Source organism: Streptomyces sp. SS1-1 (assembly GCF_008973465.1).
In the GTDB taxonomy this organism is placed as follows: Bacteria; Actinomycetota; Actinomycetes; order Streptomycetales; family Streptomycetaceae; genus Streptomyces.
The window spans coordinates 229811-287481 of sequence record NZ_WBXN01000004.1 but is presented as its reverse complement, the minus strand read 5'-3'; the positions used below and the strand labels follow the sequence as shown (position 1 = coordinate 287481).

The window sequence follows — 57671 nt, the reverse complement described above, 5'->3', positions numbered from 1 at the left end:
CGAACTCACCTCCTACCGGCTCCGGCGCGAGCGCGAGCTGAGCAGCCTGTACCAGACGGCCCGGTCCCTGACCGCGTTGGGCGAGGTCGACGAGGTGCTGCGGTCCATCGTCCGGCACGCCCACGAACTCATCGGCAGTGACTTCGTCTACCTGTCCCTGCTGGACGCGGAGGGCTATCTCACGCTCAAGGCGTCCGCCGGCACGATCTCGTCGGAGTTCTCGTCCGCGCGCGTCCCCCGGGGGCGGGGCCTGGGCGGGCGCGTGCTGGAACACAAGGCGCCGTTCTGGGTGAGCAACTACCGCAAGGCGCAAGCCCTGCCGCACGACCCCACCTTCGACCTGCTCGTCCCCCGCGAAGGGCTCACTGCCCTCCTGGGCGTCCCGCTCCTCGTGGGGGAGCAGGCCATCGGCGCGCTCTTCGCCGCCGACCGCACCGAACGGCCCTTCGAGAAGGACGAGGTGGCGCTCTTCAGCGCCTTCGCCAGTCATGCCGCGGTCGCCCTGAACAACGCCCGTCTCTACGAGCAGACCCGGGTCTCGCTACGGCGCCTCGAGGACGCCTACCGGACGATCGAGGAGCAGGTCACCACGCTGGAACGCGCCGCCGCCGTGCACGAGGCGCTGACCCATGTGGTGCTATCCGGCGGGGGACCCGGCGACATCGCCCAGCTCCTGGTCGAACAGCTCCAGGGCACGGTCACCATCCAGGACCGCGACGACAGGGTCCTCGCGGTCCGGCCCCCAGGAGAACCGGGGGAGGACGGCGACGAGGACCTGGGACGCCGGCTGCGCGAGGAGGCCCGCACCACCGGCCGGTGCGCGTCGGCGCAGGGCCGGGACGGCACCTTCCGCAGCGTGATCGCCGCGCGGGCCGGCGGCAGCCACTTCGGCTTCCTGACCCTGGCACGCCGGGCCGCCCCGGAAGCGGCGGAGGTACGGATGCTCGAACGCTCCGCACAGATCATGGGGTTGCTCATCCTCATGCGGGACGCCCGGGTCGAGGCCGAGGAACGGGTCCGGGGCGAGCTGCTCATGGAGCTGATGTCCCCCACGCCGCTCCATCCCGCCCAACGCGACAGGGCCCTGGCCCGCGGCGTCGACGTCGACCACCTCGACACCCTCGTCGTGGTCGAGTGCCCCGGACGATCCGCCACCGACATCATCCGGCAGCTCAAGCCCCTGTCCTCCGCATGGTCGGGGCTCGCGGGCGAATACCTCGGCCGCGCCACGATGCTGCTCCGCGCCGACGACGAGAACGACCTGGCCGGCACCCTGCACCACGCCCTGCGCCGAGCCCTCGGCGCACCCGCCCTCGTGGTCTGCGACCGGATCGCCGGCCAGGAACGGTCCCGCTCCCACGCGCTCGCGCTGCGCTGCCTCAAGGTCATGCGCGCACTCGGCGAGACCGACCGCGGGGTCAGCACACGGCAGTACGCGATGTACGCGCTCGTCTTCGACCCCGACCGCGCCGACGACCTCGACCGCTTCCTCACCGACAGCCTCGGCCCGCTCCTCGAGTACGACCGCCGACGGTCGACGTGCCTGGTGGCGACGGCGGCCGCGTACTTCGCCCACTCGGGGAACCTCAGTCAGACGGCCCGCGCCCTCCACGTGCACCTCAACACACTGCTGAAACGGCTCGACCGGATCGGTGTCCTGCTCGGCGAGGACTGGCGCTCGGCGGACTCGGCACTACGGCTCCATCTGGCGCTGCGTCTGCACGAGTTGAGAGCGGCGGTCGACGGACCGCCGCCCGTCTGAGTCTCCGGGCGCAGGCTCACTTCCCGTTGACGTCGCGCTCGAAGTCCTGCGCGCACTGGTCGCGTTCGGCCCGGGTGCCGGCGTGCTGCACGCAGTCGTTGTAGTCCTTGAACTCGTCGGAGGTGAGGAAGGAGACCCCGACCGCGACGATCACCGACGACGCGACGAGCCCCAGCCCACCGAGGATCGCACCCGCGACGGCCATGCCCCGGTGCCGCGCACGTCCCCCACGGGCACGCCGAGCGGCGACGATCCCGAGGACGAGACCGAGCAGGCCCAGGACGACGCCGCCGATGACCGACCAGAAGAGAACGCACGCGGTGATGCCCAGCACCAGCGCCGCGATCGCCAGACCATTGCTCCGGGGAGCCTGCGGCTCGCCCGACGGATCGGAGGAGTAGGTGTTCGGGGTCTGATACGTCATCTGAGTCCTCGCTGCTCCGTGGTTCACGGGGTGACATCCCTGCCGTGCCTCGCTGGCCGTGTGCCCCGGGAACCGCGCGGCATACGCGGTGTCAGACGGCCTGAGCCGCTTGCCCGGAGCTGCCCGCACGGGCCCGCGCCTGCGGGTGCGCGCGTCAACTGCGCTTCGCCGTCGCCTTGTTCGCCCTGAACACCGCGATCCCGGTCTACGCCGTGGACGTGCTGGGACTGCCCGGCTGGACGGCCGGTGCCGTCATCACGCTCAACACCCTGATGGTCGGCTGCGGTCAAGGCGCCGTCGTCGGGCGGCTCGACGGCCGTATCCGCAGCCGCGTGCTCATCGCCGGCCACGGCTGCTTCGCCCTCGGCCACGCCCTGATCCTCTGACGGCGTGTCCGCGCCGGCCGTCGCGGTCGGCGTCGTGCTGCTCGGTGCGGTCAGTTACACCCTCGGCGAGATCGCGTGATGCGCGGGTGGCTCAGCCGACTCGGCCGGTGGGGCGCAGGCCGTCCATGAGGAGGTCCAGGAGGCGGGCGGCCCTGGCTTCGTGGCCGGACGGAGGGGCCACGGTGAAGATGCCGATGAGCGATGCCGCGATGTCCTCGGCGGTGACGTCGGAGCGCAGGTCGCCCGCCGCGCGTCCGGCGTCGAGGATCGTGGTGATGGCCGTCAGCAGCTCGGTGCGGGTCTGCGCGTGGGCGATCTCGCCCGCCTCGACCATCGCGAGGAGGGTGTCGAGCATGCCGTTCTTGGTGGCGATCCACTCCCCGAACAGGTCCATCCAGCGCCGCATCGCCGCAGCCGGGGGGAGCTTGCCGAGGAGGTCGTGGGCCCCGGTGGTCAGCCGGACGACCTGGTCCTGGTAGACCGCGTCGACCAGGGACTCGCGGGTCGGGAAGTGCCGGTAGAGCGTGGCGATGCCGACGCCGGCCTCGGCGGCGATCGCGCGCATGGAGGGCTCCTTGTCGGCCGCCATGAAGACGCGGGTCGCCACGGCGAGGAGCTGTTCGCGGTTGCGGGCGGCGTCCGCACGGGGTGTGCGGGAAGAGCCGGCCCGATCAGAAACGGAACGCGCTCCGTTTGTGCTACGGTCGTTCATGTAAACGGAGCATAGTCCGTTTAGGAGTGCTGCCGGAGAATAGACCGACGTGCTCCGCCTGAGAACCAGGAGGCAGGCGCCCATGCAGGCACACAGCGAGCAGCAGCAGCAACCGCCGGCGGGCGGCAACCGGGCGGCCCGGATGATGTCCTTCGGCGGCCCCGAGATCCTGGACGTCCGCGAGCTCCCGGTGCCGCGGCCCGGACCCGGACAGGTCCGGGTCCGGGTCACCGCCGCTGGCCTCAACCCGATGGACTGGATTATGACCGCCGACGCGGACACCGCCGCCCGCTTCGGCCTGACCCTGCCGGTCGGGTTCGGAACCGACTACGCGGGTGTGATCGACCAGGTCGGTGACGGGGTGACCGGCTTCGCACCTGGCGACCGCGTGTTCGGAGGTGCCCTGTCGCGCGCGATCGCCGACTACGTGGTGGTCGACGCGACCGGGAAGAGCGCGGCGGACGAGGTCCATCACACGCCGGACGGCGTCGACGACCGTACGGCCGCCACTCTCACGATCGCGGGCCGCACCGCGTCCGCCGCCCTCGCCGTGATCGCTCCCGGCCCGGACGACACCGTGCTGATCGGCGGGGCGGGAGGCGGGGTCGGGGTGTTCGCCGTCCAGCTGGCCCGCAGCGCGGGAGCACGCGTCATCGGAACCGGATCGGCGTCGTCGGCCGACCATCTGCGCGCCCTCGGGGCCGAACCGGTCGTCTACGGCGAGGGCCTGGCCGACCGGGTCCGCGCGCTCGCCCCTGACGGCATCACCGCCGCCCTCGACCTGCACGGCACGGACACCGTGCGGGTCGCGAGGGAACTCGGTGTCCCCGACCGCCGTATCTGCACCATCGCCGCCCGGCTCGACGGCATCCCGGCGGCCAACGGAGCGAACGCCACCCCGGACGACCTGCGGAACATCGCCCGCCAGGTCGAGGAGGGCCGCATCCGTGTGCCGATCGCGGGGAGCTTCCCGATCGAGCAGCTCCGCCGCACGGTCCGACTCCAGGCGGCCCGCCACGTCCAGGGCAAGATCGTCATCGAGCTCGGAGTGTGAGCAGACCTGGTCAGTGCCCTTCGCCTCAGCTCTCGGCGACGCGGATGATCGTCTTGCCGTGACCCCGCTTGCCCGGAGCGAACGCCGAAGCCGCCTCCGTCAGGGGGCGGACCTCGCCCACGAGTGGCTTGAGGCGGCCGGTCCGTACCCGTTGTGCCAGGTCCGCCAGGCGGACCCGGTCCGGCTCGACGACGAAGAAGATGCCGCGCCCGGCGCGGGGATGGACGGTGACCGGCTCGGCGATGGTGACCAGGGTGCCGCCGGGGCGGACGAGGGCGGCCGAGCGTTCGAGGATCTCCCCGCCGATCACGTCCAGCACGACGTCCACCTCTCCGACCTCCTCCAGCTTCTCCGCCTCGAGGTCGACGAACGCGTCCGCACCCAGGTCACGGGCGGTCTGGCGGCCGGACGCCCGCCCGGTGCCGATCACCCGCGCGCCCGCCTCCCGCGCCATCTGCACGGCGAGGGAACCGACGCCGCCCGCCGCGCCATGAATGAGCACCGTCTGCCCGGTGGCCAGGTGCGCGTGGTCGAACAGGGCCTGCCAGGCGGTGAGTCCGGAGATCGGCAGGGCGGCGGCCGTGATGTGGTCGACGTCGGCCGGGAGCGGAGCGAGATTGCGTGCCTCGACGGCCGTGTACCGGGCCAGTGAACCGTTGCGAGCCCAGTCGGCCAGACCGAACACACGCTGGCCCACCGTCAGGCCGGTGGTGCCGTAACCGAGCTCGGTGACCACGCCGGACAGCTCGTGGCCGGGCACACTCGGGGTGCGGTCCCGGCCGGCCCGGTCCGTCCAGGTGCTGGGCCAGTCCAGCTCACCCGGGGTGAACCCGGCGGCATGGACCTCGACGATCACGTCGTTCTCGGCGGCGTGCGGATGGGGCAGTTCGGACAGGGCCAGGCCGGCGACACCGGCGTCACGGTCCTGGACGGTGATGGCTTGCATGAGCGGTCCTCGGCGTAGGGGAGACGTTCGGGGAGCGGACATCGCGCCCGGATGACGCGGGCGTCCCCGCGCGGGCCGGTCGCCCGCCGTGCTCGGTCCCGGCAGAGCCGTACCCCCTGTTATCGCACGCGGCGCGGGATGCGGCACGGCCGGCCGATGTCCGTGGTGATCACCTCTCCGACTCTACGAGCGAGGCGGCCCAGGCGTCTGGGCCATTCGCAGCGCCCTTCGGTGGTCCACTTGGCGGCCGTACCCGGCGGATCGAGGCCGTAGGAGTAGATAAGTAAGCCCTTGGAGCAAACAAGTAAGCCCTGGGAGCGGACAAGCAGGGGAGTGGCGGCTTGCTGGTGCCACCCACGTGCACCACGCTGAGCTTCGCGTACGAGAGTCGCCGGCGGCCCCGCGCCGCGCACCGATGAGTTTCCCGCTCCCGGCTGGTCCTCAAGCCGGACATCCACGGTCGGAAGGCTGCGCCATGCGAAGACTGATCTACGGCATGAACCTGACCCTCGACGGCTACATTGCCGCCGCCGGTGACGACATCGGCTGGAGCGGGCCGCCGGGTCCCGAGCTGTTCCAGTTCTGGCTCGACCTCGAGAAGGCGTGCGGGCTGGCGCTGTACGGGCGCAAGCTGTGGGAGACCATGAGCTCCTACTGGCCGACCGGCGACCAGCAGCCCGGGGCCACCCCGGCGGAGATCGAGTTCGCGCGGACCTGGCGGGACACGCCGAAGGTGGTGTTCTCCTCGACCCTCGACAAGGTCGACTGGAACAGCCGCCTGGTCACCGGTGACGCGGTCGCCGAGATCAGCCGGCTCAAGGCGGAGGACGGCGACCCGATGCACATCGGCGGCGCCACACTTGCCGGGGCGGCGATGCGCGCCGGGCTGGTCGACGAGTACGTGGTCGTCACCCACCCGGTCCTGATCGGAGGCGGCACACCGTTCTTCGCCGCGCTGGACGACTGGGTGAACCTGACACTGCTGGAGACGCGGACGTTCCCCGGCGGCGTGGTCATGGCCCGGTACGAGTCGAAGCGCCCCGACGAGGCGTGAACTCCCGCCGCGTGGTGCTCAGTTGGTGAGACAGGGGTACCTCGGTCCGCGCATCCCGACCTAACGTTCGGTACATGACCGACACCGCGTACGAACTCGCCCAGGTGAACATCGCCCGGCTCAAAGCACCCCTGGACACGCCCCTGTTGAAGGACTTCGTCGACCATCTCGACCCGGTCAACGCCGACGCCGACGCCGCCGACGGATTCGTGTGGCGCCTGCAGAGCGAGGAGGGGGACGCGACGGCCATCCCGGTCTTCGGTGACCCGTGGCTGATCATCAACATGTCGGTGTGGCGGGACACCGACGCGCTGACCGCGTTCATGTACCAGGGCCGCCACCGCGAGATGCTCAGCCGCCGGCGCGAGTGGTTCGAGCGCGTCGAGGAGGCCATGACGGCGCTCTGGTGGGTGCCGCAGGGCCACCGCCCCACCGTCGCGGAGGCCGAGTCCCGGCTGCTGCACCTGCGCACCCACGGCCCAAACCCGTACGCCTTCACCCTGCGCACGTCGTTCCCGCCCGGCGGCGCCGAGCCGCTGATCGGCGACGTACCGGAGGGGATGGGCTGCTCGGTGATCTAGGTCTAGAACTGACGGACGTCATTGACAGGCGGGTCTCCCGTCCCCGGGAGACCCGCATGACTGAACGCGAGCTCGCAGGACGCGCCCGCCGGTTCAGTCCGTGAGGGCCTGTGCCAGCCGGTCGAGGTCTTCGAGGAGCGCGGTGAGCCGTTCCACCGGGATCGCGTGGACCATGCGGGTCTCGATGGCGTAGACGGCCTTCTGCGCTCCTTTCAGGCGGCGCATGCCTTCGTCGGTGAGGCTCGCGGGACGGGCGCGGCCGGTGTCGACGGTGGCGGGCCGGGTGAGCAGTCCCTGGTCCTGGAGGCCCCGCAGGACGACGTTCATGGACTGGCGGGTGACGAAGGTGGCGCGGGCGAGGTCCGCGTTCGACATGCCCGGTCGCGCGGCCAGGACTTCCAGGCAGGCGTACTGCGGCACGGTCAGGCCGTGCTCGCGCAGCACCTGGTCCATGGCGCCGCGCAGGGCGGCGTGGGCGCGCTTGAGGCGGTATCCCACGTGATCGAGCACGTCGGCGGCGGGATGCGGCAGCTCCAGATGCGAGGTCTCCTCCATGTCAGCATTTTGACATGGAGGAGGGCCCGGCCTATCGTGAGGTATGTCAAAGTCCTGACATCGACTCGAGGAGCACACGTCATGACCGTCGGCATCAATGGCCCCGACTTCATCGCCCTGCAGGTCCGCGATCTGGAGGCGGCGGCCGAGTTCTGCGAGAAGAACCTCGGTCTGCGCCGGACCCCCGCCTCGCCTCCGGGCGCGGTCGTCTTCGACACCAAGCCCGTCCCCCTGGCCGTACGCGACCCGCTGCCCGGCACCGATCTGGACGCCGGCCGCCCCGGTCTCGGCGTCGCCCTGTGGTTCGCCACTCCCGACACCCAGGCGTTCCACGACCGGCTCAGCGCGAACGGCGTCGAGATCCTCACGCCGATCGTGCCGACCCCGTTCGGGCCGACGTTCTCCTTCGTCGGCCCCGAGGGTTACGTCCTGACCGTGCATCAGGAAGGCTGAACGGGAGGGCCGCGATCCCCCTTCCGCCCTGCCCTTGTCCGTCCGTGGCCGACGGAGGACCATGATCGCGTGTCACCGCGAGGAAACCTCACCGAACTGCTCCTCCGCGCCGGACTCACCGTCGTCGGGGAAGTGCGCCCCGGACGCCTGCTCCCGCCCGAGGCCGGCTGGCGCATCGCCCGGGGTGTCGCGGCGCCGGACGACGCCGTCCGGGACGCGCCGCTCGACGACACATGGTGGCGCCGCCTCGCCTCTCATGGCGACGGCGAGTTCCTGGTGGCCGTCAGCGGGCATCGGATCGGCGGGAACGACGCCTGGTGGACCCGGGTCCGCTCGGCCGACGGCCCGCAGGGCCTGCACGGCCTGCACGGCCTCTCGGGCGGCGCCGGCTTCGTCGCCCTGTCCCTGGACGGGCAGGTGCTGCTCGCGGAGACACCTGAAGCGGGCGGAATCCGGATCACGGCGCTCGACCGGCTGCCCGAACGGTTGGAGGAGGCCGCGGAGACCGCCGGGAGCGAGACCGAGGCCGAGCGCGACGAGGTGTGGGCGGCCGTCCCCGGGACACCGGCACGGCCCGCGCACTGGGCCGAAGGCATCGGACTCAACGCCGCCGCCCCGGACGCGTTGCTCATCGAACTGCTCGACGTGGCACCGGACTTCCTGCACAGCTGCGACCGCCCCGCCGTCCTCGACGCCGCGCTGGCCCACCCCGACCCGGAGGTGCGCAGCCGTACCGCCGACACGTTCCGGCCGAAGCTCACCCCGGAGCAATGGCTACGCCTGATCCGCGCCGAACCGTCGCCGAGCCGCCGCGTCCTCTGGGCCACGCACGCCTGCGCCCGGGGCGTGCACCTCCCCGAGGACCTGTACGACGACCTCCTCACCGGTCCCGCCCGTGCCAAGGCCGCCGGCCTCCCGGGCGTCCCCGCCCGGCACCTGCCCGCCCTCGCGGCCGATGCCGAGCCCGGCGTGCGCGCGGCCGTCTGCGGCCGGTGGGACGACCTCGCCGCACCGGCACGGGAGCGACTGCTGACCGACCCCGACGACACGGTCCGTGCGGCCGCCCTGCTCGCCCACCACCTCACCGTGCCGATGCCGTCCGAGACCCTCACCGCACTGCCCGAGCCCCGGCGCGCGCTCGAACAGTGCCGTCTGGAGCCCGCGCTGGAGGCGGAACTGGTCCGGGACGGGGATACCGACGTACGCCGGGCGCTGGCGGCGAACCCGAGGCTCAGCCCGTCAGGTGTCGCCGTCCTCGCGGGGGACACCTGCGACGACGTCCGCTCGGCCGTGTCGGTGCGCCCCGACCTGACCGAGGAGCAGCGGGCGGCGGTGCGTCACGACGTCGACCTGACGTCGATGTCGTCCACCCTGCCCTGGGTCGAGAACCTGCACGACGACGCCGACGCGATGCGCCGCCTGGCCGCCTCCTCCCACCCGCTCGTCCGCCGCAGCGTGGCCCGTGCCCGGCGCCTCCCGCCGGACGTCGTGGAACGGCTGGCCCGGGACGAGGACCGCGTGGTCCAGCTGTTCCTCGCCGAGTCCTGCGACGACGCACCGGCGGAGATGCTGCTCGAGGTCTGGCGCTGGTGGGACGGCAGCTTCAGCCACCCCGGCCGCCCCCGCGACCACCCCAACTTCCCCCGCACCGGCCTGCTGCGCCACGCCGACGACCCCGACGGGCGGATGCGCAGGCTGGCGCTGGACGATCCGCGGTCCACCCCCGCCGACGTCGCACGCCTGGCCCGCGACCCCGAGCCCGAGGTGCGCCGCCGAGCCGCCGTGGACCCCAGGCTGGCCCCGGCCGACGCCGTACGGCTGCTCAACGACCCGCAGGACTACGTCCGGTCGGCGGCGATCCGCAGCCCGCGGCTTCCGGCACGCGTCCTGTCCGGGCTGCTGCACGACCGTGACACGGCGTACGAGGCGGCCGGCAACCCGGCGATCCCGGTCCCGGTCCTGTACCGCCTCCTGGACTCGGCGGCCGGCAAGGGTGCAGGCCGGTAGCCGATCTGGAAGGCTGGCGCGCATGGTCTCGGTACTGCACAACGTGGCGATCGACTGCGCGGACGCCTATGAACTGGCGGGCTTCTGGAGCAGGGTGACGGGCTGTCCGCTGCACCCCGACGCCGGGCCGGGGGACCGCGAGGTGCAGGTGTCGTTGGCGGAAGGACCGGCGCTCTACTTCAACCAGGTGCCCGAGCCCAAGACGGTCAAGAACCGCCTGCACCTGTGCCTGCGCCCGGAGACGACGCGCGAGCAGGAGGTCGACCGGTTGCTGGGCCTCGGTGCCACCCTCGTCGGCGATCTCCGCGACCCCGACGGCGCGGGCTGGGTCGTCCTCGCGGACCCCGAGGGGAACGAGTTCTGCGTGCTGCGCAGCGAGTCCGACCGGGCGGCGACGACGTTCTGACCGCGTCGGCCACGGCGCCGGCAGGGCGGCGGCCGCGGCGCGTTCGGGTGCCGCACGGACACGGGATCGGCGTCCTCCCTGGAGCAGCGGTCTGCCCGTCATCACATATCCGGAATGTCCGCCCATTAGGATGCGGACCCTGGCGATGATGATCAGTCTGTGACAGGGGTTCGCATGCACGGCACGCGGTGGTCGATCCATGACCAGGACCGTGACCAGGACAGAGGTCGGAGCCAGGGCCAGGGCCGGAGCCGGAGCCGGCGATGAGATGGCCGGACCGACGGAACAGTGCCGACGACACCAGCCGCCATGCGGCACTCCAGGACGACGCGAGCCCGCGGGTGCCCACGCCGTCCGCCTGGATGCGCTGGCTACCGGCGTTGTACGTGGCCGGTGTACTGGCGCTCGAACCGATCACGCCGGTGCAGTGGCCCGTGAGCTTCCTGCTCATCGCGCTGCCGGTCGTCGCCGCCTACGCGCACGGCCCCGCTGTCGTCCTGGCCGTCACCGTCTTCGCCGTCGTACTGGAGGGCGTGCTGGCCGGTACGCCGTGCTGCGCCGGGCGCATGGTGGGCTACCTCTGGGACCGCAACTACGTCGGTGCCTACGTCTGCACCGCCCTCCTGGGGGTGCTCGGCGCCATCCTGGCCTCCCACCGGATACGCCGTGAGCGCACCCTCGCGACCCTGCGCTCGGTGGCCGAGGCGGCGCAGCGCGTGCTGCTGCGCCCCGTGCCCCGCCGGCTGGGCCGGGTCTCGATGGAGGCGCTCTACCTCTCCGCCGCGGCGGAGGCGCGCATCGGTGGTGACCTGTACGAGGCGGTCTCCACCGGGCAGGGAGTCCGCCTGCTCATCGGCGACGTACGAGGGAAAGGTCTGCGCGCGGTGGAGACGGCCGCGGCGATGCTGGGTGCCTTCCGTGAGGCCGCCTATGAGGAGCCCGACCTGGCCGGAGTGGCGCATCGTGTCGAACGGAGCATGAGTCGCCGGGCCGCGCAGTTGCCGGGCAGTGACATGGCGGAGCGCTTCGTCACCGCGGTGTTCGCGGAGGTACCCGATGACGAGCCGGTGGTCCGCCTGGTCAACTGCGGTCACCCGCCCCCACTGCGCCTGGACCCCGAGGGTGTCACCGAACTGCATCCGTCGGACCCCGGCCTTCCCCTGAATCTGGGCGTTCTGCTGGGCGTCGACTACTGCGTGGACGTGATGCCGTTCCGTCCCGGTGACCTGCTGCTGCTCTACACCGACGGCGTGACCGAGACGCGCGACGCGACCGGATCCTTCTATCCGCTGCACGAGCGCATCCGGCCGTGGGTCACCCTGCCGCCGCCCGACCTGCTGAACCGCCTCCACCAGGACCTGGTCACCTTCTCCGACGGCCACCTCGACGACGACATCGCGGCCCTGGCCGCGTACCGCCTGTCGGACGACGCCCTCGACCAGGGCTGACCGTTGCCCTCGGGCACCTTCATGGCCGCGTCTCCCGGCAGCACGACCGGCACCTGCCGCAACGCGGCCCTGCGGCACGAAGCCCGGTGGCGCGGTGGTCTACCCCATGACCGCACGGGCAGCGTCCAGAAACGCCAGCCGTCTGCCCTCCAGGAAGTCCCGCACGCTCTCGCCGTCCGGCAGGCCCTCCCATTCCGTCGGCAGGGTGTAGGCGCACCGTTCGGCCTCCGCCGACACCTCGATGAACCGCTCCAGCAGCGCCAGCCGTTCCCCGCGCCGGGCCTCCGACAGGCCGATCCGATGCCGCTGCTGTTCGGCGCTTATATAGCGCTGATATAACTTTCGGCGAAGACGGTGTACTGTTGATACATGAGCACGGATATCAAGCAGACCCGGGACCGGATCATCGAGGTCGCCGCCGAACTGCTGGCGGCTTCGGCGAGCGGGCAGATCTCGACGCGCGAAGTGTGCGACGGCGCCGGTGTCAGGCCCCCGACGCTCTACCACCACTTCGGTGACAAGGACGGACTGCTCCAGGCCGTGGTCACCGACGGATTCGAGCGCTATCTCGCCCGTAAGCGGTCTCTGGGAACGACCGGCGACCTCGCCAGGGACTTCCGGCGCGGCTGGGACATGCACGTGGAGTTCGGCGTCACAAACCCCGCGCTCTACCACGTCATGTACGGCCAGCCAGGCAAGGGACGGACGACGCCGGCGGCCGAGGCGGCACACGCCGACCTCGTCGCGATGATGCGTGAACTGGACGACGCGGGGCGGCTCCGGCTGCCCGCCGAAGTGGCGGCCGGTGTCGTGGAGGCGGCCGCGGTGGGCGCGACCTTCCAACTGATCCGCACCGGCGGAACGGCCGACGATCCCGTGTGCGCGCTCGTACGCGACACCGTCGCCGAGGCCGTCATCGCCCCGGCCCGCACCTACACGGCCCCTCCCACGACACCGCGACTCCAGCAGGCCGCGGCGCGGTTGAGCGCCGAGCTGCCGCACGGCCCGGTCGCCTCGCTGCGGGCCTCGGAGACGGCACTCCTGCACGAGTGGCTCGCCGAGCTCGCCGGCTGACCGACCCGTACCGTCTCGTCGCCGCACCTGCCCCATGAAGCCAAGCCCCCGAAGGGACACGAACATGACCACCACTCAGGAACAGCCGCAGCACACCAGGACCGAAGAGGAGATCCAGCACATCCTCGACGGGGTCGCGGAAGGCTTCGCGCACCCGATCCGTTCCCCGATCCTGAAGACCCCGGCCGACTACGGACTGGCGTACGAGGAGGTGACCTTCCCCTCCCTGGACGGCGTCCCGCTGGAGGCCTGGTACATCCCTCGCGAAGGCTCGACCAAGCTGGTCATCGCGAACCATCCCCTGTGGTTCAACCGCTACGGCTTCCCCGCCCACCTGGAGCCCTGGAAGTCGATCGGCGCCCTGGCGGGCAACGACTTCGAGGTCGACTTCGTCCCCGACTACCGGATCCTCCACGAGGCCGGGTACAACGTCCTCACCTACGACATGCGCAACTTCGGGCACAGCGGATCCGGCAACGGGGGAATCGGCAGCGGAGGCCGCTTCGAGGCACGTGACGTCGTCGGTTCACTCCTGTACGCGCGCGGCGACGAGCGGCTCAAGGACATGACCATCGGGCTGTTCAGCCGCTGCCAGGGCTCCAACGCGACCATGTTCGCCATGCAGCGGTACCCCGAGCACTTCGAGGACGTCCGCTGTGTGGTCTCCCCGCAGCCACTGTCCGTCGGCGTGGCCATGCGGTCCACGCTCGACCTGCTGGGACTCGGCGACCGCATCGACGAGCTGGAGCAGCGGATCCGGCTCATGGTGAGCTTCGGCTTCGACGAGATGTCGCCCGTCGAGGCCGCGAAGAGCGTCACCGTTCCGACGTTCCTGTACCAGGTCCACGACGACCCGATGACCCGGCCGAGCGATGTGCAGGCCATGTTCGACAACATCCCGATCGAGGAGAAGAAGCTCCTCTGGATCCACGGCACGACGGCACGCTGGGACGGCTACCTCCACTTCCAGCGTGAGCCCGAGCAGATGCTGGAGTGGTTCGCCACGTACATGCGCTGACCTGTGCGTTCGGACGGTCAGGAGTACTTGTCCGTACCCGTGTCCGTGCCCGTGCTCTGGGCCTGGGCCTGGGTCTGGGCCTGCGCCAGGGTCACGGTGCGGGATCCGGGTGTGAAGTCGCCGAAGGACTGCTGCCAGGACTCACCGGGCCAGTAGTACGTCACACGGCCCTCGACCGGCCGATAGCGGGCTGTGTAGAGCGTTCGCGACCCCTGCTCGTCGACCGGTCGATACAGTGGCGGCCGCAGCATCGCCGCCACGTCGTCCGCACCCGCGGCGCGTACGGCACGCAGCCGCTCCTGCGTCCGCAAGGCCCGCTCCTGCTCGTCGGTCACCGGCAGGTGCTGGTGGTTGGCGGCGCAGGCGTCCGGTGCCACCGTCGGCGGTATGTCCGGCCCCACGAACACCGTCACCGCCTTCCCGGCATCGACAAGGGTGAGGTTCTGGGGGACGGCGACCGGCAGGGACCGAAGCCTGCTGACCGCCTCATCCACGGAGTCGCACGTCTCCAGCAGGTAGCGCACCACGATGAGGACGGCGAAGCCACGTCCGCAGGCGGAGCGTCCGCCCCACGTGACCGAGACCGCGAGGCCGGCGTCGTTCATCCCGTCGAGCAGGCCCCACAGCACGTCCTGCATCCCGATCACGGGGCGCAGGAAGTGCGAGGAGACGATGGTTCCCTCGCACTGGTCGGGCGGCATGTCGTAGTTGCGCAGCAGCGTGCCGTTCCGACCGATCTGGGTGCAGGCCTGGGAGAACGGCCGCAGCGCCGCGTGGGTGAGGAAGGCTTCCGCCTCGGGCCGGTCGAGTTGGGCGGCCAAGCGGTCCAGGACCGGGACCAGTTCCGGCATGTGCGCACCGAACAGCTCCCGAACGCGCTGCGCGCCCTGTGGAGTTCGGCCCTCTGCGGTCAGCAACCCCTCCATCTCCGGCCACAGGGGCCGGGCGTAGGCGGCCCACCGCCCGTCACCGCCGTCGCCCACCTCGATCGCCCGGAACGTCTTGCCCTGGTGCCGCACAGCCGCCACCCCCTGCGAGAGATCGGACGAGAAGACCGGACGAGATCAGGGCAACATAGTCAATTCGGCGAGCAATCACCATGTGGGCGCCAGGGCGCCAGGGCGCCGGGGAAGGGGCCTCACGCGGTCACCGCGATGCGTTCGCCGCTCCGTGCAGCACGGCGCCCGCGACCACGTCGATGAGGCGATCGGCACGCGGCGCGAGCGAGGGCTGGTCGCCGAGCCAGGCCAGCATGGCGATCAGGGCGAACAGGTCCTCCCCGTCGATGTCCTTCCGCGCCACACCGGCGTCCTGGGCCCGCGTGAGCAGCCGGGTACCTGCCGCGCGCAGCGTGACGCAGGAAGCGTGCAGCGCGGACTCCTCGTCCTCGATGGCGGCCGCCATCAGCACGGTGACACCCCGGTACGTGGTCGTCCACGCGACGCAGTCACGGGTCCACGAGACCAGTGCGTCCTCGGGGGAGTCCGCCGCCTCGAACTCGGCCGCCTTCGCGGTGAGTTCCTCGAAGCTCGCGTGGAGCAGCGCCTCCAGCAGGGCCTCGCGGGTCGGGAAGTGACGCAGTAGTGTCGCCAGCCCGACTCCGGCCCGGCGTGCGATGTCGCGCATGGACGCGTCCACGCCCTGCTCGGCGATGGCGGTGCCCGCGACCGTCAGCAGATGGTCGCGGTTCTTCTTGGCGTCGGCTCGCATGGGTCCCCTCGTTTGACTAAACGGATCAGTGATCCATATATTCGGATCAGTGAACCGGATATGTGGATCGCCGATCCATATAAGTGTACGCCGCCCGCTGAGCTGGAGAAAACGATGCCGACGCCCACGATGAACGCCATCCGCCTGCACGACTTCGGCGGTCCCGAGGTGCTGCGCCACGAGCGCGTGCCGATCCCCGTGCCCGCGCCGGGCGAGGTCCTCGTCCGCGTGCACGCGGCCGGGCTCAATCCGCCCGACTGGTACGTGCGCGACGGCATGCCCGGCATCCCCGCGGAGTTCAGGCCGCCGTTCGACCTGCCACTGATCCCCGGAACCGACATCTCCGGCGTCGTGGAGGCCGCCGCCGCCGACGTCCACGACTTCGCGCCCGGCGACGAGGTGATCGGCATGCTGCGCTTCCCCGTCCTGATGCAGAGCGGGGGATACGCCGAGTACGTCACGGCCCCGGCGTCCGACCTCGCCCCCAAGCCGGCCTCCGTCGACCACGCGCACGCCGCTGGACTGCCCATGTCGGGGCTCACGGCATGGCAGTACCTGATCGAGGTCGGGCACGATCACCCCTCGCCCTTCCAGGAGGCCGCGCACCGGCCCGTACGGCTGGGCGGCGACACGACCGTACTCGTCAACGGCGCCGCCGGAGGCGTGGGCCACCTCGCTCTCCAGCTGGCGAAGGGGAAGGGCGCCCACGTCATCGCCGTGGCGTCCGGCCCTCACGAGACGTTCCTGCGCGAACTGGGCGCCGACGAGTTCATCGACTACACGCGACAGCGGCCCGAGGACGCCGTGCGGGACGCCGACCTGGTCCTGGACGCCGTCGGCGGCCCCACCAGCCGGCGCTTCCTGCGCACGCTCAAGCGGGGAGGCGCCCTCTTCCCGGTCTACTTCGGCGAGTTCGACGACGAGGAGAACGCGAAACTGGGCGTCACCGTGACCGGCACGCAGGTCCGCGCGAACGGTACCCAGCTCGCCGAACTGTCACGCCTGGTCGACGCGGGCGCGCTCCGCGTCGCGATCGACAGCGCGTACCCGCTCGCCGACGCCCAAGCAGCACACGAACGCGCCGCCCAGGGGCACATCCAGGGCAAGATCGTCCTCACGGTCGCCTGACGCCGGCGGTCACGGACAGGCACGGGTACGGATCTCGGTCCGTGGCGGCCGACCTGCCCGGACGGCGCGGAAAATCGCTTGGCGTACGACGAGGGGCCTTGCTAGGTTCGCCGAGGCCGTGCGAGAGAGCGAGGAGGTGGTACCCGTGAACATATCGACGTGGGTGCTCTCCTCAGGGGTCACGGTCGGGCGATAGGTCGTCGTCCGGGAGCGCCGTCGCAGCGCATTCCCGAAAGGCACGACCATGCACCTTCACTTCACCACCGAACGCCACCTCGACGACGGCGTCCTCGAGCGCGCCTTCACCCTGGGTGAGATCCCCGGCATCCTCTGGACCCCCGCATCCGCCACCGCCTCCGCCCCGGTACCGCTGATCCTGCTCGGCCACCCCCCGCTCGGGCTGGACAGGATGTACCCGCGCCTGGTGGCACGGGCCCGGCACGCGGCGGCCGACGGTTTCGCCACGGCCACCATCGAGCTCCCGGGCAGCGGCGACCGACCCCGTTGGGACACCCTCGACGAGGCCCGCTCCGCACTGCGCCAGGTCAAGGAGGCCGGTGAGCCGGTCGGCGACGAGATCATCGACGCCCTGATCCTGCCGCTCGTCGACAAGGCGGTCCCGGAGTGGCGGTCCGCGCTGGACGCCCTCCTGGCCCTGCCCGAGATCGAGGGCCGTGTCGGGTACTCGGGAGGGATCATCTCGATCGGCGTGCGCCTCGCGGCGGTCGACGCCCGCATCGCGGCCGCCGGCCTCTTCGCCGGCAGTTTCGTGCCCCGCGCGATCCTCGAGGAGGCCCGCCGGGTCACCATCCCGCTGCACGTCCTGCTGCAGTGGGACGACGAAGGCAACGACCGGCAGGCGTCCCTGGACCTGTTCGACGCCTTCGCCTCCAAGGAGAAGACCCTGCAGGCCAACATGGGCGGACACACCGGCGTCCCGCAGTACGCGGGAGACGCCGCGGCCCACTTCTTCACCCGGCACCTGAAGTGACGCCGGACGGCCGCCTCCCCTCAGGCCGTCCGTAGGAAGCGCCGCAGGCGAGAGAGGAGGCCCGCCCGGGGGCGGAGGGACGGGAGAGCAGGCCGTGCGCCGCATCGACGCGCCGGTCTCAGGGAGCGAACGGCCGCTTGGGCCCGGCAGGGCGGGCCGCCATCATGGGGCCATGCACCGGCCGCCCCTCCGTCTCCCCGCCCCCGAGTGGTTCACGGCCGACGCGTCGACCCTGAACATCGCGCTCGTGTATCCGATGCAGGGGCCCGCCGGCATCTTCGGTCCCACCTGTGAGGCGTGTGCGCGGCTGGCCGTCGAGGAGGTCAACCGGGCGGGCGGTGTGCTCGGCAAGGAGATGCGGCTGCTGGAGGTCGACGGCGGGGCGGATCCCCGGCGGGTCGCGGACGAGGTCGAGGCGCTGGTGGCGACGGGCGCGGTGCAGGGGGTCACCGGCTGGCACATCTCCTCGGTACGGCAGGCCGTCGCGCCACGCGTCGCGCACCGGGTGCCGTACGTCTACACCGCCCTCTACGAGGGAGGCGAGCGCACCGACGGCGTCTTCCTCACCAGTGAGACGCCCGCCTGGCAACTCCTGCCCGCGATACGGCTGCTCGCCGAGGAGCGGGGCGTGCGCCGCTGGTTCGTCGTCGGCAACGACTACGTCTGGCCCCGGCGTACCGCCCGCGCCGCCCGCCGTTACGCCCGCGCGAGTCTGGGCCGGGTCTGCGGCGAGGCGTATCTGCCCCTGGGGACCGACGACTTCGACGGCCTGTTGCGGCGCATCGAGCGGGCGGACGCCGACGGGGTGCTGATGCTGCTGGTGGGCAGTGACGCGGTCCGCTTCAACCGTGCCTTCGCCGCCGCCGGACTCGACCAGCGCTGCCTGAGGCTGAGCACGCTCATGGACGAGAACATGCTGCTGGCGAGCGGCCCCGAGGCGACCGTCGACCTCTACAGCACGGCCGGCTACTTCGCCTCACTCGCCGACCGCAACACCCTGGACTTCCACGGGAGTTACGCCCGCCGTTTCGGCGTGGACGCGCCGGTGCCCGGCAGCCTCGGCGAGTCCTGCTACGAGGGCGTCCTGCTGCTCGCGGCGCTCATCGAACGGGCCCGCACCCTGGACGTGTCCGCCATCGGCGCGGCCGCCGAGAACGTCGCCTACGAAGGTCCGCGCGGCCTGCTGAGCCTGGACGGACGGCATGTGCGCCAGCGCATCTACCTGGCGCGGGCCGACGGGCTCGACTTCACCGTCCTCGCCCAACTCCGCGCTCCGCACGAGCTGTTGTGAACGGGCCGTCCCGTCCCTCCAGGGCGCCGGCGAGCTGATCGAGCAGGGCCTTGAGCTCCTCCTCGCCTTCCCCTGCCGGGAAGCCCGCCTCGTCCCAGTCGGCCCGGACCGCTCGCGACACCTGCTGCCAGCGCTGCGTACCGCGCGGCGTCAGCTGCGCCAGCACCCGGCGCCGGTCGGCCGGGTCGATCCGACGGAACACCAGGTTCTGGTCGACGAGTTGATCCATCAGCTTGGTCAGGGTCGGGGCCGGCAGAAAGGCGTGGTCGGCGAGGGCCGTCATGCTGTGCCCCTCGCCGTCGGAGAGCAGATCGAGCACCCGCCACGCCTCGACGGAACAGTCGAACGCGTCGAGCACGGACCGGATCCGGCCCACCGAAAGGCGCTCGGCCCGCGTCAGCAGATGCAGCAGTTCCTGGGGCCGCCGGGGCCGCCTCGCCATCGCACTCCTCAGCATGCGTCCGGGGTACGCCCCCGCCATGGGGACGTCACGAGCGTACCTCTCAACGCATCGGCCATGACAAGGCATTGCGGCAATCTGATCCTTTCCCCGGGAAGCAATAAATGCGGCCGATAAGGCCGTTGGATACTGGTCCTCAATTCCGCGGAAACACCGTGGAAACAGTTTCGCCGCAGGCTGTGGACGCACTTCAGCGACCAGCCCGGAGGCCACCCCGCAACGGCTGGTGGCCCGCGCGCCATCGCCGCCCGCCGCTCTGAAGAGTGTTCCACCCCGCCCTCCATCCGTTCCTCGACAGCCCCTTCGGGCAAGGAGGTTCTGCATGTCAGGCCCCAGCATCAGCCGGCGCGGTCTGCTGACCGGTCTCACCGTCCTCGGTACGTCCGCCGCCCTCAGCGCCTGCGGCGCCAAGACCGGCAGCGACACCTCGTCCGCCGCCGGCGCGAAGGCCGACACCTCGGGTGACACCGTGAAGGTGGGTCTGCTGAACTCGCTTTCGGGCACCATGGCCATCAGCGAGGTGACCGTTCACAACGCCCTGCTGCTCGCCGTCAAGGAAATCAACGCCGCCGGTGGCGTTCTCGGAAAGAAACTCGATCCGGTCAGCCAGGACGGCGCCTCCGACTGGCCCACCTTCGCCGAGAAGGCGCAGACCCTCATCACGGACTCCAAGGTCGTCGCCACCTTCGGCTGCTGGACCTCCGCCAGCCGCAAGGCCGTCAAGCCGGTCTTCGAACGCAACAAGTCGCTGCTGTTCTACCCCGTGCAGTACGAGGGCCTGGAGCAGTCCCCGTACATCTTCTACGTCGGCGCCACCACCAACCAGCAGATCGTCCCCGGCCTCGACTACCTCAAGAAGCAGGGACTCACCAAGATCTACCTCGTCGGCAGCGACTACGTCTTCCCGCGCACCGCCAACAAGGAGATCAGGGCGTACGCGAAGGCCCACGGCATGGAGGTGGTCGGCGAGGACTACGCGCCGCTCGGCTCCACCGAGTTCAGCACCATCGTCAACAAGGTCAAGGACGCCGGCGCGGACGCCGTGTTCAACACCCTCAACGGCGACAGCAACGTGGCCTTCTTCAAGGAGTACAAGTCGGCGGGGCTCACCGCGAAGAGCCTGCCGGTGCTGTCGGTGTCCATCGCCGAGGAGGAGGTGAAGAGCATCGGAACCCAGTACCTGGAGGGCCAGTTGACGGCCTGGAACTACTACCAGACCACCCCCGGCGAGGCGAACGCGAAGTTCGTGAAGGCGTACCAGGCCGCCTACGGCAAGAGCAAGCCGACGTCCGACCCGATGGAGGCCGCCTACACCTCCGTGTACCTGTGGAAGGCCATGGTCGAGAAGGCCGGCTCCTTCGACGTGGCCGAGGTGAAGGCCGCCGCGGACGGCATCACCTTCGACGCCCCCGAGGGCACGGTCACCGTCGACGGCGCCACCCAGCACGTCCACAAGACGGCCCGCATCGGCAAGGTGGGCGCGGACGGCCAGATCACCGAGGTGTGGAACTCGGGGAAGCCGATCAAGCCGGACCCGTACCTCAAGGGCTACGACTGGGCCTCCGGTCTGTCCTGAACGACCCCGGCCCTTCGCGGCGGGACCCGGCCTCACCCCCCAGGCCGGGCCCGCCCCGCGCCCGCACCCCCGTCCCCGATCCGGAGCCGCCTCATGACGGTCGTCCTCAACCAGTCCTTCACCGGCATCAGCATCGGTGCCGTCCTGCTGCTCATCGCCCTCGGACTCACCCTGACCTTCGGGCAGATGGGCGTCATCAACATGGCGCACGGCGAGTTCATCATGGCCGGCGCCTACACCACGTACGTCCTCCAGCAGTCCGTCAGCAGCGCCGGCGTCTCCCTGCTCGTCGCCCTGCCGCTCGCCTTCCTCGTCGCCGGGACCATGGGAGCCCTCCTGGAGTGGCTGCTCATCCGGCGCCTCTACACCCGCCCCCTGGACACCCTCCTCGTCACCTGGGGCGTCTCCCTCATGCTCCAGCAGCTCGCCCGGGACGTGTTCGGCGCGCCCAACGTGCAGACCACCGCACCCGACGTGCTGACCGGCCACATCGGCGTGGGAGGCGGCATCACCCTCGCCAACAACCGCCTGTTCATCCTGGGCCTCGCCCTGCTGTGCGTCCTCGCCCTCACCCTGATCCTCCGGCTCACCCCGCTCGGCCGCCGTATCCGGGCCGTCGTCCAGAACCGCGACCTCGCCGAGGTGTCCGGCATCGCCACCGGCCGCGTCGACCGCACCACGTTCTTCATCGGCTCGGGCCTCGCGGGCGTGGCCGGTGTCGCGCTCACCCTGGTCGGCCCGATCGGCCCGACGATGGGCACCAACTACATCGTCGACGCCTTCCTCGTCGTGGTCGTCGGCGGCATCGCCCAGCTCAAGGGCAGCGTCATCACCGCCTTCGCGCTCGGCGTCCTCCAGTCCGTGCTGGAGTACTCCACGACCGTCAGCGTCGCCAAGGTCGTCGTCCTCGTGGCGATCGTCGTCTTCCTCCAGTGGCGACCCCAGGGCCTGTACACACTGCGCACCCGGAGCCTGGCATGACGACAACCACCACACCCGCCACCCCCACCGCCACGCAAGCATCGCCCCTCGAACGCTTCCGCGTGCCCGGCGCCTTCCTCCTCGGGGCCGTCCTCCTGCTCGGCGTCGCCCCGCTCGCCCTCTCCGACTTCCGGCTCAACCTCCTCGCCAAATACCTGTGTTACGCCATCGTCGCCGTCGGCGTGAGCCTCGCCTGGGGCCGCGGCGGACTGCTGGTCCTCGGCCAGGGCGTCTTCTTCGGGCTCGGCGGCTACGCCATGGCGATGCACCTCAAACTCGCCGACGCCGCCGCCACCGGCCAGACCCTCCCCGACTTCATGCAGCTGTACGGCACAGGTGACGCGCTGCCCTGGTGGTGGCGACCGTTCGCCAACCCCGCCTTCGCCCTCGCCATGACCGTTCTGCTGCCGATGACGGTGGCCGCCCTGCTCGGCTTCTTCGTGTTCCGCCGCCGGGTGAAGGGCGCCTACTTCGCCATCCTCAGCCAGGCGCTCGCCGCCGCGTTCGCCATCTGGCTCGTCGGCCAGCAGGCCACCACGGGCGGCACCAACGGCCTCACCGACATTCAGGGCTTCTTCGGCTACGACCTCGACGACCCGGTCAACCAGCGCATGGTGTACCTCGTCATCGCGGCCGCGCTGCTGCTCCTGATGGCCGCCGCCCGCCAGCTGTTCGTAAGCCGCTACGGCGAACTCCTCGTCGCCGCACGGGACTCCGAGGAGCGGGTGCGCTTCCTCGGGTACAACCCGGCCAACGTGAAGCTGGTGGCGTACGTCGTCGCCGCCGGCATGGCGGGCCTCGCCGGCGCCCTCTTCGTCCCCGCCGTCGGGATCATCTCCCCGGCGCTGATCGGCATCGTGCCGTCCATCGGCTTCGTCATCGGCGCGGCGGTCGGCGGCCGGGCCAGCCTGGTCGGTGCCGTGCTCGGCGCGATAGCGGTCGCCTGGACGCAGAGCACGCTGTCCGACGCCTACCCGGCCGCCTGGACCTACCTCCAGGGCCTGCTGTTCGTGCTGGCGGTCGGCTTCCTGCCCGGCGGGCTCGCCTCACTGACGACCGTCCTGCGGCGCGGGCGCCGCACCCCCGCCCCGACGACCGGAGGGACAGCATGAGCGGCGAAGGACTGACCGTCCGCGACCTGCGGGTCACGTTCGACGGCTTCACGGCCGTCGACGGCGTGGACCTGGACATCCGCCCCGGCGACCTGCGCTTCCTCATCGGCCCGAACGGCGCCGGCAAGACCACCCTGGTCGACGCCGTCACCGGCCTGGTGAAGGCCACCGGGTCGGTCCGCTTCGGCGGCGAGGAACTGCTGGGCAAACCCGTGCACCGCATCGCACGCCTCGGCATCGGCCGTACCTTCCAGACCGCCACGGTCTTCGAGGAGCTGACCGTCCTGCAGAACCTCGACATCGCCGCCGGAGCGGGACGCGGGCCGCTCACGATGCTGCGGCGCCGCAAGGGCGTGCCCGAGGAGGTGACGCGGGCCCTGGAGACCACCGGCCTCACCGACCTGCGCGACCGCCCGGCGGGCGTGCTCGCCCACGGCCAGAAGCAGTGGCTGGAGATCGGCATGCTGCTCGTGAAGGACGTGGAACTCCTGCTGCTGGACGAGCCGGTCGCCGGCATGAGCCACGACGAACGCGACGCCACGGGCCGGTTGCTGCAACGTGTCAGCGAGGACCGTACGGTCGTCGTCATCGAGCACGACATGGACTTCATGCGCTCCTTCGCCCGCAGCGTCAGCGTCCTGCACGCCGGCAAGGTGCTCAGCGAGGGCTCCGTCACCGAGGTCCAGGCCGACGCCAAGGTCCAGGAGGTCTACCTCGGCCGCGCCAGCGAGCCGTCACCCGAGCCGGTGCCCCGGCCCGCCGCCGTCCCCGTCCCCGAGGAGGCGTGACCCCATGCTTCAGATCAACTCGGTCCAGGCAGCCTACGACCGCACCACCGTCCTGCACGGCGTGACGGTCGACGTACCGACCGACGGCGTCGCGGCGGTCCTCGGCCACAACGGCGCCGGCAAGAGCACCCTGCTCAGGGCGGTGATGGGACTGATCCTGCCGGCCGGCGGCACGGTCCTGCTCGACGGCGAGGACATCACCCGCCTGGCCCCGCACCAACGGGTCGCGCGGGGAATGGCGTACGTCCCGCAGGGCCAGCAGTCCTTCCCGCACCTCACCACCGCCGAGAACCTCCAACTCGTCGCCGACGGACGCCGGGACGGGAAGGAGGCCGTCGCCGAGGCACTGGACCTCTTCCCGGTCCTGCGGGAGCTGTCCGGCCGGCGCGCCGGCCTCCTCTCCGGCGGCCAGCGCCAGCAACTCGCCATCGCCAGGGCCCTGATCACCCGGCCCCGGCTGCTGCTCCTGGACGAACCGACGGAGGGCATCCAGCCGTCCGTCGTCGCCGAGATCGAGGAGACGATCCTCGCCCTGACCCGCCGCGGCGGCCTGTCCGTGCTCCTCGTCGAACAACACGTCGGCTTCGCCATGCGGGCCGCCCAGCGTTACCACGTCCTGGAGGCCGGCCGCGTCACGTCCTCGGGGGAGGGGGGAGCGGAGTCCGAGCAGACGGTACGGGAGGCGCTGAGCGTGTGACGGGCTTCCCCGCCCTGTGCGGTGAGGTCCCGGCAGTGTCGTCCCCCCGAACGTTGCCGCAGTCAGCCCCTGCCCGCCCCCTCGGGCTCGCGGAACACTGGCGGTCCGGCACGGGGAGGCGGCGCGATGAGACATGTTCCCTTCTTCCGGTGGGTGCTGACGGCAGGGGTGGTGCTCTTCGCCTGCGCGGTCGGCCTGTACGCCACGGGATCGGGCATGCCGGACGTCCGGCAGATCGATCTGACGGTGCTCGACGAGAAGCCCGACGGATCCTGCACGGTCCAGTGGAACGACCCCTACCGGCACCGCACGAGACAGGCGTCCCACCGCTGCGATCCCACCCGTTCCGACCTTCTCAAGGCGCCGCGGTTCGACGGCAGCGGTGAGGGCTGGGAATCCGGCTACATGATCACCGGAGGGCCGCGGCGCGGAAGCCTGTGGGAGCTCACCGACGAGGGTTCTTCCTCGCCGGAGATCTTTCTGGCGCTGGGGACCCCGTTGATCGCTGTCGGTCTGGTCGGCGGCAACCTGCGGGCGCTTCCCCGGGTCCTCGGCGTGCAGTCCCGTCTCGTCCGGCGAGCGACCGGCCTGTCCGAGGCCGCGCGCCGGGTCGCCGAGGAGTACGAACGAGCCGTCGCGGCGGTGAGGGACGCGAGCCGCCTCGAAAGCCTGCCCCAGGAGGCCGACGGCGGCCTCGGCTCGCGGCTGGTCACCAGTCTGTGGATCCTGCGGGAGGCCGGCCCCGAAGCGGGTGAGATCGCGGCGGCCGGGCGGGAGCTCGCCGACCGGCTGCACGGGCCGCTCCAGGCCGCCGCCCCGGCCGCCGGACTGCGCACCATGCTCCAGATCGGCCCGGCGGCCCGGTCGCGGGCCACGGCAGCAGTCGCCGAACTGCGCTCCCTGCTGGCCTACGCCGACGAGAACGACCTGCCGGAGCGCTTCACCCAGGCGTCGGTCGATCTCCTCCGGGGACAGGACGTCCCCGACTTCGTCGCCCTCGCGGCGGGCGCGGACTTCGCACGGCATCCGGCCGCGTACCGGTACTTGCTGAGCAAGCTGACCGCTCCTCCCGCCGTGCCGCCGCGCGCGAAGAAGGCACCGCGCCGGATCCGCTGGTGGCGTCGGCGCCGGTGACGCTCACCTGCCGTTCGCCGTCTCCGTCGCTTCCTCACGCGGCGCCGCCGTCGAGGCCCGTACGACGAGTTCGGTGGCGAGTTCGATGTGGTGGGACTCGACCTTCTCACCGTCGGCCAGCCGCAGAGCGGTGCGCAGCGCGGTGGCGCCCATCTCCCGGAGCGGCTGGCGGACCGTGGTCAGGGGCGGTGACGCCATCTGGGCGAGGCTCGTGTCGTCGAAGCCGACCACGCTCAGGTCCTCGGGGACGCGCAGCCCTCGGGTGCGCGCGGTCTCGACGGCGCCGAGGGCGATCTCGTCGTTGCCCGCGAAGACCGCCGTGGGCGGCTCGTCCAGGTCGAGCAGGGCGGCCGCGCCGAGCAGTCCGGTCTCGTACGTGAACTCGCCGGGCCGGATGTAGGCGTCCGGCACCCGCGCGCCCTCGGCCTCCATGGCGGCCCGGTAGCCGTGCATCCGGGCCTGGTTGCAGACGGCCATGGCCGGTCCGCCGAGGTAGGCGATACGGCGGTGCCCCAGCGACAGCAGATGGCGGGTCGCGGCGAGCCCGCCCGCGAAGTTGGTCGCCCCGACGCTGGTGACCCGCGCGTCCGGCAGGTGCAGCGGGTCCAGTACGACCAACGGTAGCCCGGAGCGCGCCAGTTCGTTCAGATGCGCCGTGGTGTACACGCTGGTCACCGCGATGACGGCGCGGCGCCCGGCCGATACCAGGTCCCGGGCCCAGTGAGGGGCGCTGGACGCCTTGCTGACCACCACCGACGCCCCTGACGCGGCGGCCGCGTCGACGATGCCCTCCAGGGCCTCCGCCACATAGGACTTGAGGCCGCCCTGGAACTGCACCTCGATGGTCGGGCTCTCGACGCCCTCGGTGTGGCGGAACACGGGCGCCAGATAGTCGTGTTGATGCAGGAGCTCCTGCACGCGGACCCGGGTGTGCGGCGCCACGTCACCGCGACCGTTGACCACTTTCGACACGGTCGCCACGGAGACCCCAGCCGCCTGGGCGATGTCCGCCAAAGTGGTGCGCCTGGCGTTCGGTCGCATCGGTTCCTCTCAGCTCCAGGTCCACCGGTGCCCGTGACCCGCCGGTCGGGCCGGCCACGTGGGCGGAACCTGTCAACCGTACCTGAGCCGCCGCGTCTCCCTCCTCCCAGGTCAGCCAGTTTCGAAACACTTTCGGAATCCGTGGACGGCTCCCGAGAACCACGGAAGGCCAGTATCTGCAAGGGTTTCGACCGCGTCACCGCGTCGCTGCACATGTATTGACAGGGCCTCAGCCCGAAACCTAGCTTGCTCGCACAGAACGTGCAGAGCGAACTTTCGAAAACCTTTCACCAGGACTCACGGGATGCCGACGGCTCTCGAGTGCGGAGAAGAATCATGGCGCTCTCTCGACGTACCCTCCTCGGCCTGGCGGCCGCCGTGCCGGTCTCCGCAGCGCTCACGGCCTGCGGCGGATCGTCCGGACCCGGCAAGAGCAACGGTGCCTCGTACTGGTACCTCAACGGACAACCGCAGGAAGGCGTGAGGTCCGGCGCCGTGAAGGCGTTCAACAAGGCTCACCCGGACACCCAGATCAAGGACACGACCTTCCAGAACGACGCCTACAAGACGAAGATCAAGACCGCGATCGGAGCCGGTGAGGCCCCGACGATCATCTGGGGCTGGGGCGGCGGGACGCTGCGCGCCTACGCGGACGCCGGCCAGGTCGAGGACCTCACCTCGTGGTTCGGCGAGCACGACGACCTCAAGAAGAGCCTGTTCCCGTCCTCGTTCGGCGCGGCGACCGTCGACGGCAAGATCTACGCGATGCCGTGCGAGACGGTGCAGCCGATCATCCTCTACTACAACAGGAAGGTGTTCGACCAGGTCGGTGCGAAGCCGCCGGAGTCCTGGGACGACATCATGGCGCTCGTGCCCAAGTTCAAGAAGAAGGGCATAGCGCCGTTCTCGCTCGGCGGGCAGTCCCGGTGGACGAACATGATGTGGCTGGAGTTCCTCTTCGACCGCATCGGAGGCTCCGAGGTCTTCCAGGCCGCCATCGAGGGCGAGAAGAACGCCTGGTCCCACCCGGACGCCATCAAGGCGCTCACCAAACTCCAGGAACTGGTCCACGCGGGCGGGTTCGTCAAGGGCTTCTCCTCCATCACCGCCGACTCCAACGCCGACCAGGCGCTGCTGTACACCGGCCGGGCCGCCATGATGCTGCACGGCGCATGGTCGTACGGCATCCAGAAGGCCGACGGCGGGGACTTCGTCTCCAGCGGCTCGCTGGGCTTCATGAACTTCCCGCCCGTCGAAGGCGGCAAGGGCGATCTCAGCAACACCGTCGGCAACCCCGCCCAGTACCTCTCCATCTCCTCCAAGGCCAGCGCCGAGGAGAAGAAGGTGGCGAAGGAGTACTTCGCGAAGGGCGTCCTCCAGGAGGAGGAGGTCAAGCAGTGGATCGGCAACGGGTCCGTGCCGATCAAACTGGGCACGGAGAAGCTGCTGGCCGCCTCCGACAACGCCGAGTTCCTCCAGTTCACGTACGACATCGCCAGCAAGGCCAAGGTGTTCGTGCAGTCCTGGGACCAGGCCCTCAGTCCGACGGCCGCCGAGACCCTGCTGGACAACATCGTCAAACTGTTCCAACTGTCCATCTCACCGAAGCAGTTCGCCACCAACCTCAACGAGGTCACCAACGCATGAGTGCGGTCACCGGACCCGCGCAGCGCCGCCGGCCACGCAGTGCCCTGCCGTGGCTGGCGGCGCCGGCGCTGGTGCTCTTCGTCGGCTTCGCCGTGGTCCCGCTCATCGGCGTCTTCGCGCTGAGCTTCACCACCTGGGACGGCATCGGCGCCATCCACGCCACGGGGCTGACGAGCTGGCGCAAGGTGCTGACCGACCCCGGGCTGCCGCACGCCCTGTGGGTGACCTTCCTGGTGATGGCCGTGTCCTGGGCCGTACAGACGCCCCTGAGCATCCTGCTCGGCACGTTCCTCGCGGGCCGCCAGCGCTACCGCGCCGTGCTGGGCGTCGTCTACTTCATCCCGTTGATGCTCAGCTCCGCCGCCATCGCGCTCGCCTACAAGGCCCTGCTGGATCCCAACTTCGGGCTCGGCGCCGGACTGGACATCCAGGCCCTCAGCAAGGATTGGCTGGGACGCCCGGGGCTGGCGTTCGGAGTCGTCATCTTCGTCGTCTCCTGGCAGTTCATCCCGTTCCACTCCCTGATCTACCAGGGCGGCGTCCAGCAGATCCCCCAGTCCCTCTACGAGGCGGCCCAGTTGGACGGAGCCGGACGCGTCCGGCAGTTCTTCAGCATCACGCTGCCCCAACTGAAGTACACCATCATCACCTCGTCCACGCTGATGGTCGTCGGGTCGCTGACCTTCTTCGACCTCATCTTCATCCTGACCGAGGGCGGCCCCGGTGACGCCACCCGCGTCCTCGCCCTGGACATGTACAAGCGGGGCTTCCAGGCCAGCCTGATGGGACCGGCCAGCGTCATCGCGGTCATCCTCGTCCTCGTCGGTCTCGGGCTCGCCCTGCTGCTGCGCCGCCTCGGCGGCCGGGACGCCGGCGCGAGCCAGCTCGAGGGGGCCTGACGTGACCACCACCCTGACCAAGACACGACGACCGCGGAACGTCACCCACGACGAGGGCCCGCGCCGCTCCCGCCCGGCCACCCGCCGGCGCAACTGGCTCGGCGGCCTGGCCGGATGGCTCTGGCTCGCCGTCGTCGCCGTACCCCTGTACTGGACCCTGATCACCAGCTTCAAGGCCCGCAGCCGCTACTACGCCAGCAATCCGCTGGTGCCGTCCACCGACCCCACCCTGGAGAACTACCGGCTCGTCATCGAGTCCGACTTCCTCCAGTACTTCCTGAACAGCGTCGTCGTCACCGTCGGCGCCGTCGTGCCGGCCGTCGCGGTCTCCTTCATGGCGGCCTACGCCATCGTCCGCGGCTGGCGCATGCGGGTTCTGCGCGCCATGAACGGCCTGTTCCTCATGGGCCTCGCCATCCCGCTCCAGGCGACGATCATCCCCGTCTACCTCATCATCATCAAACTGCACCTCTACGACAGCCTGCCCGCCCTGATCCTCCCGTCGATCGCGTTCGCCATCCCGCTGTCCGTGCTGGTGCTCGCCAACTTCATCCGGGACGTGCCCAAAGAACTGTTCGACTCGATGCGCGTCGACGGCGCCAACGAGTGGACGACGCTGTGGCGGCTGGCGGCGCCGCTCACCCGTCCGGCCATCCTCACCGTCTCCATCTTCAACGCCCTGACCATCTGGAACGGCTTCCTGCTGCCCCTGGTCCTCACCCAGAGCCCGGACCGCCGCACGCTGCCGCTGGCCCTGTGGACCTTCCAGGGCCAGTACGGCGTCAACGTGCCCGCCGTGCTCGCCGCCGTCGTCCTGACCACCCTGCCCGTCCTGGTCCTGTACGCCTTCGGCCGCCGCCAGTTGCTGAGCGGGCTGACCGCGGGGTTCAGCCGTTGACCGGCGCGGACACCGATCCACTCGTCTACCGGTTCGCCCGCGGTGCCCCGCTCGGGGCGCCGACGGGCGTGGGAGGAAAGTGAACGCCGACGTGGCCGTAGAGAACACCACCGCGACAGCCCCCTGGAACGACCCCACCGCCACCGTCGCCGCGCGCGTCGACGCGCTGGTCGATGCGATGACCCTCGAGGAGAAGACCGCCCAGCTGTACGGAGTGTGGGTGGGTGCCTCCGACGAGGGCGGCGAAGTCGCCCCCCACCAGCACGAGATGGAGGAGCCCGTCGACCTCGACGCCCTCCTGCCCACCGGACTCGGCCAGCTCACCCGCCCCTTCGGCACGGTCCCCGTCGACCCGGCCCTCGGCGCGCTCTCCCTGGCCCGCACCCAGGCCAGGATCGCCGCGTCCAACCGCTTCGGCATCCCCGCCCTCGCCCACGACGAATGCCTGGCCGGCTTCGCCGCCTGGGGAGCGACGGCCTACCCCGTCCCCCTGTCCTGGGGTGCCTCCTTCGACCCCGACACCGTCCGGCGCGTCGCCGCCGCGATCGGCCGCGACATGCGGTCCGTCGGCGTCCACCAGGGCCTCGCACCCGTCCTCGACGTGGTGCGCGACGCACGCTGGGGCCGCGTCGAGGAGACCATCGGCGAGGACCCGTACCTCGTCGGCACCATCGGCACGGCCTACGTGCAGGGCCTGGAGTCCGCCGGGATCGTCGCCACCCTCAAGCACTTCGCCGGCTACTCGGCCTCCCGCGCCGGCCGCAACCTCGCCCCCAGCTCGGTAGGCCCGCGGGAACGCGCCGACGTACTGCTGCCGCCGTTCGAGATGGCGATCCGCGAGAGCGGCGTCCGCTCCGTCATGAACGCCTACACCGACACCGACGGCATGCCCTCGGCCGCCGACGAAGCCCTGCTCACCGGCCTCCTGCGCGACACATGGGGCTTCGACGGCACCGTCGTCGCCGACTACTTCGCCATCGCCTTCCTCAAGACGCTGCACGGCGTGGCGTCCGACTGGGCGAGCGCCGCCGGAACCGCCCTGCGCGCGGGCATCGACGTCGAACTGCCCAACGTCAAGACGTACGGCGCACCCCTGACCGAGGCCGTCGCCGACGGCCGCGTCCCGGAGAAGCTCGTCGACCGCGCCGTACGCCGCGTCCTCACCCAGAAGGTGGAACTCGGCCTCCTCGACCAGGACTGGAACCCCGTTCCCGCGGCCCTCGACGGCACGGACCCGGACGACCCGGAGGCCCTGCGCGGCCGGATCGACCTGGACAGCCCCGACAACCGCGCCCTGGCCCGCACCCTCGCCGAGGAAGCGGTCGTGCTGCTCAGCAACGACGGCACCCTCCCGCTGGAACGCCCGCGCCGCATCGCCCTGATCGGCCCCAACGCCGACGAACCCGTCGCCGTCCTGGGCTGCTACTCCTTCCCCCAGCACATCGGCGTCCGCCACCCCGACACGCCCCTCGGCATCGACCTGCCCACCCTGCGCGCGACCCTCGCCGCCGAGTTCCCCGAGGCCGAGATCACGTACGTCCGGGGCACCGGCGTCGACGACGGGGACCTCACCGGCCTCGACGAGGCGACGCGGGTGGCCCGTGAGGCCGACGTGACCGTGGTGGTGCTCGGCGACCGGGCCGGACTCTTCGGCCGGGGCACCAGCGGCGAGGGCTGCGACGCCGAGTCACTGGCGCTGCCAGGCGCGCAACAGCACCTGCTCGACGCGCTGCTCGACCTCGACACCCCCGTCGTCACCGTCCTGCTGGCCGGACGGCCGTACGCCCTCGGCCGCGCGGTGGAGGAGTCCGCGGCGATCGTGCAGTCCTTCTTCCCCGGCGAGGAGGGCACGCACGCGATCGCCGGGGTGATCGCCGGCCGGGTCAACCCCTCCGGACGGCTCCCGGTCGGCGTGCCGCGCGGGCCGGGCGCCCAGCCCGGCACCTACCTCGGCGCGCGACTCGCGCAGGCCAGCGCGGTGTCCAACATCGACCCGACCCCGGCGTTCGCCTTCGGCCACGGCCTGTCGTACACGCGGTTCGACTGGACGGACCTGAGTGTGGAGGCCGAAGAGACCTCCACGGACGGGGAGTTCGCGCTCTCCTTCACCGTCCGCAACACGGGGGAGAGGCCCGGCACCGAGGTGGTCCAGCTCTACCTGCACGACCCGGTCGCGTCCGTCGTCCAGCCGGTGCAGCGCCTCATCGGCTACACCCGGGTCACGCTGGAGCCGGGGGAAGCCCGGCGGCTGAGCGTCACGGTCCCGGCCGACCTGGCCTCCTTCACCGGACGCGACGGCCGGCGCATCGTCGAACCGGGCGAACTGGAACTGCGGCTGGCCGCCTCCAGCACGGACCCGCGGCTGACGGCCCGGGTCGCGCTGACCGGAGCCGAACGCCCGCTGGACCACACGCGACGGCTGCACGCCACGATCGTCCAGGAGCCGCCGACCACCTGAACCGGGGGTGCGCGGCGCCGGTCAGGGGCGCCGCGCACCTCTACAGCAGCCCGCGCCGGGCGAGTCCGCGCATGAGCGTCCCGATCCCCTCCGTCCACGGCGCGGCGTCCTCGCTGGAGACGACCGTGTTGACCAGCGCGCCGAGCCTCGGGCTGGAGATGGTGACGACGTCGCCGTACATATGGGTGAACCCGGCGCCGGGTGCGTGCCGGTCCTCGGTCGGCGCGAACAGCGTGCCCGTGAACAGCGCGAAACCGTCCGGGTATTGATGGTGCGGCCCGTGCGTCGCGCCCACCAGATCGAGGATGTCGCGACTGATCTCGCGGAGGGTGCTGCTGCCCCGCAGGACATAATCCTCCGGGCCGTCGACCCGCAGATCGATGTCCAGGCCGCGTACGTCGTCCAGTCCGAAGCCGTCGTCGAGGAGACGGACGAACGGACCGACGGCGCAGGAGGCGTTGTTGTCCTTGGCGCGGGACAGCAGCAGGGCACTGCGCCCCTCGATGTCCCGGAGATTGACGTCGTTGCCGAGCGTCGCGCCCCGCACCCGCCCGCGCGAGTCCACGACGAGGACGGCCTCCGGCTCGGGGTTGTTCCACACGGAGGCGGCGAGTACGCCGATGTCGGCGCCGGTGCCGACGGCGGACAGCACGGGGGCCTTGGTGAACACCTCCGGGTCGGGCCCGATCCCGACCTCCAGATACTGCGACCACAGCCCTTCGGCGACGAGCGCCTCCTTGGCCTTGACCGCCTCGGGCGAGCCGGGCCGGATGCCGTCGAGCCGGCCGCCGACCGCGTGCACGACCCGGGCCCGCACCCGCGCGGCCTGCGCCGGATCGCCGCCCGTGCGTTCCTCGATGACGCGCTCCAGCAGGCTGCGGGCGAAGGTGACACCCGCCGCCTTGATCACCTGGAGGTCGATGGGCGCGAGCAGATGCGGCACGTCGGGGCGGCCGGGCGGTGCCTGCAGCAGTTCGTCCAGACGCCAGACGCGTCCGCCGTCGGCCCCGCGGACGAGGTCCGCCGCGTCGTCGCGTTCCAGGAGGTCGGAGACGGTGGGGGAGAGGGCCGTGACGTCGACGACCCGTTCGCCCCGCACGGCGGCCACGCACGGCCCGCCCGCCTCCGGATCGTGGACGCGGGCGACGAGGACGGCCCGGTCGGAGTCGTCCGGCAGGACGGAGCCGGGGTCGAGGCCGAGAACCGGACGGGGGCGCGCTGCTGCCGATTCCACGAGGGATGCTCTCCTGACTGGGGACGGTAAGGGCGCTCGGGGGGTGGGGGACTCAGTGGGAATCGCGGGGGACCACGTGCCCCCGGCTGCCGCGCAGGAACGTGAAGTCGGCGCCGCGGTCGGCCTGTTCGACGTGCTCGGTGTAGAGCCAGGTGTAGCCGCTGGTGTACTGCTCGGCGGGCGGCGTCCACTCCTGCCGGCGCCGGGCGAGTTCGGCGTCGTCGACGTCCAGGCGCAGGGTGCGCCGAGGGACGTCGAGGACGATGGGGTCCCCGTCCCGGACCAGGGCGAGCGGCCCGCCGACGGCGGCCTCGGGGGCCACGTGCAGCACCACGGTCCCGTACCCGGTCCCGCTCATCCGCCCGTCGCAGATGCGCACCATGTCCGTCACACCGGCCTTCAGCAGCTTGGCGGGCAGCGGCACGTTGGAGACCTCCGGCATGCCGGGGTAGCCCTTGGGACCGGCGTTGCGGATGACGATGACAGTGTTCTCGTCGATGTCGAGGTCCGGGTCGTCGGCGACCTCGTGATACGCCTCCGGGGAGTCGAAGACACGGGCGGGACCGCGGTGGGTGAGCAGGTGTGGTGAGGCGGCGGACTGCTTGATGACGGCGCCGTCGGGGCAGAGGTTGCCGCTCAGGACGGCGATGCCGGTTCCGGCGGGCTGGAAGGGGGCGTCGAGCGGGGTGATGACGTCGGTGTCGTAGCGCTCGGCGCTCTCGACGTTCTCGGCGACGGTACGTCCCGTCACGGTGACCGGGCCGCCGTGCAGCAGTCCACCGTCGAGCAGCTCGGCCATGACGGCGGGCAGCCCACCCGCGTAACAGAAGTCCTCCATCAGGTACTTGCCGCTGGGCATCAGGTTGACCAGTGTCGGGACCGCACGGACCAGCTCGTCGAAGTCCCGCAGCCCCAGCTCGACACCGACCCGTCCCGCGAGGGCGGTCAGATGGATGACGGCGTTCGTGGAACCCCCGATGGCCGCGTTGACACGGACGGCGTTCTCGAACGCCTCCCGGGTCAGGATCCGCGAGGGCCGCAGCTCCTCCTCCACCATCGCCACGATGCGCTGCCCCGCCGCCTGGGCGGTCTCCATCCGCCGTGAGTCGACGGCGGGCCAGGCCGCCGAACCCGGCAGCTGCATGCCGAGCGCTTCCGCCATGCAGGCCATGGTCGAGGCGGTGCCCATGGTCATGCAGTGGCCGTTGGAACGGGCCATGCACCCTTCGGCGAAGAAGCACTCCTCCTCCGTCATCCGGCCCGTCTTCAGATCCTCCTCGAACTTCCAGACATGAGTGCCCGAACCCACGTCCTCCCCGCGGAACTTGCCGTTCAGCATCGGCCCGCCGGTGACCATGACGGCGGGCAGATCGACACTGGCCGCGCCCATGAGCATGGCGGGCGTCGTCTTGTCGCAGCCGGACAGCAGGACGACGCCGTCGAGCGGATTGGCCCGGATCAGCTCCTCGACCTCCATGGCCATGAGGTTGCGGTACAGCATGGCGGTCGGGCGCATGAGCGTCTCGCCGGTGGCCATGGTGGGGAACTGCAACGGCAGGCCGCCCGCCTGCCACACCCCGCGCTTGACGGCCTCGGCGACCCGCGTCAAGTGCGCGTTGCACGGCGCGAGTTCGGAGGCGCTGGTCGCGATGCCGATGACGGGACGCCCGTCGAACACCTCGTGCCCGAACCCCTGGTTGCGCATCCAGGACCGGTACAGCATCCCGCTGCGCCCCTGTGCGCCGAACCACGCCTGGCTGCGGCGGTCCGCCCTCTGTCGGTCGGTCATGTGCACACTCCCGTGGCTCAGACGTCGTCCCACTCGGCGGGGCGGCACTGGCGGCCGACGGCCCCAGCGCTTACCCTTCTACCCCAATCATTAAATGATTCGATGAATGACGTCCAGGGGGCGAACACAGACCATGGGCCACTTCCCGACCACGCACCAGCGCGTGGTCGACACGCTCGGGCAGCGCATCGTGGACGGTGAGTGGGAGCCCGGATCCGCGCTGCCGGTCGAGGACACCCTCGCACTCGAGATCGGCGTCAGCCGCGGAGCCCTGCGCGAGGCGGTCAAGTCCCTGGTGGCCAAGGGGATGCTGCACGTACGCCCCCGCACCGGCACGCGCGTGCGGCCCCCGGAGCACTGGAACCACCTGGACCCCGACGTCCTGCGCTGGAAGCAGACCGGGGACGCGGCGGCCCTGCTCCGCGACACGAGCGAACTGCGCCGCATCGTCGAGCCCGCCGCGGCCCGCCTCGCCGCCGAACGGGCCGACCCCGACCACGTACGGGCCCTCCACGACGCCCTGACCGCCATGGAGACCGCGTCGGCGTCCCCCGGCCGTTCCGGCTACGTCGAGGCCGACATCGCCTTCCACCGAGCCCTCCTCGACGCCGGCGGCAACCGCCTCCTCGGCTCCCTGGGCCGAGCCGTCGAGATCGCGCTGGAACACAGCTTCGTCATCAGCACCCAGACGCCGGGCGCGGTGGAGGCGTCACTGCCGGGCCACCGTGCCATCGTGCAAGCCATCGAGGCCCGGGACGCGGTGGCCGCCGCGACTGCCGTACTGACGCTGATCGAGGCCGCGGAACAGGAGATCGCCCGGTCGCCGGGGATGCCGGGCGACGCTGTCTGAGGCCGGCGATGCCCGGTTCTCCCTTTCAGTTCCCGGCGAGGGTGGTGAGGACGGTGGCCGTCAGCGCGGACCGCGTGACCATGCTGGAGACACTGGTGCTCTCCGAGCGGGCGTGGGCTCCCTGCCCGACCGCGCCGATGCCGTCCAGGACCGGCACACCGGCCGCCGCGAGGAAGTTGCCGTCGCTGGCCCCGCCGACCGCCGCCTCCGCGAGGTCCTCTCCGAGACGTCGGGCGCAGGCTTTGGCCAAGTCGGCCAGTTCGGCGACCACTTCGGTGCGTTCGAAGACGGGACGGTTCCAGTCGCCGGTCACTTCCAGCCGGGTGCGGGGGTCGAGGGGGCGTAGCGCGGCCAGACCCTCCGTGATGCGCTGCTGCTCGGACGTGGTCGCCGCCCGCACGTCCAGGTGGGCGGCCGCGCGTCCCGCCGTGACGTTGCTGCGCGTGCCTCCTTCGATCACTCCGACGTTGAGGGACGTTCCGGCCGCGAGATCGCGCAGCTCGGTCAAGCGCCCCATCTGGTGGGCCAGTTCGTCGATGGCGCTGGCGCCGGCCGTCGGGTCGAGACCCGCGTGGGCCTCGATGCCGGTGACCGTCAGCGTGAACAGCCCCACGCCCTTTCGGGCCGTCTTGACGGCGCCGTCGGCCGCGCCCTCGAAGACCATGGCGAGCCGGCAGTCGCGGCCCGCCTCGACGACGGCGTCCTTGGAGGCGAGGCTTCCCGTCTCCTCGTCGCCGTTGAGCACGAGGGTGACGGCCGGCCGGGGCAGCCCGAGCGCGTCGAGCGCGCGCAGGGCCCACACCGCCTGGACGAGACCGGCCTTCATGTCGAAGACGCCGGGCCCGCTGATGGTGTCGCCGTCGCGCCGGAAAGGCCAGGTGTCCAGGGTGCCGGTCGGCCAGACGGTGTCGTAGTGGCCCAGCAGCATGACCGGTCGTCCGTCAGGCGTTGTGGCGTCGTGTGCGGGATACCGGCGGACGAGGATGTCCCCGGCGTCCGCGCGAGGAAGGACCTCCTCGCTCTCGGGGGTACCGAGCCTTCGGTCGAGCCAGGTGCGCAGCCAGGCGAGGCACGCGTCCAGAGCGTCGAGGTCGTCGCTGGCACTGCCCTGCGCGGTGTAGGCGGCCAGGTCGGCGACCAGATCCTCACGGTGGTCCGCCAGCCAGCGCTGGACCAGGGTGGCCGGGTCCTCCGCCGCCGGTTGCCCGGCGAGCCGGTCCAGTACGGCGAGCCGTTCCTCGGACATGAGCCGGGGCGCGCCCTCCAGCTCGCGGAGTCCGTCCATGACCGTGCGCAACAGGATGGCGGGCAGGCCGAGCCGGTCCGCGTACGCGATGACGTCGGCGTAGTGCGTGGTGACCTCGACGGGGCGGTGCCGCACCGCCAGATCGCGCCAGATGCCGCTGCGGTCCTTGGACTGGGTGCGCAGCCAGGCGGTGAGACGGTCGAAGGCCGCGTCGCGTGCCGTGGCGTCCGCGTCCTGCCGGAAGGGCGCGGGATCGAAGGCGTCGAACGCCTGGAGGGTGATGCCGCGCTGGTCGGCCACGGCGAAGATCTCCGCGGCGAGCCCGGCCATGGCCGGGCGGTGCCGGTCGATCAGGTCGGCCATCGGGGCGTCGGCGAGGGCCGTGGCGGCCAGCATGGCGCCGAACCCCGCCTTGGCCCACAGGTAGCCCTCGACGTTGTCGCTGGCCCGGGCGGGTCCCCAGCTCTGCAGGTCGGCCACCAGGGAGCGGACCCGTTCGCTGACGGGCGCCCCCTTGGGCTCGCCGATCACCAGGGCACCCGCGCCGCCGTCCTGGATCACGCAGGGCTCGACGACGTCCGCGAAGATGTTGACGAACGCGGCGACGGTCCGGTCGGCGCCCACGTACTCCGCGATCAGGTCCTCGTTGAAGCCGTTCTGCACGGACACCACGTGCCCGCCGGGGCCCAGGCGGGGCGCGATCCACTCGACCGCGCTCCGGGTGGCCTGCGCCTTCACCGCGAGCAGGACCCGTTCGAGGGGGCCGTCGAAGGTGTCCGGGGTGGCGGCGGTCACCGGGACGCCGGTCCGCTCGTCGCCCCGGGCGAGGACGAGGCCGTGTGCGCGGATGGCGTCGACGTGCTCCTGGTCGGTGTCGACGACGGTGACGGGGTGGCCGGCCCGCGCGAGGGCGAAGGCGAGGGTCCCGCCGATCGCGCCCGAGCCGACGACGGTGTAGGCGGTGCGCTGGGGGGCGGTGTCGTTCATCGGGAGTGTTCCTCGGTAGTGGTGTCGGCCGGTACGGGTGCCGTCGTGCGGGTGGCGCGGGTGTCGTCCGCCTGCCAGATCCGGGGCAGATGCAGGGCCCCGGTGCTCGACCCGCCGTCGACGCGCAGGACCTCCCCGGTGATCCAGGAGGCGTCGGGCCCGGCCAGCCAGCAGACGGCGCGGGCGATGTCCCGGGGCGTTCCGGGCCGGCCCAGCGGATTGACGTCGATGGTGCGGGCGTACTCCGCGGAGACGGGGTTGCAGTCGCTGTCGACCAGGACGAAGCCCGGACTGACCGCGTTGACGCGGATGCCGAGGCCGCCCAGTTCGAGGGCGGCGGCCCGGGTGGCCATCTCCAGGGCGGCCTTCGAACTGGCGTAGGGACCGCCCCCGGGGCGGGAGCGCAGCGCCGACCCCGAGGAGATGTTGACGACCGAGGCGGGCCGGCCCTCCGCCGCGGCGAGGCGGGCGAGGGCCGCGGTCGTCAGGACGGGGGCACGCAGATTGACGGCGAACAGCCGGTCCCACGCCGTCGCGTCGACGGCGGCCATGTCCAGGGAGGGGTAGACGCCCGCCGCGTTGACCAGGACGTCCACCGGGCCGTTCGCCGCCCAGGACTCCTCGACGAGCGCGGTGGCCGCGTCGGGGCCGGTCAGATCGGCGGCGTGGATCGCGGCGCCCGCGCCGATGCGGGAGGCCGTGGCGTGGAGCGCGTCGACGTCCCGGTCGGACAGGGTGAGGAAGGCGCCCTGGGCTGCGAACGCCTCGGCGATCGCGCCGCCGATACCGCCGGACGCCCCGGTGACGAGAACGTGGGTCACGTGAAGTCCTTGTCCTTGGTCTCGGGCATCGTGAGGTAGACGACGAGGGAGATCAGCGAGGCGACGCTGACGTAGATCCACAGCAGGTCGCTGTGGCCGCTCTCGTGCATCCACGTCGTGATGTAGGGCGCGGTGCCGCCGAACACGGCGACGGCCAGCGCGTAGGGCAGCGCGATGCCGGTGGCCCGGACCTCCGCGGGGAACTGCTCGGCCATGATGACGGCGCAGTTGGCCGAGTAGCCGAGGATGAGCAGCATGCCCACGAGCTGGACGGGGAACAGGCTCCAGAAGCCGTCGCCGAGCAGGTGCAGCAGCGGCCAGGCCAGCACGACGAACCCACCCGCGAACGCGGCCATGGTCGGCTTGCGTCCGATCCGGTCCGACAGCGCTCCGGCGAACGGCAGCGCGACCACGAAGACGATCAGGCACAGCGTCTGGGACAGCAGTGCCGTCCTGAGGGGGATGCCGGTCGTCAGATTCGCGTACGTGGGCAGGTAGTTGACCCAGATGTAGTAGGTGAGCGTGCCCGCGATCGTGATGCCGGCGACGCGCAGCGTGGCCGCCGGGTGCTCGACGAACATCGCCTTGACGGGGTTGGTGCGGGTGCGCCCGCTGCCCTGGGTCCGGGTGAAGGACTCCGTGTCCTCGACCGAGACGCGCAGCCACAGGCCGACCAGCCCCAGGAGCCCGCCGAGGACGAACGCGACGCGCCAGCCCCAGGAGTGCAGTGCCCCGTCACTGAGCATGGACGTGGTCAGCGTGCCGAGGAGCGAGGCGATCAGGACACCGCCGGCGACCGACACCTGCTGCCAGGACCCGGCGAACGCCCGGCGGCCGCGCGCCGCGGACTCGACGAGGAAGGCGGAGGACGAACCGAACTCACCGCCCGCGGAGAAGCCTTGCACGAGTCGGGCGACGAGCAGGAGCAGCGGCGACAGGACACCGATCCGCTCGTAGGAGGGCGTGATCGCGATGGCGAACCCGGCCCCCGCCATGAGGGCCACCGTGAGAGTCATGCCCTTCTTACGGCCGTGCCGGTCGGCGTACGCGCCGAGCACCGCCGCGCCGACCGGCCGCATCACGAATCCGACGGCGAAGACGGCCAGCGTCGACAGCAGCGCGACCGCGCCGTTGCCCTTGGGGAAGAACTCGTCCGCGATGATCTTCGCGAAGATCGAGTAGAGCGCCCAGTCCACCCACTCGACGGTGTTGCCGATGGTGCCCGCGACGATGGCCTTGCGCTGCGTCGCGTTCAGTTTCTCCGGCGCGGCGGGCGCGCCGCCCCCGCCGGGGGTCGCGGCGGACAGGTCGGACCTGGTGGTGTTCATGGCGTGCGCTCCGAGGGGACGGGACGGGCACCGGAGGAGTCGTCCAGGACGGTGCGGGCGGCGGCGGCGAGCTGGGCGTGGGTGGCGAACCAGACGTCGTGGTGCGCCGTGATGTGGTCGAGCAGTTCGCGCAGCACGACCAGGCGTGAGCGGTGCCCGATGACGTGCGGGTGAAGGGTGAGCTGGAACACCCCGCCGTCGCGGTAGGCGGCGTCGAACTCGTCGCGCCAGATCTCCCCCACGTCGCGGGGCCTGCTGTGCGGGCGCACGGCGCCGTAACGGTCCATCGTGAAGTAGGGCGCGTCGTCCCTGATCCAGTCGACGGGGATCTCGACCAGCCCGGTGGGACGCCCCTCGGCGACGATCTCGTACGGCTCGTCGTCGGCCATGAGCGAGGAGTCGTAGGCGAAGCCCAGCTCGAGCATGGTGGCCAGCGTGGACGCGGAGAAGTCCCACGAAGGGGTGCGGATGCCGACCGGACGCCGCCCCGTCAACGAGTCCAGGGTGTCCAGGGCGCGCGCGGTCAGGTCACGCTCGTCCGCACGGCCCAGGAGCATGTTCCGCTCATGGATCCAGCCGTGGACGGCCAGCTCGTGCCCGTCCTCCGTGTACGCGCGGGCCTCCTCGGGGTGCAGGAGAGCCGAGACAGCCGGCATGAAGAAGGTGGCGGGAACGCCGTAGCGCGCCAGCAGGCTCAGGATGCGCGGAGCGCCCACGCGGGCGCCGTACTCGCCCTGGGCCAGCCGGCCGGGGCTGGTCTCGCCGTCCCGCAGCGGGATCGTCTCGTGATCGGAGTCGAACGACAGGGCGACGGCGACCCGGGCACCGCCGGGCCAGCGGTCCGGGACCAGCCGACGCCCGGCGCGCACGGCGTCGACGTGGCCGCGCCACGTCTCCTCTGGCCAGCGCCAGCTGTCCGCGGGCAGGCCGGAGTCTTCTGAGGGCATGGGGGAGCTCCTGAGAGTCGTACGAGCGGGAAGAGTGCGGGTCGGGGACCGTGTGGGCGCGGCGGAACAGTCACCGCCCGAGGCTCAGCCGGTGGGCCGCCCCATCCGGTGCCACGAGTACTTCACGGTGGCGAGGTGCAGCGTCACGTCGGACGCGATCAGCCCGGGCAGGGACCCGATGACCTCACTGGTGTACGGGTACAGATCCGCCCGGCGGGGGAGGACCATGTGCCCGATGAGATTGAAACGGCCGGTGGTGGCGCCGAGGAACTTCGTCCCAGGGTGCCTGGCGAGCTGCCGCCCCGCGGCATCCAGCCGCCCCGGCTCGATGGACAACCACACCATGAACTCCGCGTCGAACCCGAGCAGTGACGGATCGACGAGCGTGCGGAACTGCAGGAGACCCCGGGAGATCATCCGGTCCATCGCACGGGCGACACTGGACTCGGCACGGCCGAGACGCCGGGCGAGGACACTGACCTGGATACGGCCGTCCTCCCTCAATGCCGCCGCGATCTCCTGCTCGAGCGGGGTGAGCGCTTGTGGCGCCCGGTCCCGGTCGATGACGTCGGACGAGTCGGCGGCGGGCCGCAGTTCCTTCGCCGCCTCGGGCGGGAGCAGCCCGGTGTCCCACATCGCCGCCGAGGTGAAGGGACGGATGACGGGAACGACCTCCGTGCCGGTGATGAGGTCGGTCGCCGGGAGGTCGGTGAACAGCATCCGCATCATGTCGTCGTTGTCCCGGGCGACGAAGTCGACGACGAGGTCGGCCGACCCCGTGACGACGGCCACGAAACGCACGTCGGGGCTCTCGCTGAACCGCGCCGCCGCCTCCAGTCCCCGGCCGGGGCGGGCCTGGGCCCGGACCATCATGGAGGATCCGCCCTCGGTCCGGTCCAGCTCCAGCGTGCCGGTCACCCGCAGCAGCCCCCGCTCACGAAGCGTCGTGTAGCGCCGCTGGGCGGTGGTCTCACTGGCACCCACCCACCGCGCCACCGCACTCCACGGGACACGCCCGTTGAGCTGGAGCGCGGCGATGACACGCCGGTCCAGATCGTCGATGGTGCCCTCGGGGGCTGCTTCGGCCATGCCCCGAAGCTAACCAGCGATTTCCCGCCAGTCAATGACGGAATCCTGCATAACAGCAGGTCAGCGGGGTGCTATCGAGCGGTCGCATACCGAAAGGCGCTGCTCCTGGCCTGATCCGCACGGCGGTGGTACGTGACGGATTCCCCCATGGCGACCGCCGAAAGACTTGGCATGGTGCGGAAAGAGTCCGGGGCCAGGGCCGAGTGAGCACTGATACGGGTGAGGGAGCCTTCGGAAAATGGTGTTGTGCGATGACGGCCACACCTTCGACGTTCGGCTCCACGCCGGGACGACCGTGGCCGAACTGACGGCGCTGGTACGTGCCGCGGGCTGAGTCCCGGTCGAGGACAGAGCACACGGGGCTGATGTCAGTGGCACCTGGGACCGTATGAGACGTGGATGAACTCGTGGAACGCGTCGACGCGCACGACCGGGTGCTGGGAGTGGTCAGCCGGTCGGAAGCGGTCCGGCACAACTGGCTGCATCGAGTCGGCGTGGTGGTGTGCCGTGACGAACGAGGCCGCTTCCTCGTCCATCGGCGCGCCGAGCGGCTGAGCCGCTTCCCGGGACACCACGAACTCGGTGTCGGAGGCGCCGCCGGGGTCGGCGAGTCCTATGCGGAGGCGGCCGCCCGGGAGCTGTGCGAGGAGTTGGGTGTGCGGGCGACCGTGCGGCCTCGGTTCACGTTCCTCAACCGGTCCGGGCTCAGCCCCCACTGGCTCGGCGTGTGCGATGCCGAACTTCCCCCGGAGCCCGTCGTCACCGATCCACGGGAGGTGGCCTGGCACGGGTGGCTGACCGAGCCGGAACTGCGGCGGGCGTTGCGGGAGTGGACCTTCACGCCTGACAGCCGGCACATCTTCGATCGGTACTGCTCACCGTGACGACCTGCACCTGCCGCGGCCCACAGGACCGCGGCAGGTCAGCCGTTCAGCGCGTGCCGCGCTCCCGGCCGATCCCCAGCGGATCGGCCCACTCCGCCGACGGCGACCACAAGCCGTCGCCCTCCGGCGAACTCGCACCGCCGGCGCGGCTGCCGCCGTTGCCGCCGGCCGCGACCGGCCGTTCGTCGCGATCCGTGAGCTGGAACCCGACCGTGTAGGTCCGCGTGACCGCGCCGTCGGCCGAGGTCACCTTGATGGTGCGGGTGGTGAACCGGTGGCCGGGTGACGACAGGACCGAGCTGCCCTCACTCACCTTCACCCGCGCCCCGGACTGGGCCGGCACGGCGGAGAGGGACGGGACCTTCTTGTTCTTCGGCCAGTCGACGACGTACGTCGACACCGCCGGGTCGAACCCGTCGATCGCGACGCCGCCCACCTTGATCGCCGCGGCGTCGGCGTCGGCGGCCCTCGTGGCGTCCGGGAAGTTCGTCACCTCGACCGAACCGTCCGCGTTCACGATCACACGCGCCGACATCGCCGCCGCCAGGTTGATCCGTTCCCAGCTCGCCCCACCGTCCGCCGTGAGGTCCAGCGGGCGGCCGGAGTCCGTCGCGGTCTGTTCGAGGATATGCGTCCGCTGCTCGGTGGTCAGGTGCGGGAAGGCCGTGGTCAGCAGGGCCGCCGCGTCGGACGGCGCCTTGAGGGACTGTCCCGGCTTGCCCACCCGGGAGAACCCGTAGTCCAGGCGCCGCGTGTACAGGTCGACCTGCTGCGCCGGGCTCAGGCCCGCGTACGGCTCACCCGCGCAGGATTCCAGCGTGTCGCCGTACCCCTTCTCCTCGCACTGCGCGAGCAGCACGTTCCGCATCTCCGTGTGGGCCTGAGTCAGCAACCGCGCGAAGTCGGGGTCCGCCCAGCGGTGCGCGACCGTGGCCTGCGCGGCGATGCGGCCGCCCATGACGTCGAGCGGGTAGTGGAACCCGAGGACGACACGGTTGTTCCCGTACTCGGAGGCACGGGCCAGGATCGACGGGGCCAGCTCGGGCAGGAGCGTGGCGAGGATGGTGCCCGCCTCGTAGCCGCCGTACGTGTGCCCGCTGGGATACGAGCCGCTCGTGGTGAGGCTGCCGTAGGAGCGGTCCTGCGACTCGTACACGGCACCGCCGTCACCGACGAACCCGAGCCGCACGTACGGTCGTTGGTAACCGTAGTGGTCCTTGGCCGCTCCGCCGAGGTCCAGGCCCTTGGTGACACGCGAGAACAGTGCGCTGGTCTTCGGCAGCCGGCCGCCCTTGAGCGCGTCCAGGTACAGCGGGCCGAGCCGGGAGCCGAGGCCGTCCGCCATGGTGACGGTGGAGCTGTCGGTGGCGTCGACCTCGGCCCGGTCCACCTGCTGTTGGTTCGCCGCGTTGTTGACGCGTACGGCGATCCTGTCGTTCTCGGCGGTGAGCGGAGCGCCCGCCGGCACCTTGGTGTTGGCGGCGAGAATGCCCGGACCGAGCTCCTTGAAGCCGTTCAGCAGGCCGAGGAAGTAGCCCGTCCCGCCATCCGTGCCCGGCCACTTGTCCGACGGGTAGGTGGCGTCGAGCGCGTCGTCCGGGAAGGGCGACGGCTCGTACGCCGAGTCCGGACCGGCGGACACAGAGGCCGTCGCGGCAGCCGTGGTGTCGGCGTCGGACGTTCCGGCCGCCGTGACGGCCGTGACGGTGGCCGTCTGCGTCCTGGCCCCCTTCGAGGCCGTGAGCAACGCCGTGTCCGTCGTGGCGGGCACGTGCGCGGTGGTCCCGTCGCCGAGGGCCACGGTGTAGCCGATGACCGGGAAACCACCGTCGCCGGCCGCCCGCCAGGTCACGCGGACCTGCTTGCCGTCCGTGGTCACGGACGTCACGCCCGGCTTCTGCGGGGTGCCGCCGCTGATCACGACGGGCGCCGTGGCGGCGCTCGACCGGGAGGTGCCGTAGGCGTTCACCGCCTGGACGCGTGCCGTGTACGACCTGCCGGACCGCAGCCAGGTGAAGGTCGTCCTGCGGCTGTCCGGGTCGTCGATCCGGATCTCGTGACCGTCGTCGAGGACGACCTTGTAGGCGGTGACCGGTGAGCCGCCGGTGTCCCCGGGCGCGGCCCAGGCGACGGTCAGGCTCGAACCGGACGGGGTCGCCGACACGGCGTCGGGCGCGGCCGGCACCGTCTTCGGCTTGGTCCTGAGCGCGGACAGGGCGTGACGGAGGGCGTCGTACCGGGCGGTGAGAGTGCTGTCCGCCGCCTTGTCGTCCGCGACCGCGGCCTTCGCCTCGGCGAGTGCCGTGGTGAACGCCTTCCATGAGGCGTCCGTGTAGCGGTCGTCCGTGACGGCCGACGCGGTCGCGACCAGGTCCTCCAGCTTCAGCCGCGGCAGCGGGACCAGTTGGTTCGCCGCGAGGGTGAGACTGCGGGTGTGCGCGTCGACTTCGAGCTGCGTCGCGTCGTCGGCGTCGACGAGGGCGCGTGCGGCGGCGAGTTCCCGCAGGAACACACCGAAGTCGATCGTGCCGTAGCGCGCCGCGTCACCGGACAGACCCTCGAACCGCTCGATCGCCTTCCGCAGCGCGGACTTGTCCGTCTCGACGGGCTCGTCGGCGTGGCTGAAGGTGATCCGGCCCAGGTTCGCGACGTACGGGTGCGAGGCGTCCGGGGTCGTCACCAGCCGCAGATGGACGGCGTGCGAGCCGCTGATCGCCTGGGGGAGTGTCAGGCTCGTCGTCCCTCCCGCCGACCACGCGCTGCCCGTGACCGGGAGCGGCACGGTCGCGTACGGCGTGCCGGGGCTCGCCGGGAAGGAGTCCAGATAGAGCTGGACGGCCGAACCCGTGCCGCAGCGGGCCGAGTTGTTGACATAGGTGATCGTGACGGTGTTCTTCGGGGAGCCGCCGAAGTCGATGGTCCCGTAGTCCACCCAGGCCCCGTCGTAGGTGCCGCCGAGGTCGGTGGTGGACCCCGACCCGGTCCAGCCGACCGGCTCGCTCTTGAGTCCGCCTCCGCTGTGCGCGCGGAACGCGGTGGCGTCGAAGCCCACGGGCGCGTCGGCGGTCCGCGTCACGGTCAGCGCGTAGACGTTGCCCACGTACGGCTGCGAGGAGTTGTGCGTGCTGGAGACGAAGACGGCGTACACGTCCTGGACGCCGGTGAAGACGGCCGGGTCGAGGGGGACGGAGGCGGTGGCGATGGTGCCCCAGCCCGAACCGCTGTACTCGAGCGGGACGTCGACGCGCTTCGTGCCGTCCTTCGAGCCCAGGCGCAGCTCGATGTGCGAGTCCGACGCGGCCCGCGACTGAGGCTTGTCATAGCGGACGGTGACGGTGTCCGCCCCGTCGCGCAGGTCGATGTCCTTCCACTGCGCCCACGCACCGTTCGTGACGTTCTCGAAGATGCCGTTGCCGAGGTTGAGCGGCAGTGAACCGTTCCCGGTCGCCGTGCTGTTCACCGCGGTCAGCGTCGCGAGCGTGGTCGTGGGGGAGTCGGACAGCTCGTACGGGGAGAACTGGTACCAGTCGAAGTTCGACACCCACTGCTGACCGGGCGGCGCGTGGAACACGAACGTCGCGCTCTTCGCGGCGAGCAGGGCGTCCGGGTCGGTGATGGCCGCCTGGACGGTGCTCCAGTACTGCCAGCCGCCCGTACCGGGGAGGGAGACGGTCGCGACGACGGGTCCGTCGGCGGTGCCGGCGTGGATGTCGACGCTGCTCGGCTTCGCGTTCGTGGCCTGCGAGTTGGCGTAGCGCACCGAGACGCTGCGCGGGGCCACGCCGCCGAAGTCCAGCTTGCTGAACCGCTCCCAGGAGCCCTCGGTCACCCCGCCGAGGTTGCCGTCCGAGTTGTTCCGTTCACTGGTGAGGCTGGGACCCTCCTTCTCGTCGGGGGACTCGGCCTGCAGGACGGCGTAACCGCCCTCGTCGAGGGTGAGGGAGTCGATGGCGGAGTGCAGGGCGTCGGCGGCGGCCATGATCGTGCCCGTCGCGGAGTCGCGGTCCGCGAGGACCGTACGGGCGCGCTCGAGGGCCGACCGGAACACGGTCCAGGAGCCGTCGGAGTAGTTGCCGCCGCGCACGAGAGACGCCTCGTCCACGAGCGCGTCCAAGGCCTTGCGGTGGACCGCGGCGGCGGAGACGCGCAGCGGGTCGGTCGGGGATATCCCGGTGCCGCTCACCGTCGAGGCGGCGACGCCGTGAGCGAAAGCCGCGTCGCGGAACGTGATGCCGAGGCGCGCGTCGACCTCGGTGGTGCCGTCCAGGCTCAGCGTCGCCGTCTTCTTGCCGGTGACGCTGATGTCCGCCGTCACGCCCTTCGGCAGCCCGGTCACGCGGGCCGCACCGCTCTTGGTGAGGCTCGTGCCCTTGTGCGCGGCGAACGACGCCGGTCCGTCCAGGGTGAGCCGCACACGGCCGTCCACGGCGCCGTCGGAAGTGGTGTCGACCGTGCCCGGGCGGGCGGAGACGACGGTCCTGCCCTTGTCCGTGCCCGCACCGCCGTCGCCACCGGAGTCGGTGTCGGTGCTCAGCGAGTACGCCGGCTCGGTGCGGGCGCCCCACGGGGAGGGCTTGGAGCCCATGGTGAACGCCAGCGTCCCACCGCCGATGATCTGCGCGTAGTCCAGCCAGGTGTTGTCGAACCGCTTGCCGCCGAGGGTGGCGTTCTGGACGTAGAAGTTGCTCGGCGACACCCCGTCGGCCTTCACCGTGAACGTGGAGCCGTTGGCGTAGGTGATCTTCGTGGAGTCGAAGAACGGGCTGCCGATCTGGTACTGGCTGGAGCCCGCGGTCACCGGGAACAGGCCCAGGGCCGCCGCGACGAACATCGTCGACATGGTGCCGGCGTCGTTGTCCATGGTCGGCAGGAAGCCGTCCGGGGTGGGCTTGTACACCTGGGTCTTGACGGGAGGGCGGAACTCGCCGCCGGAGCTGGGCGCTTCGTTCGTGGAACCGGTGGCGATGTACCGGTTCCAGGTGGCGCCCGTGTAGATGGCGCGCACCCACTTCTGCGTCAGGCTCGGCTCACTGACGTAGTTGAAGAGGTAGGGGGCCTGCAGGTCGATCTCGTTGGCGTTGGAGTGCAGCATGGTCGAGCCGTCGTCGACGGTGGAGTCCTCGCCGAACATGTGCCGGATCGCGGCCTTGCCGGCCTTCGCGCCGCCCATGGCCTCGATGAGGCCGTCCATGTCATAGGCGTCGTACCAGTGGTACTGCCACAGCGTGCCCTGGTAGAGGCCGGCCGCCTCGAACCGCTCGTAGTCCGCGCTCTGCCAGTCGCCGTTCGCGGCACGCGGGGTGAGCAGACCGACCTTGGTCCCGTCGCCCGCGGTCCATGCCCCGGGCTTCACGAGGTTGTCGATGGCCATCGTCGCCTGCGCGCGCAGCTTCTTCGCGTCGTCCTTCTTGCCGAGCGCACCCGCGATGACGGACAGAGCCCACTGGTCGTAGCCGCGCTGCACGGTCGTACCGGGATCACCGGCGACGTACCCCTGCCGCAGTTGTGCGCCCGTGTAGTACCCGGAGTACGACAGCAGCGCCGGGTACGCCTCGTCGAGGCGGTCGAAGTTCTTGAAGCCCTTCGACAGCGCGTCGGCGACCAGGACCGCCGAGCGCTCCCAGCGCACGGTCGGCACCGAGTGGGTGAGGCTGCCGAGGCTCTTGCCGGAGACGCGCTGGTCGGCGAAGAGCACGATCAGCGACTGGATCATGTCCCGGTAGGTGGCCGGGTCGATGTAGGCCTCGACGGAGTACTTGCGGAAGTCGTCCCAGGTGGACCAGCCGTCGTAGTACGTGAAGCCGTTCGCCTTGTGCACCGCTCCGTCCGCGCCGCGGTACGTGCCGCTGGTGCTGGTGGCGTTCACCGGCAGGGCGTACATGCGGTACAGGTGCGTGTAGAACTGCTTGGTGAGCGTCGACCCCGGGTCGGACTTCGCCGAGGCGCGCACGTCGACGGCGCCGAGCGCCGCGTTCCACTCGGCCTTGGCCGCCGCGCGCACCTGGTCGAAGGTGCGGCCGTCCACCTCGTGGCGCTGATCGGTCGCGGCCTGCTCGGCGCTGACCGGCGACAAGGTGATGCGCAGTTCGATGTCGTCGCGGTCGGCCGGGTCGAAGGCGAGGACGGCGCCGGTGTCGGTGCCGTCCTGGGCCGTCGCCCCGCTCAACGTCCCGTCCTTCCCCCAGGTCTTGAGGGAGGTCACGGGGACGTTCGTGGTGGCGTGGTAGTACAGCTGGTACGCGGCGCCGTTGAACGACCCCGCGATGACCCCGCCGATCGCCGTGGTCCCGTCGGGGAGCGTCGTCGCCTTGAGGGTCGAACGCGTGCGGCTGGTGAAGTTGTTGGCGAGGTCGAGGACGAGCTTCGGCTCCGACCCGGCGGGGAACCGGTACCGCTCGAGCGCGGTGCGTGTCGTCGCGGTCATCTCGGCGTCGATGGTGCCGGAGTCCTGCGTGACCGACGAGGCGGTGCCGGAGAGGGAGCCCAGGCCCACCTGGTAGTAACCGGGCGTCGCGGTCTCGTCCTTGTGGCTGAACGCGTGCGCGTACGTACTGGGGGAGGGGCGCTTGTCGTACTGGACGGAGGTCGGGACGACGAGCAGGTCGCCCCCGCCTCCGGAGCCACCCACGCCGTCGAGGTTCGTCGCCGTGAACCCGGCGATGTGGTCCTCGTCGTAGTCGTACCCGGTGTGGTTGCGCTTCGGCGTGGTCAGCGGGTTGACCTTGGCCAGACCGTGGGGCGCCTGAGCGCCCGGCAGATCATTCCCGTCGTCCCCGGCGGTCGACACGAACGGGTCGACGAGCTTGGCGTAGTCGGTGCCGGAGGACGACCCGCCTGACGACCCCGAGGACCCGGCGGAGGGAGGGGAGACGGGCATCGCGGCGGCGAGGCCACCACCCGTCAGTACGCCGATCCCCAGCGCCCCGGCGAGCAGCGCGCAGACCGTCGCGCGCAGCGGGCGGTGACGCCGTCGGGCGGCTCCCGGAGGGATCGCGCGGGGCAAGGGGTGTTGAGATCTGACGGGCACGTTGTCTCTCCTGCGTCGCGGTGTGCACGCATGGTGCGATCCCGCGTGTGACAACGTTGTCAGTCGGTAACCCGGTCGCCAGGCATGGAGCAACCCGAAGCGAGACCGCGGCGGCCGACTCAACGCGATCACGGGCGAACTCGACGGGATCACGTCAGCGCGTGGATGACCGTACTCGATAAGACACGGAGAAGGTATACGGAGGACGCATGGAATCTGTACGGCGTGTGCCCGGGTGCCCCGAGTTCTTAGGGGGTCCTCCGGCGCACGTAGGGGGATGGTGGCGGTGCACCTCGTTCTCCCGGCTGGCTTGACTGGGGATCGCCTGCCCTGTCGATGCGGGGACGTGATCACCAGACCCCAGGAGAGGTTCTCCGATGACGCTCACTATCAAGGCCAACCAGTGGTTCACCCTCGACGAGTTGGACGCGGCGGCGGCCGGGCCCGAGCCGGTCGAGCTGGACGAGGAGGCGTGGCGGCGGGTCCGCACCTCACGCGAGACCCTCGAGAAGTTCGTCGAGAACGACCGTGTCATCTACGGCGTGAACACCAGCATGGGGGGCTTCGTCGACTGGCTCGTGCCGGTGTCCATGGCCCGGGAGTTGCAGGAGAACCTCATCAACGCCGTGGCCACGAACGTCGGCCAGTACCTCGACGACCGCACGGTCCGCTCCATCATGCTGGCCCGGATCGTCTCGCTGGCCCGGGGCAACTCGGCCATCTCGCCGGAGAACCTGGAGAAGCTGATCCGGCTCTACAACTCGGGCATCGCCCCCTGCGTGCCGGAGAAGGGCTCGCTCGGCACCAGCGGCGACCTCGGCCCGCTCGCCGCGATCGCCCTGGTGGGCGTGGGCCAGTGGAAGGCCCGACTGGACGGGGAGACCCTGCCCGGGGGTGACGCCCTGGCGAAGGCCGGGCTCGAGCCGATGACGCTCAGCTTCAAGGAGGGGCTGGCCCTGATCAACGGCACGTCCGGCATGGTCGGCCTGGGCACCCTCGTCCACGCCCGGGCCCGCCGGCTGCTCGACACCTATCTGACGGTGTCGGCCCTGTCGGTCGAGGGGCTGCGCGGCATGACCAAGCCGTTCGACCCCCGCGTGCACGAGCTCAAGCCGCACCCGGGCCAGCGGGAGGTCGCCAAGCGTCTCTGGGACGTCCTGCGGGACTCGGCCATGGCGGTCAACGAACTCGACACCGAGACCACGCTCGCCGGTGAGATGGGGGACGCGACCAAGCACGCCTCCCAGCCGATCGAGGACGCCTACTCGATCCGCTGCACCCCGCAGATCCTGGGTCCCGTCCTGGACAACATGACGCAGGTCGGCGCCACCCTGGAGAGCGAGCTCAACTCCTCCAACGACAACCCGCTCGTCGTGCCGGAGGAGGACGACGTCTTCCACAACGGCCACTTCCACGGCCAGTACGTCTCCATGGCCATGGACCACCTGGTCATCTCCCTGGCCACCCTGACGAATCTGGCCAACCGGCGCATCGACCGGTTCCTGGACCAGAGCAACAGCAACGGACTGCCGGCGTTCCTGTGCCGGGAGAACCCCGGGCTCCGGCTGGGTCTCATGGGCGGCCAGTTCATGACGGCGTCGCTCACCGCCGAGACCCGGGCCATGGCGATGCCGATGTCCATACAGTCGCTGACCAGCACGGGCGACTTCCAGGACATCGTCTCCTTCGGTTTCGTCGCCGCCCGCAAGGCGCGCGAGGCACTCGACAACGCCACCTACGTGGTGGCGTTCGAGTTGCTGTGCGCGTGCCAGGCCGTCGACATCAGGGGCGGCGCCGACGAACTATCCAGCGTGACACGTGAGTTGTACGAGCGCACCCGCAAGCTGGTGCCGTACCTCGACCGCGACGTCACCATCACCGACTACGTGGAGTCCATCGCCCGCGAGATCCTGGGCAAGGGACCCGCGCTCGACGCGACGGCGCTGCGATGAGCGCCGGCACCCCGGCGACGGCGATCGCCTTCCCCGGCATACGGCAGAGCCCGTTCTCCGACCTCGGCAAGTTCCTGCTGATCAACCCGGTCGCGCGCGGGCTGACCGAGATCGCCGACGACACCCTGGGCTACTCGACCCTCGACCGCTACCGGCAGGCCGAGACCGCCTACTCGCCCGGCGAGCGCGTGTCGTTCCTCGTCACGTGTCTGGCACTGGCGCAGTGGGCCGAGGACGCACTGGACGTGCGGCCGCAGTGGTGTCTGGGGGCGAGCTTCGGCAACACCGCCGCGGCGGTGTACTCCGGGGCGCTCGACTTCGCCGAGGCGGTCTGGCTGACGGCCCGGTGGAACGACTGCGTGGAGGAGTACTTCGCCGAGAACCACGGCGATGTCGTCACCCAGTCGTTCGCGCGCACCCCCGAACCCCGGCTCACGGAGATACTGCGTGAGCTGGACGAGGCGGGGGAGTGGTACGAGATCGCCTGCCACGTCGACGACGACTTCTGGATGCTGTCCGTGCGCGAGCACCGCCTCGACTGGCTGCGCACGGCCCTGCGTTCCCGGGGCGGTCTGCCCATGTACACGATGCGGCCGCCCATGCACGCCTCCGTGTTCGCCCCGCTGCGGGACACCATCGAGCGCGAGCTCGTCGACCGGCTCGGCCTCCGTGATCCGCGACTGCCGATCGTCAGCGACCACGACGGCACGGTCGTCGGCACGGCCGCTCAGGTACGGCGTCTGCTGCTGGACGGTGTCGTGCGCACCGTCCGCTGGCCGGCCGCGATGTCCACGCTGGCCGGCCACGGGGTCGAACGACTGGTGGTGTCCGGGCCGGACGGGCTGTGGGGCCGGGTGGACGGCGTCCGCAAGGCGTTCGACGTGGTGCCGCTGACCCCCGCGATCGCGCTGCGCCCGCGCCCCCGCCGGGCGGCGGTGGCGTAGCCGCAGGCGTGATGGTGACGGCCGGCCCCGGGCCCTCACCATCACCCCTGCCGGACGCAGCCCGCGACGTCCTCCCGGCCCGCCGGCAGCAGACCGCCGCCCGCGGCGAGGTCCGGCTGCTCGTCGCCGGCGTTCTGCCCGCGCAGCTTGTACACGGAGAGCAGGTCCGTGCGCCGGGTGATCCCGAGCTTCCGGTAGACCCGGGTGAGGTGCTGCTCGACCGTGCTGACGGTGATGTAGAGCATCTGGCTGATCTCTCGGTTGGTGTGGCCGAGCGCGGCCAGTTCCGCGACCCGGCGTTCCGCCTCGCTGAGCACCTGCCGGGTGTGGTGCTCCTGGGGGTGCCAGCCGGCCTGCGGGCTCCGCTGCTGTTCGGTGCCGGCCTCGTCGCCGGGGACCGGACCGGGCACCAGGCAGGCCCGGGTGACCTGGGTGGCGCGGCGCGCCAGGAGTCTCGCCTGGTCGAACTCGCCGAGCTTCTGGTGGGCGAGGCTGAAGTCGGTGAGCGCGCGGGCGAGTTCGAGGCGGTCCTGGGCCGCCGTCAGGAACTCGACGCTCTGGCGTAGGAGGGCGGGGCGGCGGGCCGGTTCGCTGGCCGCGGCGAGCACGCGCAGGGAGATGCCGCGCATCCGGGCGTCGGCGGACCGTGTGCGTTCCAGTTGCTGACGGATGAGTTCGCGGGCCTCGGCGGTGTGCCCGAGCTCCAGGTTGACCTGGGCCAGGTTGGCGCGCCACGGGTTGAGTGACGGCAGGTCCGCCTCCCACTCGTGCATGAGGCTGCCGCAGAGCTGGAAGTCGCCGCCCGCCGCCAGCGCCTGGTCGGTGGCGAGGAAGAAGCCGCCTCTCGCCTCGAGGTAGTACAGGCCGAGGAACGTCTCGAACATGGCGTCCGGCACGGGCTGGCGCAGGACCTGGGCGGCCGCGTCGTGGTCGCCGAGGCTGGTGTGGGCGGATATGAGGGTGGCGCGCGGCAGCCCGATGAGGATGCCCCACGCCTTCACCGGCAGCAGGTGCAGGGCTTGTTCGGCCTGCTGCACGGCGGCCGTCAGGTCGCCGAGGCGCAGTGCGATGGCCGCGCCGATGGAACCGAGCACGGCCTGCCAGGTGACGTCACCGGACCGGGCCGCCTCCTGGACGAGCCGCTCGCACCAGGAACGGGCCAGATGAGGCTTGCTGTCGCACTGGAGGGCGAGGAGCGCTCCGGCCACCACTTCGAGGGCCGTGTCCCCCACGTGGCAGCTCTGCAGTATGTGCTGCGCGGAGGTGGAGGCGGTGTCGCCGCCGCCCCGGACCCAGAACGTCGTCATGCGGTCCACGGCGTGGGCCCAGGTGCCCCGGCGGGCCGACACGCGGAGCCCGTCGCCGCCGGCCGGGCGGAGCCGGCGGTCGGAGCCGAAGTACCAGTGGAACGTGGCGGACAGTTCCGCGGCGCTGCGGGGGTCGAGGTTTTCCGCGTTCGCGCAGAGCGAGGCCGCCGTGCGGATGGCCTCCTCCACCTCGCCGTGCCACAGCGAGTAGCGCACGACGCCGACGGCCGCCGGCACCGGCAGTTGCCCCGCCGCCACGGCGCCCCGCAGCCCTGGCAGATAGGCGGTGGCGGCCGCGCAGTTCCGCCGCCACAGCACCCGCGTCAGCGCGTACATGTCGGAGTGACGTTCCTGCGGGTCGGTGTCCGCGCCGACCGCCAGTTGCAGGCAGCGCACCGCGGTCTCCGCGTCGCCGGCCGTCAGCGCGTGCTCCGACGCGTCCCGCAGCGCGCTCACCGCCCAGGGCTCCGGTGCCTCGCCCGCCGCCAGCAGGTGCCGGGCCACGTCCACGGCCGTCGCGCCGCTCTGGGAGAGCAGCCGCGCCACCCGGGTGTGCAGGTCCGACCGCTCCCCGTGCGGCATCCCGTCGAGGATCGCGCACGCGCCCCGCGGATGCCGGACGCGTCCGTCCAGCAGCAGACCCGCCTCGGTGAGGATGAGCACCAGCTCCTCGGTGTCGGCGAGTCTGCCGTCCAGCAGCTGCGCGATCAGCGCCGGGGAGGAACGGTCGCCGAGGACCGCGGCGGCGCGGGCCACGGACAGCAGCTCCGCGTCCCACCGGTACAGGCCGGCCAGGACGGCCTGCGCGTACGCGACTCCGGCGACGGGTCCCCCGTGGTCCGCTTCCCCGTCCACGCACAGCGCGCCCAGCCGGTCGTCGAGCGCCGCGTGCAGGAGCAGCGGATTGCCGCCGGTGAGCCGGTGGTAGCCGTGCGCGAGCCGGGCGGGGTCCGGGACGCCCTCCTTGGTGAACAGGGTGGTGATGTCGTCCACCGAGAGCGGGGTCAGCCGGATGTGGCTGTAGGGGTGGCGGGTCAGTTCGGCCCGCAGCTCCGGCAGGGTCGGCTTGCCCCGGTACCACTCGTTGAGGACGATCAGCAGCCGGGAGCCGCCCATCCTGCGCTGCAGGGAGAGCAGCAGCCGCAGCGACGGATCGTCCGCGAACTGCACGTCGTCGACGGCCAGCACCAGCGGCTGGTCCGTGCACAGGTCCAGCAGCAGCCCGCACAGTTCGCGGACCGCCGTGTCCGTGGTGCGCTGCGTCACCGACGGGCCCGTTCCCCCAGGGCCGCTCGGCTCAGCCGCCGCACCGATGAGCCGTGCCGCGTGTTCCGGTAACGGCCCCGCCGGTCCCGCGCTGCGGAAGAGCTGGTCCACGACCCCCAGGGGCAGTTTCCGTTCCGCCCGCGACCCCGTGGCGCTGAGCACCAGGGCCCCGGACCGCACGGCCTGCCGGGAGAACTCGTGCAGCAGATGTGTCTTGCCGCCGGCCAGCCCGCCCTCGACCAGGGCCAGTCTGCCGTTCCCGCACATGCTCTCCGTGAGAAGGTCCCGCAACCGGGACAATGCCGCGTCGTACCCCATCCTCGCCATGAATGCCTACCCCCGAACTCGGCCCTTTTCCCGCGCTGAGCGAGACAGCGCGCCTACCCGGTCTCCTCCCCGTTCACAGTCGGTGCTTGGCGATGGCGCCTCCGTCGATCCGCAGCTGGGTACCGGTGACGTAGCGGGATTCGTCCGAGGCCAGGTAGACCACGGCGTGGGAGACGTCGGAGGTGGATACGTGGGTGATGGGCATGGCCTGGAGGGTGGCCAGGATCGGGGCCACGTCGTCCTTCGTCGGGTTCTCCAGATCCGGGCGGTAGGTCCGCAGCATGGCGTCGTTGTTCGTCATGTCGGTGTCCACGGTGGTCGGGTGGACCGAGTTCACGCGGATGCCGCGGGGCGCGAGCTGGAGGGTGAGCTCCTTCATGTACTGGACGAGCACCTGCTTGCTGAACCGGTAGCCGACGTACCCCGCGCCGGCCATCTCGTCCTCGCCGATGGGCGGCACCAGGCTCGCGATCGAACCCGACAGGATGACGGACGCGCCGTCGCGCAGGTGCGGCAGGGCGGCGTGGACGGTGTTGAGCACGCCGACGAGGTTGACGTCGACGCTGGCGGCGAAACCGTCGACGGCCACGTCCGGGCCCATCGGCAGGATGCCCGCGTTGGGGATCAGAACGTCCACGCCCCCGTCGAGTTCGGCGGCGCCCTCCGCGATGGCCGACCGGACGGCGGCGTAGTCGCGGACGTCGGCGTACTTCACCACCGCGCGGCGCCCGGTCGCCCGGACCTGCCGGGCCGTCTCCTCCAGCTCCTCGTTGCTGGCCATGGAGTAGCCGGCGGTCTCGATGTCCTTGCACAGGTCGACGGCGACGATGTCGGCGCCCTCCTCCGCCAGCCGGAGCGCGTGGCTGCGCCCCTGGCCCCGGGCGGCCCCGGTGATCACGACGACCTTGTTCTCGACCCGATTCATGAAGACCTCTCTCATGTGACAGAAGCTCGGCTTTTCAGGTGGGAAGTAAATTCCAGG

General features: G+C 71.2%; 47 protein-coding genes (1 of these 47 cut by a window edge). 28 read left to right on the top strand and 19 right to left on the bottom strand.

Features of this window, described 5'->3' with window-relative positions; translation table 11 throughout:
* Positions 1 to 1762, top strand: the 3' portion of a protein-coding gene (locus F8R89_RS02300; protein WP_151782356.1) for a helix-turn-helix domain-containing protein. It extends 44 nt beyond the left edge of the window; only the last 1762 of its 1806 coding nucleotides appear in the window; its start codon lies beyond the left edge, outside the window; the stop codon is at positions 1760 to 1762.
* Positions 1763 to 1778: 16 nt separating this feature from the next.
* Here the strand turns inward: F8R89_RS02300 and F8R89_RS02295 are convergent, their stop codons facing one another.
* Complete coding sequence (locus F8R89_RS02295) at positions 1779 to 2186, bottom strand: DUF4190 domain-containing protein (RefSeq protein WP_151782355.1); 408 nt, start codon at positions 2184 to 2186, stop codon at positions 1779 to 1781.
* A 176-nt stretch (positions 2187 to 2362) separates the two neighbouring features.
* Here F8R89_RS02295 and F8R89_RS02290 point away from each other — a divergent pair, with 176 nt between their 5' ends.
* On the top strand, positions 2363 to 2572 hold the full coding sequence (locus F8R89_RS02290) for a hypothetical protein (RefSeq protein ID WP_225994301.1): 210 nt from the start codon (positions 2363 to 2365) through the stop codon (positions 2570 to 2572).
* Positions 2573 to 2663: 91 nt separating this feature from the next.
* Here the strand turns inward: F8R89_RS02290 and F8R89_RS02285 are convergent, their stop codons facing one another.
* Positions 2664 to 3284 carry a TetR/AcrR family transcriptional regulator gene (locus F8R89_RS02285; RefSeq protein WP_151782354.1) on the bottom strand — a complete coding sequence of 207 codons (621 nt, stop codon included), beginning with the start codon at positions 3282 to 3284 and terminating at the stop codon, positions 2664 to 2666.
* Positions 3285 to 3366: 82 nt separating this feature from the next.
* Here F8R89_RS02285 and F8R89_RS02280 point away from each other — a divergent pair, with 82 nt between their 5' ends.
* Complete coding sequence (locus tag F8R89_RS02280) at positions 3367 to 4338, top strand: NADP-dependent oxidoreductase (protein WP_151782353.1); 972 nt, start codon at positions 3367 to 3369, stop codon at positions 4336 to 4338.
* A 25-nt stretch (positions 4339 to 4363) separates the two neighbouring features.
* On the opposite strand, the gene F8R89_RS02275 is transcribed toward F8R89_RS02280, so the two are convergent.
* A complete protein-coding gene (locus F8R89_RS02275) occupies positions 4364 to 5284 on the bottom strand; it encodes an NADP-dependent oxidoreductase (protein WP_151782352.1) in 921 nt (306 codons plus the stop codon).
* 475 nt (positions 5285 to 5759) lie between these two features.
* Here F8R89_RS02275 and F8R89_RS02270 point away from each other — a divergent pair, with 475 nt between their 5' ends.
* Entirely contained in the window at positions 5760 to 6338 is a 579-nt protein-coding gene (locus F8R89_RS02270; protein WP_151782351.1) for a dihydrofolate reductase family protein, read from the top strand.
* A gap of 74 nt (positions 6339 to 6412) precedes the next feature.
* Positions 6413 to 6919 (top strand): DUF3291 domain-containing protein, encoded by a 507-nt coding sequence (locus tag F8R89_RS02265; protein WP_151782350.1) that lies wholly within the window; start codon positions 6413 to 6415, stop codon positions 6917 to 6919.
* Between the two features lie 93 nt (positions 6920 to 7012).
* Here the strand turns inward: F8R89_RS02265 and F8R89_RS02260 are convergent, their stop codons facing one another.
* Positions 7013 to 7474, bottom strand: a complete 462-nt coding sequence (locus F8R89_RS02260) for a MarR family winged helix-turn-helix transcriptional regulator (protein ID WP_151782349.1) — start codon at positions 7472 to 7474, stop codon at positions 7013 to 7015.
* 81 nt (positions 7475 to 7555) lie between these two features.
* Between F8R89_RS02260 and F8R89_RS02255 the strand changes: the two genes are divergently transcribed.
* From F8R89_RS02255 to F8R89_RS02240, 4 genes are all read left to right on the top strand, one after another.
* Positions 7556 to 7927 (top strand): VOC family protein, encoded by a 372-nt coding sequence (locus F8R89_RS02255; RefSeq protein WP_151782348.1) that lies wholly within the window; start codon positions 7556 to 7558, stop codon positions 7925 to 7927.
* Between the two features lie 69 nt (positions 7928 to 7996).
* Entirely contained in the window at positions 7997 to 9934 is a 1938-nt protein-coding gene (locus F8R89_RS02250) for a hypothetical protein (protein ID WP_151782347.1), read from the top strand.
* Positions 9935 to 9956: 22 nt separating this feature from the next.
* A complete protein-coding gene (locus F8R89_RS02245) occupies positions 9957 to 10340 on the top strand; it encodes a VOC family protein (RefSeq protein ID WP_151782346.1) in 384 nt (127 codons plus the stop codon).
* A 263-nt stretch (positions 10341 to 10603) separates the two neighbouring features.
* Positions 10604 to 11788 (top strand): PP2C family protein-serine/threonine phosphatase, encoded by a 1185-nt coding sequence (locus tag F8R89_RS02240; protein ID WP_225994300.1) that lies wholly within the window; start codon positions 10604 to 10606, stop codon positions 11786 to 11788.
* Positions 11789 to 11887: 99 nt separating this feature from the next.
* On the opposite strand, the gene F8R89_RS36550 is transcribed toward F8R89_RS02240, so the two are convergent.
* Positions 11888 to 12112, bottom strand: a complete 225-nt coding sequence (locus tag F8R89_RS36550) for a hypothetical protein (protein ID WP_151787954.1) — start codon at positions 12110 to 12112, stop codon at positions 11888 to 11890.
* A 45-nt stretch (positions 12113 to 12157) separates the two neighbouring features.
* Between F8R89_RS36550 and F8R89_RS02230 the strand changes: the two genes are divergently transcribed.
* Positions 12158 to 12862, top strand: a complete 705-nt coding sequence (locus tag F8R89_RS02230; RefSeq protein WP_151782345.1) for a TetR/AcrR family transcriptional regulator — start codon at positions 12158 to 12160, stop codon at positions 12860 to 12862.
* Positions 12863 to 12926: 64 nt separating this feature from the next.
* Positions 12927 to 13880 carry an alpha/beta hydrolase family protein gene (locus tag F8R89_RS02225; RefSeq protein ID WP_151782344.1) on the top strand — a complete coding sequence of 318 codons (954 nt, stop codon included), beginning with the start codon at positions 12927 to 12929 and terminating at the stop codon, positions 13878 to 13880.
* A 17-nt stretch (positions 13881 to 13897) separates the two neighbouring features.
* Here F8R89_RS02225 and F8R89_RS02220 read toward each other — a convergent pair whose 3' ends face one another.
* Together F8R89_RS02220 and F8R89_RS02215 are read right to left on the bottom strand one after the other, a co-directional pair.
* On the bottom strand, positions 13898 to 14899 hold the full coding sequence (locus tag F8R89_RS02220; protein ID WP_151782343.1) for a C45 family autoproteolytic acyltransferase/hydolase: 1002 nt from the start codon (positions 14897 to 14899) through the stop codon (positions 13898 to 13900).
* A 127-nt stretch (positions 14900 to 15026) separates the two neighbouring features.
* Complete coding sequence (locus tag F8R89_RS02215; RefSeq protein ID WP_151782342.1) at positions 15027 to 15590, bottom strand: TetR/AcrR family transcriptional regulator; 564 nt, start codon at positions 15588 to 15590, stop codon at positions 15027 to 15029.
* A gap of 114 nt (positions 15591 to 15704) precedes the next feature.
* Here F8R89_RS02215 and F8R89_RS02210 point away from each other — a divergent pair, with 114 nt between their 5' ends.
* From F8R89_RS02210 to F8R89_RS02200, 3 genes are all read left to right on the top strand, one after another.
* On the top strand, positions 15705 to 16718 hold the full coding sequence (locus F8R89_RS02210; protein WP_192806026.1) for an NADP-dependent oxidoreductase: 1014 nt from the start codon (positions 15705 to 15707) through the stop codon (positions 16716 to 16718).
* A 244-nt stretch (positions 16719 to 16962) separates the two neighbouring features.
* Positions 16963 to 17709: an alpha/beta hydrolase gene (locus F8R89_RS02205; protein ID WP_151782341.1), complete on the top strand. Its 747-nt coding sequence runs from the start codon at positions 16963 to 16965 to the stop codon at positions 17707 to 17709.
* Between the two features lie 172 nt (positions 17710 to 17881).
* Complete coding sequence (locus tag F8R89_RS02200; RefSeq protein ID WP_151782340.1) at positions 17882 to 19000, top strand: substrate-binding domain-containing protein; 1119 nt, start codon at positions 17882 to 17884, stop codon at positions 18998 to 19000.
* Here the strand turns inward: F8R89_RS02200 and F8R89_RS02195 are convergent.
* Positions 18957 to 19442 (bottom strand): MarR family winged helix-turn-helix transcriptional regulator, encoded by a 486-nt coding sequence (locus F8R89_RS02195; protein WP_151782339.1) that lies wholly within the window; start codon positions 19440 to 19442, stop codon positions 18957 to 18959. The genes F8R89_RS02200 and F8R89_RS02195 overlap by 44 nt on opposite strands.
* 340 nt (positions 19443 to 19782) lie before the next feature.
* On the opposite strand from F8R89_RS02195, the gene urtA reads away from it, so the two are divergent.
* The 6 genes from urtA to F8R89_RS02165 all read left to right on the top strand — a co-directional run bounded on the left by urtA (position 19783) and on the right by F8R89_RS02165 (position 25748).
* Entirely contained in the window at positions 19783 to 21036 is a 1254-nt protein-coding gene (urtA, locus tag F8R89_RS02190; protein ID WP_151782338.1) for an urea ABC transporter substrate-binding protein, read from the top strand.
* Between the two features lie 93 nt (positions 21037 to 21129).
* The gene (gene urtB, locus F8R89_RS02185) at positions 21130 to 22017 is read left to right on the top strand and encodes an urea ABC transporter permease subunit UrtB (RefSeq protein WP_151782337.1); all 888 of its coding nucleotides are present in this window, start codon (positions 21130 to 21132) and stop codon (positions 22015 to 22017) included.
* The gene (gene urtC / locus F8R89_RS02180; protein WP_151782336.1) at positions 22014 to 23129 is read left to right on the top strand and encodes an urea ABC transporter permease subunit UrtC; all 1116 of its coding nucleotides are present in this window, start codon (positions 22014 to 22016) and stop codon (positions 23127 to 23129) included. Before urtB ends, urtC begins: the two co-directional genes overlap by 4 nt.
* On the top strand, positions 23126 to 23917 hold the full coding sequence (gene urtD, locus F8R89_RS02175; protein WP_151782335.1) for an urea ABC transporter ATP-binding protein UrtD: 792 nt from the start codon (positions 23126 to 23128) through the stop codon (positions 23915 to 23917). Before urtC ends, urtD begins: the two co-directional genes overlap by 4 nt.
* Before the next feature lie 4 nt (positions 23918 to 23921).
* The gene (gene urtE, locus F8R89_RS02170) at positions 23922 to 24614 is read left to right on the top strand and encodes an urea ABC transporter ATP-binding subunit UrtE (protein ID WP_151782334.1); all 693 of its coding nucleotides are present in this window, start codon (positions 23922 to 23924) and stop codon (positions 24612 to 24614) included.
* A gap of 126 nt (positions 24615 to 24740) precedes the next feature.
* Positions 24741 to 25748 carry a hypothetical protein gene (locus tag F8R89_RS02165; RefSeq protein ID WP_192806025.1) on the top strand — a complete coding sequence of 336 codons (1008 nt, stop codon included), beginning with the start codon at positions 24741 to 24743 and terminating at the stop codon, positions 25746 to 25748.
* A 3-nt stretch (positions 25749 to 25751) separates the two neighbouring features.
* Here F8R89_RS02165 and F8R89_RS02160 read toward each other — a convergent pair whose 3' ends face one another.
* On the bottom strand, positions 25752 to 26789 hold the full coding sequence (locus F8R89_RS02160; RefSeq protein WP_151782333.1) for a LacI family DNA-binding transcriptional regulator: 1038 nt from the start codon (positions 26787 to 26789) through the stop codon (positions 25752 to 25754).
* Between the two features lie 336 nt (positions 26790 to 27125).
* Between F8R89_RS02160 and F8R89_RS02155 the strand changes: the two genes are divergently transcribed.
* From F8R89_RS02155 to F8R89_RS02140, 4 genes are all read left to right on the top strand, one after another.
* Entirely contained in the window at positions 27126 to 28436 is a 1311-nt protein-coding gene (locus F8R89_RS02155) for an extracellular solute-binding protein (RefSeq protein WP_151782332.1), read from the top strand.
* Positions 28433 to 29335 carry a carbohydrate ABC transporter permease gene (locus F8R89_RS02150; RefSeq protein ID WP_151782331.1) on the top strand — a complete coding sequence of 301 codons (903 nt, stop codon included), beginning with the start codon at positions 28433 to 28435 and terminating at the stop codon, positions 29333 to 29335. Before F8R89_RS02155 ends, F8R89_RS02150 begins: the two co-directional genes overlap by 4 nt.
* A gap of 1 nt (position 29336) precedes the next feature.
* Complete coding sequence (locus F8R89_RS02145) at positions 29337 to 30233, top strand: carbohydrate ABC transporter permease (protein ID WP_151782330.1); 897 nt, start codon at positions 29337 to 29339, stop codon at positions 30231 to 30233.
* A gap of 79 nt (positions 30234 to 30312) precedes the next feature.
* Positions 30313 to 32691 carry a glycoside hydrolase family 3 N-terminal domain-containing protein gene (locus tag F8R89_RS02140; protein ID WP_151782329.1) on the top strand — a complete coding sequence of 793 codons (2379 nt, stop codon included), beginning with the start codon at positions 30313 to 30315 and terminating at the stop codon, positions 32689 to 32691.
* 40 nt (positions 32692 to 32731) lie between these two features.
* Here F8R89_RS02140 and F8R89_RS02135 read toward each other — a convergent pair whose 3' ends face one another.
* Together F8R89_RS02135 and F8R89_RS02130 are read right to left on the bottom strand one after the other, a co-directional pair.
* Positions 32732 to 33925, bottom strand: coding sequence for a fumarylacetoacetate hydrolase family protein (locus F8R89_RS02135; RefSeq protein WP_151782328.1), 1194 nt, complete (start codon positions 33923 to 33925; stop codon positions 32732 to 32734).
* 52 nt (positions 33926 to 33977) lie between these two features.
* Positions 33978 to 35714, bottom strand: a complete 1737-nt coding sequence (locus F8R89_RS02130) for an IlvD/Edd family dehydratase (RefSeq protein ID WP_151782327.1) — start codon at positions 35712 to 35714, stop codon at positions 33978 to 33980.
* A 106-nt stretch (positions 35715 to 35820) separates the two neighbouring features.
* On the opposite strand from F8R89_RS02130, the gene F8R89_RS02125 reads away from it, so the two are divergent.
* Positions 35821 to 36564, top strand: coding sequence for a FadR/GntR family transcriptional regulator (locus F8R89_RS02125; protein WP_151782326.1), 744 nt, complete (start codon positions 35821 to 35823; stop codon positions 36562 to 36564).
* Positions 36565 to 36589: 25 nt separating this feature from the next.
* On the opposite strand, the gene F8R89_RS02120 is transcribed toward F8R89_RS02125, so the two are convergent.
* From F8R89_RS02120 to F8R89_RS02100, 5 genes are all read right to left on the bottom strand, one after another.
* Entirely contained in the window at positions 36590 to 38797 is a 2208-nt protein-coding gene (locus F8R89_RS02120; RefSeq protein ID WP_151782325.1) for a 2-dehydropantoate 2-reductase, read from the bottom strand.
* Entirely contained in the window at positions 38794 to 39618 is an 825-nt protein-coding gene (locus F8R89_RS02115) for an SDR family NAD(P)-dependent oxidoreductase (protein ID WP_151782324.1), read from the bottom strand. Before F8R89_RS02115 ends, F8R89_RS02120 begins: the two co-directional genes overlap by 4 nt.
* Entirely contained in the window at positions 39615 to 40946 is a 1332-nt protein-coding gene (locus tag F8R89_RS02110) for an MFS transporter (protein WP_151782323.1), read from the bottom strand. Before F8R89_RS02110 ends, F8R89_RS02115 begins: the two co-directional genes overlap by 4 nt.
* On the bottom strand, positions 40943 to 41893 hold the full coding sequence (locus F8R89_RS02105; RefSeq protein ID WP_151782322.1) for a polysaccharide deacetylase family protein: 951 nt from the start codon (positions 41891 to 41893) through the stop codon (positions 40943 to 40945). The genes F8R89_RS02110 and F8R89_RS02105 overlap by 4 nt, the downstream gene beginning before the upstream one ends.
* An 84-nt stretch (positions 41894 to 41977) precedes the next feature.
* Positions 41978 to 42982 (bottom strand): Lrp/AsnC family transcriptional regulator, encoded by a 1005-nt coding sequence (locus F8R89_RS02100; RefSeq protein ID WP_151782321.1) that lies wholly within the window; start codon positions 42980 to 42982, stop codon positions 41978 to 41980.
* Between the two features lie 395 nt (positions 42983 to 43377).
* On the opposite strand from F8R89_RS02100, the gene F8R89_RS02095 reads away from it, so the two are divergent.
* Complete coding sequence (locus tag F8R89_RS02095) at positions 43378 to 43866, top strand: NUDIX domain-containing protein (RefSeq protein ID WP_225994299.1); 489 nt, start codon at positions 43378 to 43380, stop codon at positions 43864 to 43866.
* Between the two features lie 46 nt (positions 43867 to 43912).
* On the opposite strand, the gene F8R89_RS02090 is transcribed toward F8R89_RS02095, so the two are convergent.
* Positions 43913 to 50893 carry a glycoside hydrolase domain-containing protein gene (locus tag F8R89_RS02090; RefSeq protein ID WP_151782320.1) on the bottom strand — a complete coding sequence of 2327 codons (6981 nt, stop codon included), beginning with the start codon at positions 50891 to 50893 and terminating at the stop codon, positions 43913 to 43915.
* A 377-nt stretch (positions 50894 to 51270) separates the two neighbouring features.
* Between F8R89_RS02090 and F8R89_RS02085 the strand changes: the two genes are divergently transcribed.
* Positions 51271 to 52845, top strand: a complete 1575-nt coding sequence (locus F8R89_RS02085) for a phenylalanine aminomutase (D-beta-phenylalanine forming) (protein WP_151782319.1) — start codon at positions 51271 to 51273, stop codon at positions 52843 to 52845.
* Positions 52842 to 53789 carry an ACP S-malonyltransferase gene (locus F8R89_RS02080; RefSeq protein ID WP_192806024.1) on the top strand — a complete coding sequence of 316 codons (948 nt, stop codon included), beginning with the start codon at positions 52842 to 52844 and terminating at the stop codon, positions 53787 to 53789. Before F8R89_RS02085 ends, F8R89_RS02080 begins: the two co-directional genes overlap by 4 nt.
* 41 nt (positions 53790 to 53830) lie before the next feature.
* Here F8R89_RS02080 and F8R89_RS02075 read toward each other — a convergent pair whose 3' ends face one another.
* Complete coding sequence (locus F8R89_RS02075) at positions 53831 to 56689, bottom strand: AAA family ATPase (protein WP_151782318.1); 2859 nt, start codon at positions 56687 to 56689, stop codon at positions 53831 to 53833.
* Positions 56690 to 56762: 73 nt separating this feature from the next.
* Positions 56763 to 57629, bottom strand: a complete 867-nt coding sequence (locus F8R89_RS02070) for a mycofactocin-coupled SDR family oxidoreductase (RefSeq protein ID WP_225994298.1) — start codon at positions 57627 to 57629, stop codon at positions 56763 to 56765.
* Between the last annotated feature and the right edge of the window lie 42 nt (positions 57630 to 57671).

Excerpts from the sequence above, each read along its gene's own strand:
- F8R89_RS02240 (WP_225994300.1), top strand. The coding sequence starts at position 10,604 with ATGAGATGGCCGGACCGACGGAACAGTGCCGACGACACCAGCCGCCAT.
- urtD (WP_151782335.1), top strand. The coding sequence starts at position 23,126 with ATGAGCGGCGAAGGACTGACCGTCCGCGACCTGCGGGTCACGTTCGAC.
- F8R89_RS02200 (WP_151782340.1), top strand. The coding sequence starts at position 17,882 with ATGCACCGGCCGCCCCTCCGTCTCCCCGCCCCCGAGTGGTTCACGGCC.
- F8R89_RS02255 (WP_151782348.1), top strand. The coding sequence starts at position 7,556 with ATGACCGTCGGCATCAATGGCCCCGACTTCATCGCCCTGCAGGTCCGC.
- F8R89_RS02230 (WP_151782345.1), top strand. The coding sequence starts at position 12,158 with ATGAGCACGGATATCAAGCAGACCCGGGACCGGATCATCGAGGTCGCC.
- F8R89_RS02080 (WP_192806024.1), top strand. The coding sequence starts at position 52,842 with ATGAGCGCCGGCACCCCGGCGACGGCGATCGCCTTCCCCGGCATACGG.
- F8R89_RS02155 (WP_151782332.1), top strand. The coding sequence starts at position 27,126 with ATGGCGCTCTCTCGACGTACCCTCCTCGGCCTGGCGGCCGCCGTGCCG.
- urtC (WP_151782336.1), top strand. The coding sequence starts at position 22,014 with ATGACGACAACCACCACACCCGCCACCCCCACCGCCACGCAAGCATCG.
- F8R89_RS02110 (WP_151782323.1), bottom strand. The coding sequence starts at position 40,946 with ATGAACACCACCAGGTCCGACCTGTCCGCCGCGACCCCCGGCGGGGGC.
- F8R89_RS02205 (WP_151782341.1), top strand. The coding sequence starts at position 16,963 with ATGCACCTTCACTTCACCACCGAACGCCACCTCGACGACGGCGTCCTC.
- F8R89_RS02260 (WP_151782349.1), bottom strand. The coding sequence starts at position 7,474 with ATGGAGGAGACCTCGCATCTGGAGCTGCCGCATCCCGCCGCCGACGTG.
- F8R89_RS02295 (WP_151782355.1), bottom strand. The coding sequence starts at position 2,186 with ATGACGTATCAGACCCCGAACACCTACTCCTCCGATCCGTCGGGCGAG.
- F8R89_RS02280 (WP_151782353.1), top strand. The coding sequence starts at position 3,367 with ATGCAGGCACACAGCGAGCAGCAGCAGCAACCGCCGGCGGGCGGCAAC.
- F8R89_RS02160 (WP_151782333.1), bottom strand. The coding sequence starts at position 26,789 with ATGCGACCGAACGCCAGGCGCACCACTTTGGCGGACATCGCCCAGGCG.
- F8R89_RS02105 (WP_151782322.1), bottom strand. The coding sequence starts at position 41,893 with ATGCCCTCAGAAGACTCCGGCCTGCCCGCGGACAGCTGGCGCTGGCCA.
- F8R89_RS02130 (WP_151782327.1), bottom strand. The coding sequence starts at position 35,714 with ATGACCGACCGACAGAGGGCGGACCGCCGCAGCCAGGCGTGGTTCGGC.
- F8R89_RS02150 (WP_151782331.1), top strand. The coding sequence starts at position 28,433 with ATGAGTGCGGTCACCGGACCCGCGCAGCGCCGCCGGCCACGCAGTGCC.
- F8R89_RS02195 (WP_151782339.1), bottom strand. The coding sequence starts at position 19,442 with ATGGCGAGGCGGCCCCGGCGGCCCCAGGAACTGCTGCATCTGCTGACG.
- F8R89_RS02270 (WP_151782351.1), top strand. The coding sequence starts at position 5,760 with ATGCGAAGACTGATCTACGGCATGAACCTGACCCTCGACGGCTACATT.
- F8R89_RS02225 (WP_151782344.1), top strand. The coding sequence starts at position 12,927 with ATGACCACCACTCAGGAACAGCCGCAGCACACCAGGACCGAAGAGGAG.
- urtE (WP_151782334.1), top strand. The coding sequence starts at position 23,922 with ATGCTTCAGATCAACTCGGTCCAGGCAGCCTACGACCGCACCACCGTC.
- F8R89_RS02215 (WP_151782342.1), bottom strand. The coding sequence starts at position 15,590 with ATGCGAGCCGACGCCAAGAAGAACCGCGACCATCTGCTGACGGTCGCG.
- F8R89_RS02245 (WP_151782346.1), top strand. The coding sequence starts at position 9,957 with ATGGTCTCGGTACTGCACAACGTGGCGATCGACTGCGCGGACGCCTAT.
- F8R89_RS02070 (WP_225994298.1), bottom strand. The coding sequence starts at position 57,629 with ATGAGAGAGGTCTTCATGAATCGGGTCGAGAACAAGGTCGTCGTGATC.
- F8R89_RS02125 (WP_151782326.1), top strand. The coding sequence starts at position 35,821 with ATGACGTCCAGGGGGCGAACACAGACCATGGGCCACTTCCCGACCACG.
- F8R89_RS02285 (WP_151782354.1), bottom strand. The coding sequence starts at position 3,284 with ATGAACGACCGTAGCACAAACGGAGCGCGTTCCGTTTCTGATCGGGCC.
- F8R89_RS02085 (WP_151782319.1), top strand. The coding sequence starts at position 51,271 with ATGACGCTCACTATCAAGGCCAACCAGTGGTTCACCCTCGACGAGTTG.
- F8R89_RS02075 (WP_151782318.1), bottom strand. The coding sequence starts at position 56,689 with ATGGCGAGGATGGGGTACGACGCGGCATTGTCCCGGTTGCGGGACCTT.
- F8R89_RS02210 (WP_192806026.1), top strand. The coding sequence starts at position 15,705 with ATGCCGACGCCCACGATGAACGCCATCCGCCTGCACGACTTCGGCGGT.
- F8R89_RS02265 (WP_151782350.1), top strand. The coding sequence starts at position 6,413 with ATGACCGACACCGCGTACGAACTCGCCCAGGTGAACATCGCCCGGCTC.
- F8R89_RS02100 (WP_151782321.1), bottom strand. The coding sequence starts at position 42,982 with ATGGCCGAAGCAGCCCCCGAGGGCACCATCGACGATCTGGACCGGCGT.
- F8R89_RS02165 (WP_192806025.1), top strand. The coding sequence starts at position 24,741 with ATGAGACATGTTCCCTTCTTCCGGTGGGTGCTGACGGCAGGGGTGGTG.
- F8R89_RS02120 (WP_151782325.1), bottom strand. The coding sequence starts at position 38,797 with ATGAACGACACCGCCCCCCAGCGCACCGCCTACACCGTCGTCGGCTCG.
- urtB (WP_151782337.1), top strand. The coding sequence starts at position 21,130 with ATGACGGTCGTCCTCAACCAGTCCTTCACCGGCATCAGCATCGGTGCC.
- F8R89_RS02275 (WP_151782352.1), bottom strand. The coding sequence starts at position 5,284 with ATGCAAGCCATCACCGTCCAGGACCGTGACGCCGGTGTCGCCGGCCTG.
- urtA (WP_151782338.1), top strand. The coding sequence starts at position 19,783 with ATGTCAGGCCCCAGCATCAGCCGGCGCGGTCTGCTGACCGGTCTCACC.